This is a genomic window from Adlercreutzia sp. ZJ141, from assembly GCF_011038965.1.
Lineage (GTDB): Bacteria > Actinomycetota > Coriobacteriia > Coriobacteriales > Eggerthellaceae > ZJ141.
This window is the reverse complement of record NZ_JAAKEB010000008.1, coordinates 1-57,132: the sequence shown is the minus strand read 5'-3', so window position 1 is coordinate 57,132 and position 57,132 is coordinate 1. Positions and strand designations below refer to the sequence as shown.

The following is a 57,132-nucleotide window of genomic DNA, read 5'->3' as shown; positions in this document are numbered from 1 at the left end:
GCCGTTTTGGTTTAGTCGTTCTTGCTGGGGGTGATGAATATGTCCGAAAGCACCAGGAACGCCAATACTCCCAAAGACAGAACGCCGATGACGATAATAATCTCTATGGCTGTGGGCATATAGGCTCCACTGAGAGCCCACATTGAACCTGCGCTTTCGATAACACCCTGGTTTCCAAGAGTAATTCCTGCTGCACCCTCGATGTTGGGCGTAATAAAACTCGTCAGCAGAAGCCAGATGCGCTTGCAGAGTACGCCTGCGATAACAAGCATAGACGCAACAATGACGAGCCCTTTCCGCTGCCTGTTCTTCGCAAACACCAAGATACAGAACGGAACAACAAGCCCGCCTATCACCTCAAACCAGAAGAACGGCGCGGTGGCACCCGTGAGCATGTGTGACAGAGCAACGGCTTCGTGGGCTCCGGGGTAGGCCATCGTCAGCACCTCGCAGCCGATAAAGTAGGCATCTACAGCAATGCAGGTTGCAAGCAGGCCGGCAAGGAATCCCATGAGGGACGAGCCGATTTTAATCTTTTCCATCTTTTCAAGCGCCAGCAACGAAAGCAGCAGAAGAGACAGGCCTGAGTCCATGGCGGACGCCACGAAAATAGGAGCCATGATGGCGGTATACCAGGCTTTCGCAATCTGAAGGCCGAAGATCCACGCCGTGACGGAATGTACCAGTATAGCAACGGGAAGAGCAAAGCGTGACAAGACGTCAACCTTATGCTCGTCGCCCTTGTGCATCCAGAACAGGTCCAAGATATTGATGATAAGGTAGATGGTGATCACGCACATGTCCCACAGAAGAGGCGAGGTGGGGTTTGGCCCGACTAAGATGCGCCACACGTTTGTGAATCCGCCTAGGTCGATAAGTATGAACATGCCTGCCATGCAGATGCAAACCGTCGACACGATAACCGCAGGTTTCGACACCTTCTTGAACTTCTCGATGTGAAACACATGCGCCGAGCTTGCCACGATAAGGCCGCCGGCGGACAGTCCTACGAAGAACATGAACATAATAATGTAGGTGCCCCACGAATTGGCGTTGTTCATTCCAGTAACGCCAAGGCCTGCCACAAGCTGGTAAATCCAGCACACAACGCCTATAGCCGTCAATACGCCAAGGATTCCATACGTGAGCTTTCTGTTTTTAGCTGTATTCATGGCCGCACATCCTTAGTGGAGATAGAAAACTTGCGGATGAGTGCCCTTCTCTTCAAGGAGAACATGGGCGCTTCCGTTGCGTTTTAGCTGTGATATTTCGGAATTCGGATCATCGAGGTCACCGAACGTGCGAGCGTGCGCAGGGCAGACGCGTACGCACATCGGCATGTCGCCGTTATCCGTTCGCTCCTTGCATAGCGTGCACTTTTCGGCAACACCTTTGCGCCGCGCGGGGACGCGGGCGTCACCGTAGTCGGCAGCGGTTACTCGTGTTGGCTCGTCCCAGTTAAAGACGCGGGCGTTGTAGGGGCATGCCGCCATACACATGCGGCATCCGATGCATTTGTCGTAGTTTATTTCTACCCTACCTTTTTCGTCCTTGTAGGTGGCTCCTGTCGGGCACACTTTCTGACACGCTGCATCCTCGCAGTGCTGACAGGCAATAGGAAGGTAGTCGCGGCTGAGGTTTGGATAGGTGCCGACGGCTCCGTCAGCAACGTCACAACCCTCGGTGAGCACGCGGTTCCATAGCATTCCGTCGGGCACGTTGTTGTTCATCTTGCAGGCAACAGAGCATGTCTGGCAGCCTACGCAACGATCCTTATTAATTGCTATCGCCAGTTTGGTCATTTGTGGTTCCCCCTTCCCTTATGCTTTCGTCACTTCAACGAGTGTGTCTGAGAACGGGACAACAGGTCCGCACAAAAGGGATGCGCCACGCTCTTCCAGTTTGTCGTTGGTTATGTCTTGAAGGTTGCCTTTAATACTGTAATCGCTGGTCACGCCTTCGATAATACGCGCAGACCCTGGCCGTACGGCCGAGTTAGCAAGTACTGGCACGCTAAAAGAGCCGCGATCGTTGAAGATGTTGACGGCGTCGCCGTTGCTTAGTTCTCTGGTATCCATATCAGCCGGGTTAAGCTCGATATGTGGCTCATTGTAGGCCTGGAGCCACTTGTTCGAATACATTTGGTTGTGGATATAAAACCTCGACCTCACGTTGGATAGCTGCAAAGGGTACTTCTCGCGCAGAGGGTTGTCTGCCGTTGCTTCGTTGCAAGGAACCCAAGTAGGAAGGGCTTGGTCGACATCGATCCTGTTTTCGTAGTAGGGTTCGAGTCGCGTAGATGGCGTGGCGAATACCAGATCGAAGTTGGCAAGTCGTGGCTCTTCGACATTTTCCATGGGCCACACGCCACCGTTGTTCATGATATCGTCAACGGTTAGCTGGTTGTAGTAAGGGTCTTCCGAATTCGCGAGCAGTGCTTCGCAGTATTCGCGCCCGTCTTTGGGAAGCGCATCTTCGCAGTCGAACCGCTTTGCAAACTCGCGCTCTATCCAGAGTCCGGTTTTTGCCTCGAAAAGCGGGTCGATAACCTTCTGCTGCATGACAATCTGGTTGAAGCCGCTCACAATGGTGCCGCACTCGTCGTCTCGCTCAAAGCGTGTGGTGGTTGGTAAAACGTAGTCGGCGTATTTCTCGGTTTCGCGGTGGTAGGGGTCGATCATGACAATAAGATCGATCTTGTTAAGCCAGTTCCAGGTTTTTCCAGCCGTTGCGCCGTACTGCGCGGGGTTGTCGCCAATGCATATCATGGCTTTGGGAGCCTCGCCCGAATCACGAACATACCGAAGATCGTATGCGCCGCTGCCTGGAATCATGTTCTCGGGAAGTGGCCAGGCACCAAGAGTTGCGTGGTGACTGCTGTAAGCCGCTCCCAACCACACGCCCGAGCCCGCTCCGTGCTTTCCTATGTTGCCCGTGAGGCTTGTGATCAGCCCGATGGCGTGTCCGGCAATGTCGGCGTTGCTCATCTTGTCGCCGCCGCCCCATCCAAACGCGATGGCGGCGGGGCCTTCGGCGTATAGTTCGGCAATCTCTTCAATCTTTGCTGCGGGAATGCCGGTGATGCTTTCGGCCCATACAGTGCTGTAGCTTTCCTGATTCTTCTTCATGAGACTGTAGGCGGTGGTAGCGCTTGTGCCGTTCACGTTCACATTGCCCTCAAGCTGGGGGTTTTCGCACCGGTTGTACTCGATGGCTTCGCCCGTAGTGGGGTCGATGACAAAAAACGGATTCTCTTCGCCGGTTTCCGCGCGGGGTTTATCCGTTTCGGCATCGATAACCTCTACCGGTTCGTGGGCGCGTACCATTTTGCCGGTCGCTTGATCCACGAGAAATGGCAGCGAGGTATGTTTTTGAATGAATTCCGTGTCGATAAGGTTGTTCTCTACGATGTGACTGATCATTCCCAGATAGAACGCCGCGTCGGTACCTGGTTCAATGGGAACCCATTCGGTTGACTTCGATGCGGTGGTTGAATAGTGGGGGTCGATCGTTATCATCTTCGCGCCGGCTTCTTTTGCCTCGAAGAATTCGCGACAAGAAACGAGACTTGACTCGCAGAAGTTGCTTCCCACTGTGAGAACCAGCTTCGAGTGAACCCAGTCGCGAGGCTCGGACGTGACCATGGCGAACCCACCGCCAACGCCGCCGAGCGTCGGGTCGAAGCCGTTGCCGATACCCACGTCGATGCCCTGGTTTTGTGCACCAGTGGTTGCGGAATTCAAAATCGAGCTCATGAAATGAAAATCGACACCCGGCTCACCCGATTGCGACACGAGTACTGCATCTGTTCCGTACTCACGTTGAATTTCCTTGATTTGATTGCAGATGTCATCGAGTGCTTCGTCCCACGATACGGCTTCAAATGCGCCTTCTCCGCGTTCTCCGACGCGCTTTAAAGGTGTCTGAATGCGCCCATCGCCATAGATACGTTGTACTTCGGAAATACCTCGAAGGCAGGCGACCGAATAGCGCTCGGGGGTGTGTTCGTTTGGCTCGATCTTTACGAGTCGGCCATCGCGAACAGTGCATTGCAGCGAACAAGAACCTGCGCAGTGGGTTTGATGTAACGTGCATGCAATGTGCTCTTCGCTTTCTGCGTGTGCGCTTACAGGGGCCAAGCATTGTGATGCCAAAGGAAGGCCTCCTGCAGCAACGCCCGTTGCGCCAACGGCGCAGGCTGTTTTTAGAAAGCTGCGACGCGATAGGCTGGGCTGGTAGGGGACGGGATTATCCACAAGTTCCTCCAATCTGTAAAAATATCATTTGATATCTTTGTGTGGATTGTTTATAAACGGTAAACTTGCGTTTGTCAATGTTTCGAATTTGATAAGTCAAAACTTTTTTAAGGATGCTAATGACTAAACACACTCCGCCAGAGCAAATGCGCGCGAAGCTGTTCGACGCATTTTCGGGGCTCATGCAAAAGAAAACCTACGAATCTATCACTACCCGTGCTATCGCAGAAGAAGCGGGGGTGTCGTACAGTGCCTTGTATACCTACTTTGGCAGTAAGGAGGATTTCCTGCTGGCATATTGCGAGGCCTCTCCGTTTCTCAAAGGAGATGCGTTCTTGGACGCTTTGAAGGAATTGCCGCTCGAAGAAGCACAAGGAATGACGGTAGGCAATTTGGCGGCATTTATTACCACTGTTACGCTGGAGGCAGCGACAGGGCGTGCTGCGATGGTTGCCGACCTTAATATGGCCGCGCTTGCGATGAGAAACGACAACGTACGTGAGCGCTATTCCGAGATGCTGAAGGTGTGGTTGAAAAGCATCGAGGAAGCCGTCGTTTATTGTCGTATTCCCACAGATAGTGTTGCCGCTACGGCGCAGCTTGTTGAATCGCTAGCGGTGGGACTTGGTTTCAATGTGGCTGTGTTTGGAGAATCTTGGGATGCAGATGCGCTCATGAAACTTCTGCGAAACGAGAAGAGGCACGATGGCTGTGATTGTGGGGATCTGTAGCCTGCAAGCTTGTATGATGTGGCAACACCCCTTGTCCTTTTTAGGAAATATCTAACTCCAGCCAATTTCCCCGGCGTCTACTGAACACCATAGATTTCGATGCGTTATCCCTCGAAAATACAATTTCGTGTACAAGCTGTACACGAAATTCCGGAATTTCGTGTACAGCTTGTACACGAAATTTGCTAGCACGGGTATAATGGGGTAAAAGAGTTCGCGGTGGTGGAGGTGCCCGATGAATTATATGAAGCGCAAGCTTGAAGGTGCAGTGCGCAGGTGGGCTCAAAATACCGGCTCACGCCCACTGCTTATTCAGGGTGCCCGAAGAGTTGGAAAAACGGTTCTCGCGGAATATATGGGACGCGAGCTGTTTGAGGATGGATTTGTCAAACTCGATTTCCAAACGGACTTGGTACGTGCGAGCGCGCTGTTCGATTGGCCTACTGACGATGTTGACGGACTAGTCGCGCGCATTTCCGAATACAAGGGCACTGCAATTCGACCCGAAACAACGCTTATTATTCTGGATGAAATACAGCTTTGCGAGCAGGCTCTTAATTCACTCCGCTTCTTTGCCGGATCGTCGTGGCGTGTGCTTGCGACAGGCAGCTTGCTGGGGGTTACTACGAAGCGTCGACACCTACCGTTCCCTTCGGATGTGGTTCAGCTTGAGCTCCAACCTCTCGATTTTGAGGAGTACCTTTGGGCGCTCGGAGAACACGCTATGGCCAGTGATATTCGGGCTCATGCGGTTACGGGGAGACCCTATGTGCGACATGATCGAGCCCTTGAGTTGTATCGTCGATACTTGGTGCTGGGCGGTATGCCGAAGGTTTTAGATGTCTATCGTCAGGATATGACCTTTGTCTCAGCTGTCGAAATCCAGGCAGAAATAAACGGAACCTATACTGCCGATATGACCGATCCGGATAACGGTATCAGTGGTATATCGGCTAAGCGAATCTGGGATAGCCTGCCCAAACAGCTTTTACGGGCGTCAACGAAGAAGTTTAAATATGCTGAAGTTGTGCGTGGCGGCCGCCGAGAGCGTTTGCTTGAGCCTCTGGAGTGGCTTAATGCCGCAGGAATTGTGACAATCAACGATCTGACTCGTGATGATCGGGCTCCCCTTGCGCCTTTCAACGATGAGGAAGGAAGCTATTTTAAGGTGTACGTCGCAGACACGGGTCTCATGTTCTTTAAGTTCGGTATCGACGCCGCGCTATTTCTTGATGATGAGTTGCGCTCGACGCTGGCCTCCGATTTTCGGGGGGCATTGGCGGAGAACTACGTTATGCAAGCGCTAACAGCCAACGAGGTGAAGACGTTCTATTGGATGCCGTCCGGTAAAGTAGGGAATGGGGAGATAGATTTTGTATTTCAGAATCGCCGTGCGCAGATTATTCCCGTTGAAGTGAAGTCGGCACGAAATGTCAAGGCGAAAAGCCTGCGCAAGTTTATGGAAGAAGGACATGCTCCTTATGCGATTCGGCTATCGGAAGCCAACTTTGGCATCGAGCCCGTGGGCGAGTCGGGCGCACTTCTGCGGAGTCTTCCTCTTTATGCTGCGTTTTGTATTACCCAAACGGGTATCGAAGACTAAAGCTGATGTGACTTCGTGCATCTTACAAAATGACAAATAACCTCTTGCAATGTGTATAGGTGAGTATATACTGTAGTTAACGGGTATATACGGTATATCCGGCTGGTGGAGGCGAAGACGTTCGTGCTCTCCCAGAGCCGCCAAGGGGGACGCCCCGAAGGTGGCAGGCCCTTGCGGGGACGCCCGAGGGCGGGCAGGAAGGATACGAAACTTGGACATCATCATCTCCAACGCGAGTAGCAAGCCAATATATGAGCAGATCGAGGATCAAATAAAAGCTGCGATCCTTAACGGCCAGCTTGCTGAGGGCGAGCAGCTCCCCTCAATTCGAACACTAGCCAATAGCCTGCGCGTGAGCGCTATTACCACCAAACGTGCCTATACCGACCTTGAGCGCGATGGTCTCATCGAGACCGTGCAGGGTAAGGGCAGCTACGTTGCAGGTGGCAACGCCGAACTTATTCGAGAGGAGCAGCTGCGCGAAGTTGAGGGGTTTCTTGCGCGCGCGGTTGAGCGCGGCCGCGCAATAGGCCTTTCTAACGATGAGCTGTGCGAGATGTTTAACTTAGTACTGGAATAACGCGTTCGAAGGAGCGCACGCGAAAGGGAAAACCATGGCAAACGTAATCTCTAGTGGCCCCCTCATTGAGGCCCGCGGGCTTACCAAGCACTACGACGGATTCTCTCTGAAGGAGGTTAATCTCAGTGTCGGCGAGGGCGAGGTTGTGGGCTTTGTCGGACAAAACGGCGCTGGCAAGTCAACCACCATCAAGGCGCTTCTCGGCGTTATTGGAATTGATGGCGGCGAGGCAAGCATACTCGGCACTTTAAGCGACAAACTCACACGGCCTTCTGGTGCTGCAACTAAGGAACGCATTGGTGTGGTGTTTGATGCGATGTCGCTTCCCGGACATGTAAAGATCGCAGATGTGGAACGTATCCACGCGCACGCCTATACCACGTGGGATGCGCAATATTTCTCGAAACTCATTGCCGACCTGGGGCTTTCTGTGGACAAACGCGTGAAGGACCTTTCGCGTGGCATGGGCATGAAGCTCTCTTTAGCCTGTGCACTCGCACATCACCCGCAGGTGCTTATCTTAGATGAGGCCACAGCGGGGCTTGACCCTATGGCGCGCGATGAAGCCTTAGACCGTCTGCGAGACTTTATGGCTGAACCCGGGCGCGCCATCCTTATGAGTAGCCACATTACCTCAGACCTTGAGCGCATTGCCGACCGTATTGTGTGTATCGACGACGGGCGCATTGTTTTTGATAAGCCAAAAGACGAGATTACTGACGAGGCGGGCATTGCGCGTTGTCGAAAAGCGGATTTCGAACGTGTGGCAGCATCAGGCGTTGTTTTAAGCTCCGATCTGCGCTGCCTACATCACGAGTATGGCATCGATCTTTTGGTGCCCGACCGTTTCGCTTTTGCTAAGAGCTTCCCCGAAATACCGGTTGACCGCATGACTATCGACGACTATATGGCATTCACTCTGAAAGGTGGTGTGCGATAAATGAAGCGCGCATTCCTTATTGAACTTACCATTTTCCGCGATTATGGAATTCAGCTTTTGGGCCTTGGTCTTCTTGTTTCCGTTCTTGTTGGCGTAGGTATGCAGACTGTGCTTGTTGCACCATCGGTTATCACTACGATGTTCTTTATGATGGGTGTAATGGCGGCGGCGGCCTACGACGAGCAGAACGACTGGGGGCGATTCCGGCTTACGATGCCACTTTCGCGGCGCGACGTGGTGCTTGGCCGTTACGGCGCTATTGTTGTCCTTGGTCTAAGCGGTATGGTTATAGGGCTTGCGGCTGCGTTTCTTGTGAGTGGACTTGCCGCGATGGGGGTGTTGCCGAATAATCTTGCAGCTAAGCTTGTGCTCGACAGCGAGGCTACGTACGGCATGGCATTTTCCACAGCACTTTGTATGTTTATCGGCGCAACGGTTGCTTCTGTTGTTGCGCCTGTTTACTTCAAGCTCGGTCAGACCAAAGCGACGCAATATCTTCCCACTGTTATTGTTTTGCTGTTCATTTTGCCGGTGATTTTCCTTGCCAATAGTGGTTTGTTCGATAACGGAATTCCTGGACTCGACGCTATCACTTCGATTCTGGAGCTTTTGAATACGTCTGCGGGTGTGACCGTTATCTGCGCTGTACTCGTTGTTCTTTCCGCTATTGCCCTAAGCGTTTCCGCATTTGTATCGCTTAAGCTCTACGAAAGTCGCGAGTTGTAGCGTTGACCAAGTCAGCTGTTTTCCAGCCGTCAAGATATTCTTGACGCGGTTTTGTCGGGCTTTCCTTCCGCATATAAGCACGGTGAAACGTAGCGAAATCGCAACAATAGAATAACTGTGTATCAAAGGTGTGTCTCTCAGATTCCCAATTCCCTGCCTTGCCTTTATTCTGTCGGAAGGAAATGGCGCAGCGGGCTGGTAGGCCTCACATTTTGGAGGTTTGTCTTTAATCAGCCTATCCTTAAGCGTCAAGTAGAGGAAGGATACCGCGATGTATTCCGATCTTAAAGGCAAGACTGCTGTAATCACCGGAGCAGCAACGGGGCTTGGACAAGGAATCGCCAAAAGATTTCTGGATGAAGGGATGAACGTTGTCATCAACTACCATTCGCATATTGGAGAGGCCTGCAACCTCGCAGCGAAGTACAACGATGCTGCAATCGGATTTGGTTGTGATGACGGGCAGGACACGTCCGACGCTTTCAACGAAACCGCAGAAAAAGAAGGAGAGGGAATTCGGGCCATCGTTGTCCAAGCAGACATTTGCACCGAAGAAGGAAACAAAAAGCTTCTCGATGCCGCTATCGACCATTTTGGTGGGGTTGATGTTTGGGTATGCAATGCAGGTATTGAAATCCAATCCCCCACGCATAAGGTCACGCTTGACGACTGGAACAAGCAGATAAGCGTCAACCTTACCGGTGTTTTCATTGGGGCCCGTGATATGATCAATTACGCGATAGAAAACGACCGGTCGATGAACGTAATCGTTATGTCAAGCTGTCATGACCACATTCCGTGGGGTACGTATGCTGCATATACTTGCTCCAAGTTTGCGGCAACTGCACTGGTACAGACGCTCGGGAGTGAATACGGGTATGTTTCTGCCGATTCTAACGGTGAGCAGGTCATTCGCGTTAACGCTATTTCTCCTGGCGCTATTAACACGCCGATTAACGAGCAGCGTTTCGCAAACAAGGATCTATACGAGAATACCGTGTCTATGATTCCGATTGGACGGGTGGGGGGAGTTGCGGAAGTTGCAAGCATTGCAGCATTTCTGGCAAGCAACGAAGCGAGCGGATACATCACAGGAACCTCCATCAATATCGATGGGGGACTAGGATACGGAAGCTGTTTCTCGCGGGGAGAAGGGTAGGTGACTGAAATGGCGACGACTGACACATTGCATTCGTCCAACACATCGCATTTGCCCAGCGACAAGGGTAAGTGGATGGATTTGCGCAACACATACAACTTGCCGCGGAAGCTGCTATTCTCCTGCGTGGGTATCGTATTCTTGTCGCTGGGTATTGCGGTATGCCAAATGGGTAGCGTTGGTGTCGATCCTTTCACTGCAATGAACATGGGATTCTCGGGAAGCCTCGGCGTGAATTTCGGAACGTTTCAGCTTATTGTTAACGCAGTTATCCTTGTAGCCATATTCTTCATGGACAAGTGGCTGATCGGCCTTGGAACGATTATTAATATGGTTGCCGTGGGGTATCTCATCGACTTTTTTAAAGTGCCGCTATCGGTATTACCCGCGCCCGATGGCAATATTATTGTTATGGGCATCTACCTTGTTGCAGGGACGCTGCTGTTCACGCTTGGTATCAGCAGCTATTTGCGTACAGGTATGGGCGTTTCTCCCTACGACGCTATAGCGCCCGCTATCCGCAGCAGGCTCCTTCCGCAGGTGAAATACGCCTACGTGCGCATAGGGCAAGATGTCTTGTTCCTTATTCTTGCTTGGATTGCAGGCGGACCGCTGGGTCTTTTCACGCTGATAGCTGCTTTCTGCGCAGGCCCCCTTATCGCGATGTGGGACAAGATATTCAGCAAGCCCGTCTACACCAAGTTGCGTGTGCTCGACGAGCTTGAAATTGCGCGAGAGTTTTCGTAATAAGGCACGCTCATGGGGCGCGATGATGGAACTGTAACCCCCGCTGCAAAGAGCGTGCCGAAAAGAAGCGATGCTGCCCGTAGCATAGACAAGAAGGGGTACGGGCTTCTTGTGAGCGGTTATTCTGACATGCCAGATTCGCCCGGCATGCATCTATTCCGGGTGCGTGACGGCGGAAGAACAATCGAAAGCAGAGGCTCACTTGCCGGTGTTCAGAGCCCATCCTTTTCGATAATCGAAAAGCCGTACGTGTATGCAGCCAGTGAGAGTTCTGAATGCGGACGACTGGCTGCATACATTATCGAGCAAGATAATGCTGGCGAAGAGGGAAAGACCCCTGTCGTTTCCATTAGTCTTATCAACACGGCCGAGGTTGATGGCGAAGAAGCGACCTGTTATGTGCTGAAGCATCCGACCAGGGGCTGCCTTTATGGTGCCAACTATCAGTCGGGTTCCCTTATGAGTTGCCGTATCAGGCCGGATGGATCGTTGGATAAGGCCCTTCCCGTGGTCAAGCATTATGGTCATGGGCAACGGCGCGACTTCGACGAACCCAATTTCGACAGACAACTCGCGGCACATGTACACAGCCTGAGCTTTGTGCCGGGAACCGAATTGCTTGCAGCCGTCGATTTAGGGCTTGACTGTATAGTCATATACGAACTTGGCGAAAACGGGGAGATTACCAGCAGTAAGGGCGAGCCGATGGTGAGTCGTTGGATCGACAGCAGGTATCATGCAAGCCATCCGAGCGACTTTCAGACATCTCGTGCGTATGGATGCGAAGCAGTTCAAGAAAACACCAATCAAGAAGACGCCGAATCGACGACGGCGCTGTTCGAAACAGTGCCGAGTGCGATAGTTGAAGCACCCTTAGGATCGGGACCGCGCATTCTTGCGTATCACCCAACAAAGCCGTTTGCCGCCGTGATTTGTGAGCTGTCTTGCGAAGTTATTCTGTACCGCATTGGCACCGACAAGAGGACATGGGACGCTGTTGTCGTATACGACCTGATCACTGGGGCGCAAGACGCCGTTGAAGGCGCGCATGAAACAAGCACTGTTCCAAGCCTTGCTGCGCATCTTCAGTTCACACCTGATGGTTCGTATTTGTATGCATCCACTCGGGGAGTGGACACCATAACCGCATTTCGCTTCGATGCAGAGAACTGCCGCTTAGAGCGCATTGAGTGTTACTGGACCGGTGGAGCCGAACCGAGGCACTTTGCCATAAGCCCCGATGGCGCTTTCATGGCCGTCGCCAACCAACTGACGAGCAACGTGGTTATCTTCGCAATAGGCAAGAATGGAACGCTCGAATGGGTCAACGACTTCAAATGTCCATCTCCAAGCTGTGTTGTATGGCACTAAAGACCACAGGGACATCGTAGTTTACGGTTCTGCTTTCGCTTATGCTTTCGAAACGACGCTTTTCGATGCATTCGGCATCCTATTCAAGCGGCAAAAAGGGGGCGTTTTACGGCCCCCATAATGCGTGCCTAAGTTCCACGTCTGTTTCGTTGCTGTCGTTAGGTTGGCAGCAAGGCGCACACTATTTCTCCTGCTTGCGGCCGAGGGAGGTGTTGTCCTTTGTGCGGTCGCGTAGCGCAAAAACGGCACTTTCGGCGTCTTCGTAGCGATAGTCTTCGCTGTTCTGGTCAATTTGTTCGCGGATAACGATATGGCTCGGGACATCTTGCACCCGACCGTTCACCTGATCGTTCCAGACGAAGAACTCGTGATTCTCGGGAAGATTGCTCACATCGACGAAGTCTTCTTTGTCTGCCGTGTTGGCTACCGTTTTCGCCAGCACCTCGCGTACGTACTCTTTTGTGGGCTTAAGATCAAGGAGATCGGGGTACTCGCCGGTGGGAAGTACCTGCTGCCACTCCTTCCCCTCGTACTTGAACAGCAGTTCGCAGGCCTTGTGAAGGTGTGCCACCTCTTGCTCGAAGCAGTTTTCCCAAATCTTCTTGATAGAGGGGTCCGTCTCGAATTGGGAGAAGGAATAGTAGAGATAGCTTTCAACATACTCATGCAACAGCAGGTTTTCCAACCATGTCATGGTGGGGTCAAGAAGCGCGCCGTACTGGGTTACGTGCTGTTCCTCCACCATGCCTATCTCCAGGAAGAGGTCACGAGAGACTCCCTCGGGAGCGGTGTTTCCGATGTTCATGTAGAAGTTCATGGTTTGCTGCTCGCCGGCGGTTAGGGTCATGGTGTTGATCAGCGTGCGGATGTCGGCAACCTTCGCGTTGGCAGCGCGACGTACCGTGTCGGACGGGTGACGGTGATGCGCGATGGTGGGGCGCCCCGGTGTGATTTCGATCGTGTCGAGTGTCAGCTTGTGGGTAGGAATGTCCTCGTCGGCTTTCAGCAGGTTGGCGTAGCGGTATAGGTGATCGAAGTCTTCAAGAAGGGCGAAGTCCATGCACGCTTTGGCGTAAGGGTCGGGCTCGTGCATGGCCAGCCATGCTGTTAGGTCAACGGCTAGCTGTTCGTAGCTAATTGTGGTTTCAAGCGGCGTTTCGTCAGGCGGGCTGAGCCAATTGATGCTCTTCTGCTGCTTTTGCTCCATGCGGCGGCACAGCGCTATCTCGCGTCGAAGGTCATTGTCGACGCAGTGGCGATGGAAATTGTGTCCGAAAAGCGCGGCCTCTACCTCAATGCCGTTCATCAGGATGACGCGAGCTTTCGTATAGGGGTCTGTCTCTAACTTGTTGTAGGGTTTGGGAGAGAGCTCTTTTAAAGTGGGGACCATCTCGAGTATCGACTTGCTGGGTTTTTCGTTGAACGGATTCATGGTGTACCTCCTGATAGGTGTCAATTTGCTCGTATCCGCTTCGAAACAACGCGCCGCATGTCGGGCGGGTTGTCTTTCTGCCTGACAACAGGTTGCGTTAACAGGTTGTGTTGCCGTTTGTGGCTTTCGCCCGATCGTTCGCGTCGTTTCAAATTGAAGCTCATCCTAGCAAGTGCGAAAAAGCCCCTGAACCCTTTTCGGGTACCTGTGAATATCCGGTTGGGAAAACGTAGAAAAGGGGGATAAACCGTCGCAACGGTAAGTTGCGGCTACTTTTTGCAAGGAACGCGGAATGCTCGTATATGGGCCCGTTATTCCGCAAGAGACTAATTCTATTTGTCAGCCCTCTGATAGATTTATATATAATGGAACAGTGGTTTTCTAAGAGATGTCTGAACGGGAAAGAGAAGCTGCTGCATATGGAAAAGAAAGCGAAGATTTCCGGCGTTGGCTTCAGGCTGATTTGTTCCGTTATGATCATCGTAATTCCGTTGCTTACTACGCTTTTCCTGCTGGTCCAGCAGGAGGTTATGGATCTTTCCAAAGAGAAGTTGGCCCTTCAGTCTCAGAGCGGCGCGGAAGCGGTGGGCGTATGGGCTGAGCAAATTCTCGGTGAGCTAGACATCTATAAAGATATGATTGAGCAGGTGGGGATGGACGATCCCAAGGTCTTCGAGCTGATGGGAACTTCCTACCCCAGTCATGAGGCCTACCCCTATGGCTTGTACTGGGGAGACTTGCAGGGAAACTACTTTGACTCTTCCGGATGGGTTCCGGATGCAGACTATGTTCCAGCACAGCGGAATTGGTATCGGGAGGGACTGACGCGGGATCACTTCGGCTTCGGGGAGCCCTATGTGGATGTGATGACAGGAGAGGTGTGCGTCAGCGCTTCCGCGCGGGTTAACAACGGTCCGGTGGAAAGCGTGGTAGCGGCGGACGTCTACCTGGACTACGCCTCCAAGGTGGTTGCCGATATCACGGGGGACAATATCAGCTATGCTTTCTTTGTTACTGGCCAGAGTCGGATTATCCTGGCCAATTCGGACGCCTCTATGGTGGGACAGCCGTTGAGCGGCGAGGAAAATACCCTGCTGTATCAAAACGTTGACCATCTGATTGCGCAAGACCGGACCGGTCAGCAGGAAGTCCAGGGGGAAGACGGCAGCTACATTACCAACATCATCTACATTGAAGCGATGGACTGGTATTTCGTTACCTGCATGAGCAGTGGAGACGCTCTACGAAATCTGGATCGAATCATGGCTATTATGGCGGGGGTATCCCTGGTAGCCTGCTTGCTTCTGGTGCTGGTCACTTTCCGCTCGGCCAAGCAGATTGCGCTCATGGGTATCCGGGAAAGAACTGACAGCCTCACCGGTCTGCACAACCGCTCGGGATTTCAGCAGGCGGTGAAGCAGGCGACGGCCGCACACCCCGGACAGGGTCTGCTGATTATCATGGATTTGGACAACTTTAAGCAGATCAATGACAAGTTTGGTCACCCGGAGGGGGATATTGCTCTGATGAGCTTTGCGCGGCAGCTGGATGAATTTTTCAACCGCAGCGGCGACATTACAGCCCGGCTTGGTGGAGACGAGTTTGCCGTATTCGTAAGCCGTCCTCTTAGCGCCGCCGCAGCGGAGGGGATGCTGCGTAAGTTTACCGATCGGGTGCGGGAGGCCTTCGAGGCAGAATATCCCGGTGAGGGATTGTCCGTCAGCGCAGGCGCGTCCTTTATCTCGGAGAAGACCGTAGAGAGCGAACTGTACCGACAGACGGACGCAGCCTTATACGAGGCCAAACGAAAAGGGAAGGACTGCTTCCTGATTGTCGATAGAGCATGAAAGGCGAGCTAGTCTCGGCTCTGCTATTTGCACCATAATAGACCTACAGGCCGCTTACGACATGGGCAAACGACTCGTAACTCTGATGTAGTGCAACTCAGATCATATAATCTCGCGTCACGCTCCCTTGGGTGCTTTTCCACGAGAAGTTAAAGAATGCTAAAAGATTTAAAGCAAGCTAAAAGTATTAAAGCGACCTAAAAGTACTAAAGCGTTTATACTGGAGCAAAACACGTCTACATGCCTATCGCAGAAAAGGACGAGCGCCCGTGAAGAATCTCTTTACTCCGAATTTCGGACAAATTCCCTATTATCTTGCAGGACGCGTGGATGTCATTGAAGACATTACGCGAGCCCTCGACAACACGCCCGGAGATCCCAACCAAACGACCATCCTGATCGGTGCGCGCGGAACAGGGAAGACGGCTCTGCTCAGAACGATATCCAACATAGCCGATCAGCGCGGATGGATCAGCGTGAACACGGCGTGCCTTTCAGGTCTGCTGGAAGATATCATCCAGCAGACAACGCGAAAGGGGGCTTCGTTTCTTGAAAAGAAAGAAGGCGTGCGTTTCAAGAGCATAAACGTCGCATCAGTGTTCGGTGTCGAATGGGAATACACGAGCGGCAGCCAACCGAACTGGCGCAGCCGCATGACGGATATACTCGAGGCGCTTGCTGAGCACGATCTGGGGCTTCTCATCACGATTGATGAGATTGATCCCACCCTTGACGAGATGATACAGCTGGCATCGGTCTACCAGCTTCTTGCGGGCGATGGACGAAAGATAGCGCTCCTCATGGCAGGACTGCCTCATCAGGTCTCCACTCTTCTAGGAAATAAATCCGTCTCGTTTCTCAGACGGTCGGCGCAATGCCATCTCGAGCGCATTTCTGATGCTGACGTAGAAACGGCGTTCCGCGCCACCGTCGATGCGTCGGGCAAAGAAATCGACGGCTCTGCGCTTCGGGAAGCGGTGACTGCTATCAATGGCTTCCCCTACATGCTGCAGCTTGTCGGTTATCGCTCATGCCAAGCGACAGGGCAATCCTCCGAGATCGCGAACGATGCGGTTGCACGTGGCACCCTGCTTGCCGCGCAGGATATGCGCACCCGCGTGCTTAAGGCAACACTCGACGAGCTTTCCAACGCCGATTTAGCGTTTTTGCAGGCGATGCTTGAGCAGAGTGGCGCCTCTAGCTCATCCCAGATCGCGCACGTGCTCGGCAAGGGCAGCGCTCATGTCTCCACCTATCGAAGACGACTGCTGGAACAGGGCGTTATCGTCGAAACGGGGCGCAACCGCTTCGATTTCGCACTCCCTATGCTTCGATCCTATCTGCCGGAGTATCTGGAAAGCTACTTGTAAAACAAAAGTAGTCTCCTTTTTCGCCGCACAGCGCACGCGGGAGAGAGCAGAGGGTCATCTCCCCTGTGTGTCGAATCGCTCGCCAATCACGATCCCGACGTCGAGCCACACGTCATCGAGCTGTAAAGGGGTTTCTGAAGCGACTATGTGCTCGCGCTCGCCGTGCGCATAAGGGCACCTGCGTGCGCTCGATGCGCACGACCCCGCAACTGCCCGCCTCTACCGCGCGCTCGTTGGCATCGCGCAGGCCAAGCACCCCAACCGCAACTACGCGCCACTTACCGGCACACTCGAACCCGACGTCGCGAACCCCTTCAACAGCAAACGATAAAGATCAGAACGCACGTAAGCCGGCCTTGACAGAAACAACTACTGCGGTTGATCGAACGCACAGAACACCATGTATGGGGGAATCCTGGTTAGCCCCTCCTCCCGTAACAACGGTTTCGGGTGAACAATGAACGATTCGGCTATCCGCTTCGGGTAAAGTTCCCTGAACTTTCCAAGCGAGACTACGCTGTAGTTCTTCGACGACTTCACCTCGACTGGGAACACCTTGAACCCTGTCTTGCTCCCGTTCGAGAGGAGGAAGTCTATCTCCACGTCGTTACGGTGTTTCTCCTTGCTGTAGCGGGAGTAGTAGTACAGCTTCTTCCCGATAGCGGTGAGCATCTGGGCGATCATATTCTCGTAGAGCATGCCTTTGTTCAACGCGAGCCTCCCCTCCATGATCTCGCGGTAAAGCTGCGACTCAGTGATTTCGTTCTCGCTGAACGCATGGCTGACCAGAAGGCCGGTGTCGCCAAGGTAGCATTTCACGGAGGAGGCGTCCGCAGTGAGAGCAAACCCCACATTGGGGTCGGTCGTCCGGTAGCACAGGTTGCATATCATTGAATCGCCCAGCCAGAACAGAGGGTCATCGTATTCACTGAAGCGCCCGTCAGAATTGATGGCGCTCAGAACCACCTTCTTGTCGTGGGCCGAGAGGTACCCCGGAATCTGATCGAAGAGCCCTGAAACGCGGGAGCTGTACCGTCTCGCCGCCTTCTTGATGTCGTCCCGATACAGTTCGAGGATATCCCGTTTCTCGACATCTGCGGCATAGAAATCGCGATTACCCTCCACGTACGCGACAACACTTCTCGGCATGCCACCTACAAGGAGGTATTCCTTGAACAGTCGCATCGCGCGCTCGTGAAGCGGTCGGGCGAGCGGCGTGCGCTTCTCCCAGCAGCCACGGATGTGCTCGATAAGCATCTCCTCACCGAGCGCATGGGCGAACTCCTCGAAATCCAACGGGTGCATCTTGATCTTACGCTCCTCTGAGGGCACCGTGATTCCCTCGACGTTCTCGCGAATGGAGATAAGGGATCCTGTTGCAAGGAAATCGAACCGGCCGTCAGCTACCAGGTACTTTATGGCCTCTCGGGCTTTAGGGAAACGCTGGATCTCATCGAAAATGACGAGGGATTCCCGAGGATAGAGACGGGTGTTGTAGTGCAATGAGAGGTTTTGGAAGAAAATATCAAGCTGGTCGATGTTTTCGAAGTTGTCACGCATGCTCTTAGGAGCCTTGTTGAAATCAACGAGGATGTATGAGCGATATTGCTCTTGCGCGAAACGTTCAGCTATGGTTGATTTCCCCACGCGCCGGGCGCCTTCTATTAGAAGAGCGCGAGACCCCTGGGATTCCTCTTTCCATCTCTGGATTTTGGCGTATATCTTCCGTTGTAATTCCATAAGGCACCTCAAGCGTCTAGGTGTGATCCGCATTGCGCAGTATTCATTATTCCAAGTAATCCCGTAATGCGCAAGATAATAAACTCTAAAATCTCCCACAATACGCAACCTAAGTTACTGTCCTTCGGTTTACTGATGGACGGGTAACCAATCTAACGTCGGGCCGTACTCGGTGCGTCTGTGATTCGTGGAATACTGTCTGTACCAGGAACGGTTCCGCCTAGTTGTGTGCGTCGAGCATGCGCACGTTTCTCATGGGTGGGTTATGTTTCCCTTAGGCACTAGAAACAATTAATCGTATTGCGGAGTTCTCGGCTTTCTGCCGATGCATTGTTTGCACCCGTCAGTAGAGGGTTCCCCATCGAGCCTTCCCCCAGGAAGCTCCTGTAGAAGCCTGATCGCCAAGGCTCGATCGCGGGGGTCGGACTGGGCGAGCTGCTCCTCCCGATAATACCAATGTTTGCCGTTCCTGGGCGGATAAGCGAGCTCAGATCCCTGGGCTGTAATCTGTTGGTCGCCAGCAGGGCGGCTCTAGTCGTGATCCAAGTAGCTTTCGTGGGCATGGCGAGGTTGTAGCCCCTACCGACTCGAATGCATGTCTGCTTTCACACCAAGCCCCTTGACCTGAGGACATGGCTGGTCTAGAATGAAATTAGACATGTATAACCAACAATGGAGGCGAATCATGGCGACCGCAACGTTACGGAAATGGGGAAACTCGCAGGGGATTGTCATACCCCGCGACATATGCGAGCGGCTCGGCATCGCGGTCGGCGATGCGGTCGAGCTCGACGAGGGTAAGGGCGCGCTCACCGTGCGCCCGCAGCGCGCCTGCACACTCGACGCGCTCATGAAGGACTATGATGGGCCCATGCCTGGCGAGTACGACTGGGGCGCACCCATGGGCAAGGAGATGTGGTAGACCATGATCTTTTGCAAGGGGGACATAGTTGAGTTCGACTTCAGCCCATCAGCTTGCCACGAGCCGACAGGCCGGCGATCCGCGCTCGTTGTGAGCCGCGACAAGTTCAACATCTCCACCAGCATGACACTCGTATGTCTCATCACCACGCGTGCGAATCCCTTCCCTCTTCACCTGGAGTTGCCTGCTGGATTGGAAACATACGGCGTCGTGGCTGTCGAGCAATTGCGCGCCTTCGACCTGGACGCCCGGCATCCGAGGTTTGTCGAGAACGTCGACCCGCACGGATCATTCATGCGCGATGTCGATGAACTCATCCACTCGTTCATATGATGGCGTACGATATGTAGGAGAATCAGGAAGGCGCCAACGCATCGTGCGGACTCAGATTGTCCCTCTGTCTGACGACAACAGGCCGACTAATGGAGGCAAAGATCTGTACGATACCTGGCTGTCCGACAGCGTTTTCAGTGGAGTTGGCGATGGTTCTGAAACCGATGAAACAGGTTCATTACCTGTTATGAATTGCAAGCAAGCATGTATAACTAACGCGGGAGGCTCGAATGGATGCTTCGCAGGTGAAGGTCGTGTGGGAGGGCGAGGTCGTGTCGGTTCAGCCGAGAAGCACGGTGTGGCGCTACCTCGTCGACAATCGGACCCACAGGGAGGTCGGCTACAATGTGTTTGTGAGGGGCGAGGCGCATGTATCCGGCACGAGCGCCGCGTTCAAGTTTTCCGGGCGCGGTGGCGAAGCGTACGACTTCTGCGTTGCCGTGTCTGAGAAGCAGCAGGAGAAGCTCAGGTTCCGCATCGGTGATAAGGCCAGCGGCACTGCCTGGACGCCACTTTATCCCAAATGCGAATTCGCCGATCTATACCGCGCGGGCGCGCTCAAGGCGATCGAACGCATTGGCGATGTCCCCGAGATGCCCGTGTCAACCGACGGCGATCCGCTCTACGACGGCACGCCCATTCCGCGCGTGCGCTCATGCGACTATCCCGGCCCGCCCTGGGCTGTGGCCACGCCTCCGCTCGAGGTCTACTCGTGGCGGGGCGCCCGGATGCTCGCGAAGCCGTGCTGGAAAGGCAAGTGCTTCCGATGTGTCTGGGCCGCAATGGCCAATGTCACCATTCAGTACGACTTCGACCGCAACGTCGAGCGGAAGCGCTTCGAGTCCTTCTGCTACGGGCCGCTGTCGTGCAAGAACTACAAGATGGGTCCGGCGCGCTCGGTGCCCTACAAAGGAGTTAGCGGAGTCAAGGACGAAGGCTGGCTCGACGAAATTTGTATGCAGTGGCGCTCTGGTTCTGACGAGTAGACGCTTTGGGCATCTCTACGAGCTGATCCGTAAAGCTCTCTCAGCCATCCGAAAGGAGCTTGACTAGTGCACGCTCGATTGGCGATGCACCTGCAAGCAGTGAGACGGGCAATAATACAGGCCTGGGATCTGTATGCAACACCAAAACACAAGCCCAATGGAAGGTTAGAGCTTGTATACTGGTCGCCATGAACAAGAGCAAGGGTAAAGTTATCATAGGGTCGGGAGCAAACGTCTGGCCCCACGAGTTGAAGACGGCAGAGGCGCTGTCTATAGCTGGCTATGTCGTGGAGTTTGTGCGACGCAGTGAGCAGAAGCGCGTACACTCCGCCGATGTGCTTATCAACGGTGAGCTGTGGGAATTCAAGGCACCGACCTCGGACAAGGCGTCCGCTGTAGACAAGAACGTGCGCAAGGCGCTGCATCAGGCGAAGTGTGTGGTGTTCGACTCGCGGCGGATGAAGAAGGTTTCTGACGCCCAGGTGGAGCGCGAGCTGCGCAAAAGCTCGGCCGTACTGCCGTACTGCACAGCATGCGGCATCTGCTTTTTGTGAACCGTCGCGCCGAAGTGATTGACATCAAGTAGGAATCGGGTACTATACAGTTAGCAAAGCGCCCGAACGGTGTGTAATACACCTACCTCCGGCGCTTTCTTTGTGCCTGGGGCGCGGGTATGAAGACTACTGGATCGCTCCTTGACGTACATGACTTCTTTGGCGGCAAGAGCAACAAGTGCCCCTAATTACAAGACGCCCTTGGAGAGTCCGCTACCCTCGAAAGGCATCATCGGCTCTCGCCGACACCCAGCTTGCAAAGCCAGCCGTTGACCTCGCTAATCGCCTCTTCCATTGGGATCTTGATGGAAGCTCCATCTGCGGCCTCAGCGTAGTCGACCACCCAATGCGAGTAAGCTGTGACCCTCGTAGGAAGCAACCTCACTGGCCGACCGAGCAGCTTCGCCTCGTCGGCTCGCGACTCGAAGACGTCTACTATGGCAGCCCTGATCTCATCTCTGCTAGGGTCACCAGTGCTTTCAGTAAGCTCTTTGAGAAGCAGCAGGTCGACGACATCCCTAGCTCTTCTATTTACGAAGGTTGGCGGGTCGTGGGGATCAGTCGCACCGTGCACTTTCTGGGCGATTTGATAGCTCAGGGCGAGTCCGACCAAATGGTCCGGCGTCGGTATACCGAAGGCGTCAAGTTTTGGCGCGGGTAGCAAGTCGAAGAACTCGCCAGCGTGGCCCTCTGACGGCGATACCTCTATCTGTACCTTCCTCCAGGTCTGACCCTTGATGACGAGATGTAGGTCGAATCTACGCGGCTTCACCGCCTTAGCGGGAGTCCGGATGACCTCGACCTCGGATCTCTGGAAGCTGACAGGACCCCAGTCCTCGTCAAGTGAGGAGTCGAAAGCATCCATGAAGTCGTCGATGTCACCCTTTATCATTCCGTCAAGGTCCTTGGTGGCACGGGCGGCGAGGCCGAGTCTGTGCTGCATAAGCGTCCCGCCCTTCAAAGCGAAGCGGCTATTGCCCTGTGCGTCTAGCACGCTTTGCAGCTTGGCGGAGCATACCGTGGTGGCGATCAGCCAGGCGAGCCTACCCGATCTCGCTGGGTCTATCTCTTGTTCCGCCTTCGCTATCCACGACTCGAGGACGCTGCGGCTTCTTGGCTCTTTATCCTTTGGTTTGAGGCTATCAAGTCTCTTCGAATAATCATTTTCCTGCAACTCCACGCGCCTCCAATTCCGCTTCGAGCTCGGCCGCTTGCTTTTTATCTATCAGCCCACGTGTACGTCCTTGTTCGATTGCCTGCACGATGATGTGGGAGGAGACGCCCCTTTCGATTGATTGTCGGACGGCAAGGGAAGGAGAGGCTACCCTCATCCCGTCCCACCACCTGAGATCGCCCGCAGAAACATCGTCTCTATGGAGAACCACGTTCCCGCGCCCTTGCTTCTGGATGCGCTTTCTCTTCGGAACGGTCACATGGATCACGGTCGGGTTGATGTCACAGATGTCCCAGGAGGCAAGCGCTGTGTCATGGCTCAAGAACGCGCTCTTACCCGCCCAAAGGAGCGCCAGTTGGTAGATATCGTTTTCTGTGGCGTGTACCTGGGGGATGCGGTAGATCCCGCGCTCGAGACGTTCTATACGTCCATGCTTGACAAGGTAACTGAGCGACGGACGGGATACCCCCACCTCCTCGGCCTGGGAAGAGGTGACGAATCCATGCTGGTCGAGGGCGACCTCACGGAGCTTTTCTATGTCGGTTATCACTTCCATGATGCAATTATATTAAAGCAACTTTAACATAATTGCATCATTAGTTTCGTATTGTCGTGAGCTTACACTCTACATTCAGCTTGTATCGCCTCTCAATGAGTGTGTTGGACCACGTGCTGCCAAAACAGCAGTTGGCACTTATCGAATATTGGCCGCTACGCCTCCGGAGATTTTTGTAAAAGTAACCATTTCTGGAAGCAGGTTCACACCGCAATTACGGGTACAGCGGCGATTACATCCGTGTGTCGATCTTCGACGACCGCATGGAGATACAGAGCCCGGGCAAGCTTCCGAACCTGGTTACCTTGGAGAACCTCCGCCACACGCGCTGGTCGCGAAACCCCGTCATCGCAAGGACGCTCGTGGAGCTTGTCTGGGTGAGGGAGCTCAACGAGGGCGTCGAGCGCATCTACGAGGATATGGATGCCTACCTGTTGAACCCTCCGACGTTTTCGGAACCGAATAACGCCTCGGTGATGCTGACGCTGGAGAACAGCATCTCGTCCCGCATGCTCTGGCGAGGCGGCAGCTTAGAGGAAGTCGTGGGCGTTGATGCGCTTGAGACACTCAACGAGTACGAAATCGCCGCAGTGCAGCTTGCCATGGCGCACGGGCGCGTCACGACGAAGGGACTCGCCGAGCGGACCGGTAAGGGTAGCAAACTCTTCACCAGAACCTTGCGAGGGCTTGTCGACAAGCAGATCCTCGTCTGGCACGGGACGGCACCAAACGATCCCTCTCAACACTATACACTCGTAAAATGACGGAGTAAGGCGGAGTAAGGCGGAGTAACGGCGGCAGCGATAGCGCAAAACAGCCGCTATTGCGTTTCGTTGCTGCGCCTACTGCGCTGGTTAATCGTTAGCGGTAATTGATTAGCGTCTGGAACCAGTATCCGCCTTAGGCGATATTCCGATCGATTGAGATTGGAGCAAGCGAATGGCAAATAGATTCAGCAGGGATCAGTGGCGGACGCAGGTGGAACGTTACCTCGCGTCCGACATGAGCGTGGCCGAGTGGTGTCGCGTGAACAGGCTATCCGAGTCATCCATGTTCAAGTGGATCGGCAATTTCGCTGACCGGGAGCCGGAGCTCTTCGGTGGCTCCCATAACATCGAAGACAGATGTCATATTCTCTGGTCATAGGACCCTTTCCATCTCGCGGGGATCGAAGGGCAGGGCAGCGTCGGACACCTGCCATCTCTCGTCGTTCCTCTTCGCCGTGCCTGTACCGAAACGCGCCTTCGAGTGAGGAGGGCTCTTCTCTATGATGGCGTCGGCGACGTCCGGTCGCATGCCCTGAAGGAGGTACCCGGTCCGGGCGGCGGCTGAGCGTGGTCTTCCCTCTAGTTCCACGAGCACAGTCGCGGCGTCTATAGTTCGTAGGCGACGTCTGGGAGCCACTCGGCGACCCCCTGTCACGATCTCACCACGCTCGGGCCCTACGCCATGTGCACGACGATGCTTTCCGGGGAAAGCGAGGTGAGCCCCTTCGCCGAGACGGTTGGCACGTTGGGACAGTAGGTGCTGACATGCACCCCCTCTAGAGCGGTTGCCGGAGCCTTCTCGAATGCTGCGTAGAGGACGGCGGGCACCCTGTCGGCGAACCCGAGCGCCCACGCCACATAGCGAGGAGCTGCAATAGATAGTGCACGTGCACACAAGTGCCACCGTGGTCGGCTACATGGATAGGGAGCTAATGCTTAACTGACCACTAGTAGATAGGAAGAGCATCAAGAAGGTCTGGTGGAAAGATAAGTGTGGGCATGTTTACGAGATGACTGTGAGAAATCGCGTGAAGGCAAAACCTGACTATTGTCCATACTACTCTGGCAGGAAGAAGCCCGAGAGACCAATCAAGCTCAATTAGATTATATGGCGGTGCTCGGCCGCGCTACCGAGTACCTTTGAAAGGAGTTGGGGATGTGAGTGAACTGTCTGGGTCACATCCCTCCATCCCTACGTCTTATTGATGGGCTCTTGGACTTACGTCAGGGTGAGATCCTTGTTGCCAGCGAGGTGTTGTGCTACAATGTCTTACATGTATTAAGGAGGCTAAGATGGCGAGTGCAACAATGACAATTAGGCTGGAGAGCGAGGAGAAAGCTCTCATTTCCGATTACGCTGCTGCGTTCGGAACATCCGTTTCCGAGTTCATGCGCAAGGTTGCGCTGGAGCGAATCGAAGACGAGCTTGACCTTAAGGCTTGGGAAGAGGCCAAGGCTGAGTTCGACTCTGACCCGGTAACCATCTCTGCAGCCGAGATAGCAAAGAAGTACCTCTAGCATGTGGCGCCTGGAGTTTTCCAAGAAAGCCGACAAACAGCTGTCGAAGATGGATCCCGGGGTCAGGCGTGTAATCGTCGCCTGGCTGCTGAAGAACATTGATGGTTGCTCAGACCCCCGCGCTCACGGCAAGGGGCTAACCGCTAACAGGTCCGGAAAATGGCGCTACCGCGTGGGAGACTATCGCGTGCTCTGCGAGATCAGGGATGAGGAGCTTGTGGTGCTCGCTATCGAAATTGGCCACAGGCGGGATATTTATAGCTAGAAGGGATTGCGTTTGAACGACGGTAAGGCGATTATTACAAGACAAGAGCAGGAATCCAACATCAGGTTGCTGGCGGCACAAAGACGCCTGTACTCCAAAGCCAAGATCTTCAAGTATTTGCAAATAGCCCTTTCGGTCGTTCCCCCTGTCGCGGTTACTTTTCTTCAAATTGCAGGCGTCATCACCGCAGATATCGCGGTGTTCCTGGTTACGGAAGCCCTGATGATGTGCGGGGCGGCGATCTTCGGGCGACAGGAGCCATTGGACTCTTGGTATTTTAGAAGCATACCGCGAACTGTTTGATGTTAATGACTCCTTGGCTGCAATAAGATTGCTAGCCTAAGCTACGGGAAATCTCAAATACAGGGGGCATCTTGCATGCGAATGCGGCTCGGGGCTTAGGGCAAGAGATTGTCATGGCCCTTTGATTCTGGAAATCAATCGAGGATTCTGCCGCAAGGCGGCCTCGGGGGATTTCGAAGATATCTATACAGCGTGGGTAAACGCGATGAAGCAAAAAGAGAAGCGCGATAGGGGGGTGAAGACTGTCAAAAGAGCCGCGCTGAATCATTAGTGTCTCGCATTTGTGTAGACAGGGACCGCATACGAAAATCGACTCATCGGGAAATCATCCCAATGAGTCGATTCGATTTTGCATCAAGATGTCACGCTCTAGCGAATATAGCTATTTGTCCTCAGGTTCGTCCTGTGTTGCAGCGAGGCAGGGCCTGAAGGGGAGACTCTGCTCCTTTGCGGTCTGCTTGATGAAGGAGCGCACCGCGCTGGTGAAATCCAAGCCAATGCCATCGAGCACGGTCATGAATTCCTCGTAAGTTGAGTATTACATGCCAATCGGTGTGTGATTTCACGGTGAGTCGGTACGCCGTTTCATAATCCATCAGTTCATGCCGTGGGCCCGCGTGCGAGTGCTGCGCTACGACGGCGTTAAGCGCGAGACCGGGCGCAGACTAAACATCGTGAAGGACCGCACATTCGACGGCCCGATACCGAAGGTGGTAGACGGCGCCAAGGCTATGATCTCCGAGCAGCTGCGCGACTTCCAGTTCCTCGGCGAAGACGGCCTGTTCAAGGAAGTCCCCGAATACCCCGAGTTCAGCTGGTTCGAAGGGATGTTCAACGCGATAACGTACCGTAATTACGGATACAGCGGTGACTACATCCGCATATCCATCTTCGACGACCGCATGGGGATACAGAGTCCCGGCAAGCTTCCCAACCTGGTGACAGTGGAGAACATGCGACATACACGCTGGTCGAGAAACCCCGTCATTGCCCGTACGCTCATCGAGTTTGGCTGGGTGCGCGAGCTGAATGAGGGCGTCGGCCGTATTTACGACGAGATACGCGACTTGTTTCTGGATCCGCCGGAATTCACGGAGCCGAACAACGCATCAGTCATGCTCACCTTGAAGAACAACATAGAAACGCGCGCAAAGCGGCAAAAAGAAAACCTGAGGGATCGTGTGAGTAATGACCTCTACGGGACGCTCAGCGAGTATGAGCGCGAGGCGCTGCAGTACGTTTTTGGCAGGGGTCGTGCCAACGTGGCCGGTTTGGCGAACCACATGGGGCGCAGCGTGAAAGTAGCACGCAAAACGCTCAAGTCGCTGGTGGACAAGGGTCTGCTTGTTTGGCACGGTACGAGCACCAACGACCCGTCACAGTACTACACCCTCCGGTAGGTCAGAGTAGGTTAGAGTAAAATGACGCAACAAGCTGCTGCCGCTTCGTTTCCGCAGATGGGGACTCTAACCTGCGGGCAGAGCAGGTTAGAGTAGGTCAGAGTAAGGTTGGACAGCGGGCAAGCAACGACGTATCCAGTGTGGGAGTTTCCGAGGCTTAGAGCCGTGGAGACGAAGGTGACGCCTTTTCGGCAGCTCGTGCGCGGCAGCCGATACTGTAAAACCGAGTGGCAGACCACACAAAATCGGTCTTGGAACCCCTTAAAATCGCAGTATCGCCAAAAAAATTACTCCCTACCGTTTTCCTGGGGAAACACAGTTTTCAGACCCCCGAAAAAGGGGTGAGTTCAAAGTGATACTGTTTCGTGAACTCAGTCGTTTTCACATTCTCAGTTGATGGTTTCTGGTGGCTTCACCGAGCGCACGGAGCGCACCGCTTTTTCCTGTCGCACGTCAGCTGTTCCAGAAACATTATTCTGGCGGGAAAAAGCAGTGCTCTAGGCATCCTACCTGGGAAAACGTAAGCACTCCGGGCTTTCGGAGGGCTTACTCAAAATGACATATTTTACCGGTGGCTTGCAGATTTTAGTCACCTTCGTGAACGAGAAAAGCCGACGTCTCGGGAGTAAATCGGGTGAGAAGCTCACAGATGAGTGTTCGCCTATTCCCACTCGATCGTCGCGGTATTTGATTTCCGTGCTATGCGTATAACTTCGTCTATCTCGTGTCGCACGTTCCTATGCGTGTTCAGATGTTACAGTATCGTTGTGAACTCACCCAAAACAGCTAACAAGACGCACGACACCGGAATAAATTCCAAGCATCAATACCAGCCCCATGAGCTGGTATTTTACTATGCTTTCGCGTTAACTGAGTTCACAGCTCAGAAGGAGGGCTTCCGTTTCCCGGAGATTTACTCCCCTGGAATATCTAAGGAGTAAATTCCGCATAGCGGAGTAAAACACTGACCAGCACAAACGCGAAATGCTGAGTTCAGATTGAGTTCACGCCCAATGTCATAGCAATCGGATAGCATCAAGTGGTTCGCTCGTGATGACACCCGCTTGTCCGAAAAGGCTACGGTACCAAATTGGTACCGTAGCTCCGAGCAGGGCATATTCCCGTAAACAGTGAACAACAAAAAGCTACGTATGCTACTTCGCCGCATCGATGCTCTCAATGAGCCTATTCGCCCAGTCTATCGCCTCATCCACGGTCGGAAGCACTTGAAGCCCCAAAGCCGCATCAGCATAGAGGCTCTCCCAATCTTCACCCCTAGTCACAACGGGCGGCCAGCTTTGAAGTTTTCGATAGTTGAAGAGCCTTTCGCAGATCACCCTCGTCTCCGCTAAGTTGACCTCACCCTCGGCGATCTGCACCTGGAGGTCGACGAGGTCGTGCGCCCGCGACGAGCCTTCTTCCGTCACCCCGTGAAGCCGTTCCACCCGACCTCCAGCGAATTCGCCAGCGCCTTCGCGTACTGCTTGATATCCGCCAACCGCGCGGCGTCGAGGTCTTTCGAGAACCTGGTTGCGGAAGACCCGAACCTGAGCTTGAGCGCGCTTCCGCCCTTGACCGCGCCCTCTGGGAGCATCTGGGCGACTATGGCGTTTGCCATCGACCGGCGCAGCCGCACGGCATCGCCCTCGTCGGCGATGCGCTCGATGGCAATGTCCAGGTTTCTCCGGCTGTTTGGCCTGCTCAAGCTAGCTCCTTTCTCAACCGTCTGTACTCGTCGTCTCTGACAAGCCCCCGCTCTTTCGCGTCGCGCGCGGCGTCGAGCAGGCGCTCGGGCATCACGCGCCCTTTGCAAGCCACCAGAGCATCATAAACGCTTTGACTCGGTATACCCTCATATATCGTCTGTTCTGCGTCCTTTGCTGGGACGACGCTCACCCATTCGGGCAGGGCCTTCCTTGTGCGGTTAGGTGTTGCGACCGTGATCTTGGCGGGGTTCACGAGCGCAAGCCCGTGCATCGAGAGCACGGCGTCGCCAACAAGGAAGGCCTCCTCGCCAACAAGGGCTACCGCCTCGGCGTAGCGGTCGTACTCTGTCGGAACCCATTGCAAGATGCGGTACAGCCCGCGCCCCCGCCGATCGAGCTTCCCGAGCCTCGCCCAGCGAGCGAGCTCCGACCTCGTAGCTCCGACCTCCTCGGCCTGCGCCGTGGTGACAAGGCCGTAGTTGTCCGCCGCGATCTCGTATATGTCATCAAAATGAGTCATGTCAGAATGTTAGCAAAAATGTATACAAGTTGGCAATGCTCACGTGATGGCGCCGACAAGTTGAAACTGACTGTTCAGACTAACGGTGCCAAATTGGCACCGTTAGTCTGACCTGGTGATTCTTCGAGAAAATGAGGGCTGCACGCTTTCGCAGGCCCCTTCGCACCCTCAGGCGCCGCGTCTTACGAGCGGGTCCTCGTAGCTCTTCGGCGCAATGCGCACGAGGCGTCCCACGTGTACGGCCTCAAGCACGGTCGTCTTTACCATGCAGGATGATCATGAGAGTGCCCAGGAATTGACGTACCCGTGCTCAAGGATTAACTCCATACCGCTCAATACATTGCGAAACAGCGCTTAGGAATTAACATCGGCATCGGATATACGCATAAAACTAATCCTCTGCAGACGCAAGGTCATTGATCTCTGATTCAAGCTCCGAAATGCCCGACATCAGTTCACTGAAATCAGGAGCACTGCCAAATATCATGTTTTGCATGGATGCATAGTCTTGCTCAACCAGAGGCATGGCAATTTCCGGAGGTACAAGCCTCAACGTTCCAGGAGCGCATAGATCATATCGAGCGGCGTTCGACCGACAAAACGTCATCTTGAAATCAACTACGCTCTTAAGGAGCCCCGTATCACTTAGCGCCCTCTCTTTGACACTGGAATGCGCCAGCCTGTAGAGGTCGTAGTAGTGACGGGAATACCTGGAAGGGAACCTGCCGTTTGTGCGGAATGTCTCCTTGTGCAAGATGGTCGCCTTTTCCCAGAACGTCCTCTCGGGAGATACCGTACGCCTCTGTGGTGCGATGTGTCGGGTTCGGGATATCTCCCTTCCCGACATACCCTTGCCGAGTAGCTCCAGGACGAGCCTGGCGTCTATCTTCTTTGCCATACAAATCACTTCCTTTCCTTATCTAGATGGCGAAACTAAACAAGTCTAGGAAGCAAACACATTGGTGAAAACGGATTATTAGGCGGGGTGCGCACACTGGTGCAAATGGGTGAGCACAAATATGAAATCAGTGAGAGCAATCAGCGCGAATAATCAAAACGTTTACCTATTTGAATCAATAATCAAGCTAAGGGAGGCTATTTGTGCCATTTCTTCCAAACTGTCCGCTTGATCAATTGCAGCTTTTATTATTTCCTTTTCATCTTTGGTTAATTTTCGTTGTCCGTTGTCCAAACACCACTTCGCAAGTTCTTTCCATTGCCGATCTGTCATATTCTGCCCTTCTTGACGTTTTACAATGGCAACTTTCTATACGAGTTTGCATGTGGAGGATTGCTCGCTGCGTAAGCACAAGCTACTTCTATTCTACTGCGATAAGCTGAATCTTATGTTTACACCAGTCAAACGAAGTATGCACAATTTCCCCCAAGCGTTACCGACTTTATGGTGCTTGGGAACTAAATGGAAGCTAGCCCAGATAAGCTAATCCAAGCTAAGCTGAGTTTGCAAATCAGACACCGTAATCACATGCAGCTGATCCTGATATTTCTCAAGAAGGTCGTGTAATTCGCCCTTCATAGTCTCAATGGTGGTTTTCGGAAGAGCGATTTCAAGGACTCGAAGCATCGTTGCGTAAGTATCGTTGTCTTTCATAGCGCAGTAAAGACGTTCATCGTGGGCGCAAAGGTTCCTGAAATGAACCAGAACCTCGTACGCCCTCAAGACGTCATGGGGCGTCACCCTCTTATCTTTTGTCCCTCGAAGCGTCGTTTCGGACAGATGCTTGCAAACAGCGTTCTGCTCACCCCTCTTCATCAGCTGATAGAAGTGGGACATGTTGCCGAAGGTCAAATCATTAGAGAGCACCCACAACGGAACCTCTCCGTAAGCTTGAAGGTAGTGCTCTGTGAACGGCCTGTGCGGTTTATCGGGGTCCAGTTTGCCCTTGAGGACTCCCATCAATCGCTGCAGGTTTCCTTTATGCAAAGCGACCTTGTTTTTCCTGAAAGCCTTGGGGACAAGGATGTCTTTCGGCTCGCAGAAAGAGCTTTCGTCCAGATAATCGGAGATACCTCGGTTCTTGTCGCAGAAGGCGTAGACGGTGGCTGTCTTGAGCGCCGCTTCGGCCTGAATGAGGTAGCTGAAGGTGATTTGGCGAAGTTCTCGGTCGAGCTTGAAAAGACCGTAAAGCCAGTCGAATCGGGTTCCGGCAAGGTACACGTCATCGGCGCTTGACTGCATTGCTGCTTTGTCGAGAAACGGGTCTTTGTAACCGTTGATGACGGCGTAGTAGTTTTCGCGAAGAAGGATTGTTGCCGCATCGCTGCCGACGATCATGCCCCTGGATTCGAGAAGAGCGATCTGCTCCTCAATTGTCTTGAAACCCTTCAACTCATCCTCCTAATGAAAATCAAAGGGCCGCCAGCAAGCTAACGACCCTTCTTTGTCCCCGCCTCACTTAGAGTCCACGGGGACTGTTTCACTGAAGCCAGTTTAAACCAGCAGCGCTGCAATGTGAATGCTTTTCTTTGGTATTTCACAAATGGTAATCATGCTGCAATCCCACCCAACGATTCCAGCTTTCATCCCATTGCTTTTTTCGTCTCTAGATCTCGGAGAGGTTGAACTTATGATCAAGCTCTATCTCCTCAAGATGGTCCATCAAAGCAAGAGCGTCTGCTTTTTCCCCGACGTAGCCTGTTTCGGCCTCGAGATTTGGAGTCATTTCAATAATCTTTCCTGCTGGGACAGTTGCTCTAATAGCAGCATTCGCCTCTTTGTGCCGAGGTTTTGCTTCATCATCGACATCAAAGAGACATATCAGGTCAATCCCTAAATCCTGAAATAGCTGCGCGAACACTGGAAGGTTCGTTTTACCCCACACCTTAAACACGCTATAGTCGCCGTAGTAGCCACCGAATTTCTGCAGCGCGGCATTGACTAATAGCTCATCATTTGCGCCTTCGCAGAGATAGATACGTTTTGAAAACAATGCTTCAATAAAATACCGGTTGTGCCTTCTCGCTATACTCTCTTTTAGGGATGCGCCGCTTGTATAATAGCGCTTGAACTTCTTTTCCATTGCCCCAACGTTGAAATGCACCGAGGCTTCCTCGACGGCACTGTCGAAAGGAATTTCCTTCAAAGCATGGGTGTCATCGTTAATCAAACGCAAATCAGCATAATCAAAAGTCAGCATTGAAATGAGTTTGGGAGAATGAGTTGCTAAATAGACATGCTTACCCTTATTCACGAGATCATTGATGAGGGATGCGGTTATGTTCAACAGAGACGGATGGGAATATTTCTCTGGTTCATCTAGAAATATGTAATCTCTGCAGCTTTGCGACGCCAGCTTTAGCAGAAGATGCATCCGTTGGCCACTGCCCATCTTTTTCTTGACATCATCCTGTCCTATGGAAATCAAGTTTTTTACGACCCGTTTTGAGTTTGGGGCAATAAAGTCTTTTGACCTAGTTGACCCGTTCAGCAGAAGGATCTCTTCAAGCAACAAATTCATCCGACAGACATTGCCCTCGATTATCCTGTCGGCTTCCTCAAACAATGCATCCCTTTTTGCTAGATATTCTGGCGTCTCAAGAAGCTCCGTAAGCAAAAACTCCATTGTTTGCGAAGAATCAACGGTATCTTTTACCTCATCCAAAAGTTTTATTTCCGATGGAATGAAAAATATGGTCTCGCCAGCTTCTTCGCGTCTCGCTTTTTCCTCGTTGAGGTAAGTTGTCTTTCCATATCCATTAGGCCCTATAACTATGCGGATGCTTCCGTTCGCAGTTTCTTCAGAAGTCACTTTTCTCACTTCGATTCTCCTTATCCCTCGTAATGATCCTGCCAATATTGATAAGCTGCGGCGTCACCGGTCTCCTGGAACTCAATCCAGGCAACGTGCCAATCGCCTAGCAGCTTGGTTAGGTCGGACCTCTTAGGAAGGCCGATAGCAATCAAATTCTCATCCATCGCAATAACGGGTCCGATGCTGCGCATCTGAGGCGCCATGTAATAGATATGCGCAAGTTCCATCAGATAATGAAACGCCTCGTTGGGATTGGTGATGCCGAAATCGATCAGAACTTCTGGCGGCACGCCAAGCGCTTTGGCGATAGCTACGCGCTGCTCATCGTTGGCGTGCGTTTTCCCTGCTCGTAGCTCCTCACGGAGAAAACGCTTACGCCGGCAGCGTCGGCAAGTTCTTCCTGGGTGATTCCCGAGGCCTTCCTGAGCCTTTTCACGAGCTCTCCCAGCCTAGGAGGATGGGAAGGGTAGTCGCTTGCCACTCAGGTACTCCTTATAGTTCGGCAGTTCAGCCGCTATGTCTTCAAACAGAGTATAAAACTCATCGTTGTTTATCTTGCTCTTTGACTTCGTGAGCATTTTGCTGTCGTTAGCCATACAGCTCCAATCACTATGCGAACATATTCTACTCCATAGACCTTATAACTAATCTAGCCATCAGGTCATTGGCATGACATTCCGCAAGCTCTAATTTATGTGCCTAACCGCGCGCAAATTCCACATAGATGGTATTGACAACCAGCCCGCCTTGCGCGGTGCAAAATTATTATTTTTATCAAAAAACGGTGGCAACCCGGTGGCAATGACACCACTCTCCTGACCTGCGCGACTATCATATATTGTAAGGATTGCCCAGGTCAGCGGGCGGAAACGCCAGTTCAGGCGGGGTGCTTTTTGCTAGTAGATTATTCCCACTCGATCGTGCTTGGCGGTTTCGACGTTATATCGTACACTACGCGGTTCACACCGGGCACTTCCGCCACAATACGCGAACTCACGCGCGCGAGCACGTCGTAGGGCAGGCGTGCCCAGTCGGCGGTCATGGCATCGGTGCTCTCTACCGCACGCAAAATAATGGGGCGCGCGTACGTGCGCTCGTCACCCATCACGCCGACGCTGCGAATATCGGGCAGCACGGCGAAATACTGCCATACGGGGCGCTCCACTTCGGGGCCGCCCGCCGCTTCGCGCCTCACCTCGCCACCACGCGCGCCCATCTGGGCAAACAGCTGTTTATTGTATGCGTCCAGTTCTTCACGCACAATAGCATCGGCGCTCTTCAAGATTTCCAGCTTTTCGGGCGTCACCTCGCCAATGATGCGGATGGCCAAACCCGGGCCAGGGAACGGCTGACGCTGCACGATGTGATCGGGAAGCCCAAGCGCTGTGCCGAGTGCGCGCACCTCGTCTTTAAAGAAGTGGTCTAGCGGTTCAATGAGATCGAAATGAACACCCTCGGGGAACGGGATCAGGTTGTGGTGACTCTTGATAGTAGACGCTTTGCCGCCGGTCTTGCGCGCGCCGCTTTCGATGATGTCGGGGTAGATAGTGCCTTGCGCCAAAAACTTCACCGGCCTGCCGTCTTCAGCAAGGTTCTTTGCTACGGCGAAGAACTCGTTCCAAAACTGCGTACCAATGATCCGGCGTTTTTCTTCCGGATCGCATACGCCCGCCAGCAGCTGTGTGTAGCGCTCTTCGGCGTGCACGTGTACGAAATCCACGTCGAATTGCTCGGTAAACACCGCTTCAACCTCTTCGGGCTCGTTCTTGCGCAACAGTCCGTGATTTACGAACACGCAGGTCAACTGCTTGCCAATGGCGCGGGCACACAGCGCGGCTACCACACTTGAATCAACACCGCCCGAAAGCCCTAGAATCACGCGGCCTTCTCCCACGCGCTCGTGGATGGCTGTTACGCTGTCCTCGATGATGGAATCCATGCTCCAGTTTCGCTCAAGACCGCAGATGCCGAAGAGGAAATTCTCCAGCAGCTTGTTACCATGCGGCGTATGGCGCACTTCGGGGTGGAACTGTGTGGCGTACAGCTTGCGCTCAGCGCATTCCATTGAAGCCACCGGACACACATCGGTCGTAGCTGTTACTACGAAGCCTGCAGGTGCTTCGGTTACGGCGTCGCGATGGCTCATCCATACTGTCTGCTTCTCGGGTGTGCCTTCGTAGAGCGCTGAACCCGCGCAGCGGAACAGTGGCGCGGGGCCGTACTCGCCCTTCTCGGTTTTGCCTACTTTGCCGCCGAGCGTCGCGGCCATAATCTGTTGTCCGTAGCAAAATCCCAGCACGGGTATGCCGAGTGCCAGCACGTCGGGGTCGATTTGCGGGGCGTCTTCGGCGTACACGCTCGCCGGGCCGCCGCTTAAGATGATAGCCGCTGGTGCCGCCGCGCGCACTTCGTCGGCGGTGGTGTCGCACGCAACGATTTCCGAGTATACGCCCAGATCGCGCACGCGCCGCGCGATGAGCTGTCCGTATTGGGCTCCGAAGTCGAAAACGAGTACTTTCTGATCGGGTGCTGTGCTGGCCACGAAATGCTCCTTCGGTTGCTGCGGAACAAGATAATTCAAACGTGACCATCTTACACAAATACGGAAAAGAGGGCGCGGAAATATACGGGAAGGCACGGAAATGCGCAGACCATCTGTCGGTGTGTGACGTCAGGTTTACTCGCTAGCGCTTGCCGCACGCTCACAGTTCCTGTTGCCATAACCTGCGCGCTCGCGGTCGCCTGCCGCAACCAGCATGCTCGCCTGCGGCTTTCGCTACGCCGCATGCCCGCTGACGCTTGCCGCCACTTGCTGCTCGCGCTTCTCCATCCGCTTACTCAAGAACACGCACATAAACACGCTTGCTACACAGAGCGCCGACACTGCGAGCAGCGTGCCGAAGAGTCCGATGTCGTTCACGATCGCGCTCATGCCGGCGTTAAGCACGCTGCACCCCACGTATGCCGCCAAGTTGATGGACGATATGATCGACGCGCTGCCCGTATGAGGATCGGCGGCGAACAGGATGCGCAAGCTGCCTGACAGAGAGATTCCCATTGACAAGCTGAACACGCCTACCGACGCCAAAAACGGCACGAGCATTGTCGTGCTCATGAAAACGCACATGGCAATGGTCGATGCCAAAAACAGCCACATGCCAACCCGAAGCGATACTCCCTTCGGCAGACGGGCTTCAAGAGGGCCACCCAAGCAGCTTGGGCACATGGCAAGCGACAGGACTATCGCCGCGAGCAATGTGCTCATATTACCGAATGTGTCAGCTGCGACTAGTGAGCTAAACGCCTGGTAATAGGTTCCCATGCCCCATGCCGACACGTATGCGATGGCGGCTACGGGAAACACCGATCGTACGTTCTTGGGGATAGAAATAGGAGCGCGCACGACGCTTGCCAAGGGGATCCGCTCGTCTTTTGGCACTGTCTCGGGTACCACGAGCACGGCTGCCGCACAGATAACCTGCAGCACGATGACGGCAATCAGTACAGGAGCGTAGTCAGTCACCACCAAGTTCCACAGTCCGATGCTTACCGAGCCGATTGATACGCCCAGCATGGCGAACGTGCCGACGATGGTGCGCGCCAATGCCTCGTGTCGTTCGTCAGCTAAGTCGATAATCAGCGCGCTTACCGGTCCCATGGCAAGCCCGCAGGCGATGCCTTGCATCAGTCGAGCTGTCAGTAGCGATACGGCCCCATCGATGCGCAGGAACATTGCGCAGCCGATAGCTCCGAACAGCATGCAGGCCACGGTGGGCGCTTTTCGGCCGATGGCATCGGACAGTCTGCCCGAGAACAGTAGCATCACTGTCACGCCCAGAAGATAGGTGAACATAGTTAGCGACACGTGCGCGTCGGTGATGGAGGGGTTGGCCGCCTGAATGGTTGCGTACAGGGGTACGGGAACGTTGCTGCTCACGAAAGCAACCACGAAGGTTATGGTCGCTACGGCGAATCCTGCACGGCTGTTGTTGGTTGCACGGATCGCGTTTTCCATGCCGGTTTCACGTCGCTTTCTTAATCGGAGTTACCTGTTGCAGCGCATAATACCGCGCACTTCGCCGTCTGCGCACGAAATGGCGCATGAGAATTCGTCATTTTGAAAATGCACGGGGAGTAAACGAGAAGGGAAAAGAAGGGGAGGGGAAGAAGGGAAAAGTCAAGGGAAAAGGGGATGATCCGGAGGAAGAGAAATGACCAGAGAAGGAAGGTGGCAGAGGAAGAGCCAGGGAAAGAAGAATACGCAAGGAATGCGGATAAACGCAGCGTTTCGCTCGCATGGGCGGCGGCTTGTAAGCGAGCATTGGTATACTGCGTGAGTGTTTTCGCTTAAAACCGATCGCAAAGGTGCGCGACTATGATTATCGAAGCATTGAAATCGATGCTCATCGGCATTGTTGAGGGTATTACCGAGTGGCTTCCCATTTCATCGACCGGGCATATGATCTTGGTTGACGAGTTCGTGAAGCTGCAGGTGTCTGATGAGTTTCTGGCGCTGTTTCTGGTGGTTATCCAGTTGGGTGCCATTATGGCGGTACTCATTTTGTACTTCCATAAGCTCAACCCGTTTAGTCCGCGTAAGACGCCTGATGAGCGTCGCAGTACCTGGCGGCTGTGGGGCATGGTGGTGGTTGGCTGTATTCCTGCCGCCGTTTTTGGTTTCGCGCTGGACGATTGGGTGAACGAGCATTTCTACAACAAGGTGACTGTGGCGGCTATGCTTGTGCTGTACGGTGTTGTCTTCATTGTGCTTGAGCGCCGCAATCGCCGTCGCTTAAACGAGGCAAAGTCGATGCTTTTCGCCGAAGCCCAAAGCATGACGCGTCCGCGCGGCAAGCATGCACGCATCGGTGATCCTGTAGTAATGTCGGACGTCGAACTTGAAGCGGCGGCCGAGCGGCAGCTGTTCAAGGTTGCCACTGTCGATGACATCGATTGGAAGACCGCACTCAAGATTGGTCTTTTTCAAGTGCTCGCCATTATCCCTGGAACCAGCCGCAGCGGCTCCACCATCATCGGTGGCATGTTGTGTGGCTGCTCGCGCACGGCGGCGGCCGAGTTCACGTTCTTCTTGGCTATTCCTGTTATGTTTGGGTGGGGATGCCTGAAGGCTGTCAAGTTCGTGCTGGCGGGAATCGCCATGACCACTACGGAAGTCGTCGTGTTGGTGGTGGGTGTTGTCACCGCTTTCGTGATGTCGGTGGTGTCGATTAAGTTCCTTATGGGTTACATCAAAAAGAACGACTTCACGGTGTTTGGTTGGTATCGTATTGTGGTAGGCGCGCTTGTGCTTGGTTACTTCGTACTGGAAACCATGGGGCTTTTGCCGTAAGGGGCTTTTGCCGTAACACTTTTGCCGTAGCGCGCTTGCCGCAGTGTTCTTGCCGCACGATACGTCGGACCTGGCGTCTTCTTTCCCTACCCCAAAAGCAACACTAGCAGCGGTACGCTAACGAGCGACGCCACTGTGGTGATGAACGTTCCCTGCGCCATAACCTTGCTGTTGCCACCGTATTCGTAGCAGAGCATAGTGCCGTTGGTTGCCACTGGCATGCCGCATGTCACCACCAAAACGCCTAGCAACACGGCATTGCTCACAAAGGCATGGAGCGTCAGATAAATGATGGCCGGGGTAACCAGCAGTCGCACGACGGCCATAGCGAATAGCCGGGGGTTACCGAGCAGGTCACGCACGGGCATGTTTGCCATAGCTGATCCCACGATGAGCATGGCGGCGGGTGTGGTGAAACTACCAAGCGTGCTCAAAGCGGGGCCTGCGAAGGGCACGGCACACACGCCTGCGAGTGCGAATGCGATGGTGGCAAGACACGCGATGAGAGCGGGCGTGGCAAACGTGCGCACGCTCACACGAACCGGCGTCGCTTCTTCGCTGTCCGACGAGATGAACCAAGCTCCTATGGTAAATACCAGCAGATTGAAGGGCAGGTTGCAAATAGAGGCATAAATGATCGCCTCGTTGCCGAAGATAGCAGCCACCACGGGAAACCCTAGAAAGCCCGTGTTGCCGAACACGAGCATGAAACGATATACGCCACGCATCCCCTTGCGACAACGCGCAACAAAGCAGAAGATAAACGCAATGGCGATAAGCACGAGGTATGCGAAAAACGCTAGGACGACGGTGGTCAGAATGTCGGATCGGGAAGGAATCTCGCTAACATCGAGCACTGAAGCCAAAATCATAGCGGGAAGCGATACGTTTAACACCAGCTTCGATATGTGCTTATCGAATTCGCGCCCCATAAGCCCCGTCTTGTTCGCGATGTAGCCAACGGCAATGATCGAGAACAGTACGGCCATCTGTTGGATAATACTTGCGAACCCTTCTGGCATAAGCTGCCACCGATCCTTTCCCATGTACCGCGCACTTCTGCACGGGTTCCTCCCTCGTTGAGCAAGTCTAGCGTACCTTATGAATTTATGGGTTGCCGAGTTGTTTCGTGGTGACTTATCGGACGCGCGGGGTTGCGTTTGGAACCGTGTTTGATGAAGACTCTACGAATGCCAACAGGGAGTTTTTCTGTCTGTGGTATCATGCTCGGCTGGTATTACAGTAATTCTGAAGGGACGTCGTACATGTCTGGACATTCTAAGTGGGCAACCACGAAGCATCGCAAGGCTGCTCAGGACGCTAAGCGTTCGGCCTTGTTCTCTAAGCTGGCTCGCAACATCACCGTAGCTGCGAAAGAGGGCGGCGACCCGAATCCCGAAAACAACGCTTCCCTTGCCGCGGCTATCGAAAAGGCAAAGGCTCAGTCCATGCCCAAGGACAAGATTAAAACGGCCATTGACAAGGCGTTCGGGTCGGGCAAGGATGCCGCCAATTACGAAACGGTCGTCTACGAGGGCTACGGCCCTTGCGGCATTGCTGTGTATTGTGAGGCGCTAACCGACAACCGCAACCGCACTGCCGCCGACGTGCGCGCTGCATTTAACCATCATGGCGGCAATCTGGGTACGTCTGGCTCGGTGTCGTACATGTTCGAGCGCAAGGGTCAGGTGGTAGTCGCCAAAGAGGTTGAAACGGGCGATAAGAAGAACCCGATGAAACCGAACGGTGCCGCTGCCGATGAAGAAGAGTTCATGATGGCGGTCGCCGAGGCTGGCGGCGACGACTACGATGACGCCGAGGATGAATGGGTGGTCTACACCGCGCCTGCCGATCTGATGGCGGTGAAGAAGGGTCTTGAAGAGCAGGGCGTTGAGGTAAAGGGCGCTGAGCTCACCATGGAGGCGACCACGCCTACGGTGGTTTCCGTTGATGAGGCGAAGAAAGTGTTCCGCCTGATTGACAAGCTGGAAGAGCTTGAAGATCTACAGAACGTGTATCACACCATGGATATCACCGATGAGATTGCTGCTGCGCTTGACGAGTAAGCGCGCGGTTTAAATGCGTACGTATCGGAAGGCTGTGGCTTTACAGGGCTGCAGCCTTCTTTCGTGCTCGGCTGTTGCGGTGGCCGCGGCTGTTGCGGTGGCTGACTCAAGGAAAAAGCAGGGGAGGTGACGGTAATGCAGTTGGATGGATGCGGTGCTTTGGATACCACGGGTACTCCGGGCAGCTTAGGCGACTCAGGGTTGGGCAAGGTGATGGTTGCCATGAGCGGTGGGGTTGACAGCTCTGTTGCGGCAAAGCTCGTGTGTGACGCGGGGTACGAAGCAGCAGGCGTTACCATGCGCCTGTTTGATGGGGAAGGTATGGCGGGCTTGGATGCAGACTCCGAGGTGAGCTGCTGCTCGCTTGACGACGTGCAGGATGCCAAGCAGGTATGCCGCCGTTTGGGAATTCCACATCACACATTCAATTACTGTGCCCGATTCCGTAGTCAGGTGATTGACCGTTTCTGTGATGGCTACTTGTCGGGATGCACGCCGAATCCCTGCATCGACTGCAACCGGTACCTGAAGTTCGAGGCATTGCAGCAGCGTCGGCGCGAGCTCGGGTTCGACTACGTTGCCACAGGTCACTACGTCCGTCGCGAGTTCTGCGCCGAAACGGGTCGGTTCGCGCTTCGGCGGGCATGTGACACGAGCAAAGACCAAAGCTACGTGTTGGCTAACGTCACGCAAGACCAGCTAGCGCACATGCTATTTCCCTTAGGTGACCTGGACAAAGCGACTGTGAGAGCTGTTGCTGAACAGGCTGGGTTTGCAACAGCGGAAAAGGCCGAGAGTCAAGACATCTGCTTTGTCGCAGATGGTGATTACGTAGGCTTCATCGAACGGCAACGGGGCTCGTGCTGCGATGTGGGCGACATTGTTGATACGCAGGGAGTTGTGCGTGGTCGACATGCAGGCTTGCTGCGCTACACGATCGGCCAACGCAAGGGTATTGGCATCGCAGCGAGCGAGCCGTATTACGTGATTGGTAAGAGTGTCGAAAAGAACCAGCTGATCATTGGCTTTTCCGATGAGCTGCTTTCTCGTACGGTAACGGCGTGCGACGTGAACTACGTTGCCGTGCCACATTTTGACGGTGCGGTTCGGGTGATGTGTAAGACAAGCTATCGACAAGAACCTCAGCCGGCGATTGCTGAAGTGACGGGTGATATGCTGCGGGTCGTGTTCGATAAGCCACAGCGAGCATGTGCTTACGGTCAGGCGGTCGTACTCTACGACGAAGAAGGCCTGGTGCTCGCTGGCGCCGTTGCTTGCGCGGGGTAAGGGCAGGATAAGCGAGAAAGGATCGGTAGGTTTTCGTTCTGATCGGGCAAAGTGTGTTATCATAAGCGAACAAACGTTTGTAAAATGAATAACACATTGCGTTTCAGTGCACGGAAAGGATGGCATGGCTCAAGCGCTACGAACGGTGCTCGGTATTGATCCCGGCTTGGCAAATACGGGGTGGGGTGTCGTGCGCCAAGAAGGGCCGCGGCTGTCGTGCGTTGCTTACGGGTGCGTGTCAACTGATGCGGGCATGCCGCTTGCGCGCCGCTTACAAAAGATCCACGAGCAAGTGGGTGCCGTTATCGATCGCTTTTCCCCGTCATGTGTGGGGATAGAAACGGTGTGGTTCGGCCAGAACATTACGGCTGCGTTTGCTACTGGTCAGGCACGCGGTGCGGCGTTGGTGGCGTGTGCTGAAGGGGGCATCGACGTGGGAGAGTTCACGCCGCGGCAGATCAAACTGGCCGTAGTGGGCACGGGTTCAGCCGAGAAGGAACAGGTGCAATACATGGTTCGACAGTTGCTCGGCTTGGATGGCGTACCCCGGCCCGATCATGCGGCCGACGCGTTGGCGGCAGCCATCTGCTACACGACGCATGCGGGCGTATGCGAGCCGTGCGATGAAGGGTCGGCGGCTGGCTTCGATGCTGCTGTTGCTCGGGCACTTGCGCGCGATCATGTGAGGCAGGAACAGTATTCAAGTTGGAAAGGTGCATAGCAAACAATGATTGCGTTTCTGAACGGTATGGTGGCGGGGAAAGGTTCAACGTGCGCCTATATCGACGTTGCCGGCGTTGGCTACGAGGTAAACATGAGTCAGTCGGCGCTTGCGAAGCTTCCCGATAAGGGGAATGCCATCTTGATTCATACGCATTTGCAGGTGCGCGATGATGGCGCGTCATTGTTTGGTTTTTTGTCGCTTGAGGAAAAGGCACTCTTTGGCAAGCTTATCAGCGTTTCTGGTATTGGGCCGAAAATGGCGCTCGCCGCATTGTCGCTCTACTCTCCCGCCCAGCTGGCAAGGGCTATATCGGCGCAGGATGTTGCCGCTGTGCAACGCATTCCCGGCGTGGGCAAAAAAACGGCATCTCGCATTATCTTGGAGTTGAAAGGCTCGTTTGATCAGGTAGAAGAGAGTCTGTTTGGCGAATCCGATGCTGCGGATGGCTCGGATGATGCTGATGTCTCGATGCGTTCGGCAGGTGAGGCGCTGTTGTCAATGGGCTTCAGTTCGGCAGAAGCCGAGCTTGCGCTCAAAGGCGCACCGCACGATGCAGACGAGGGTGCGCTTGTGCGGTACGCGCTTAAGCGACTCGGCTCGAAGTAGTAGGTGTATTGTGGTGCGCTGCGCGCATCCGAAGTGGTACATGTGCTGTGCTGCGCACATCCTCTGGGTTCCTCATGGAATAGCGTGCGGGTAAGGTAGTGCGGTGCATAATTGGCTGTAATCGGTTCGGTTGATGTTAGAAGTTGAGGCTATGACAGAGCATGGCGTTGAGATAGAAGGCATGGTGTTCGAGGCGCAAAGCGCTTGCGCGCCCATCGGCGGTGGGGTGCAGGACAACGCAACTGCCGCCTGCTCGCGTATCGTGTCGGCCGAATTACAGGAAAACGATCTGGCGTTTGATCGCAGTTTGCGCCCGAAGCGCTTGGGCGACTATTTGGGACAGACGAAGATCAAGGAGTCGCTGTCTATCCTTATCGAAGCTGCAAAGGAGCGCGGTGATGTAGCCGACCATATCCTGTTCTCCGGACCTCCGGGGTTGGGCAAAACCACGCTTGCCACCGTTGTCGCCAACGAAATGGGGTCAAACATTCGCACCACCAGCGGCCCTGCTATTGAACGTACGGGTGATCTTGCTGCGATACTCACAAACCTCGAAGAGGGCGATGTGCTGTTCATCGACGAAATACACCGTATGAACCGCATGGTGGAAGAGGTGCTGTATCCCGCACTTGAGGACTTCGCACTCGACATCGTAGTGGGCAAGGGGCCCGCTGCCCGTTCTATCAGAATCGACCTTCCTCGGTTTACGCTGATTGGAGCAACCACGCGTACGGGTTTGCTCACCGGGCCGTTACGCGATCGTTTTGGCATTGTGTTTCGCTTGCAGTACTACGAACCCGAAGAGTTGGCCGACATCGTGCTGCGTTCTGCCTCTATTCTTGATGTGCCCATTTGTGAAAGCGGTGCACTTGAGATTGCACGCAGAAGTCGCGGGACGCCGCGTTTAGCAAATCGCCTGCTGAAGCGCGTACGCGATTGGGCGCAGGTTCGTGGTGACGGTGTTATTGACGAAGATGTGGCCGCTTTAGCCTTAAGCTTTTTCGAAGTTGACTCGTTAGGGCTTGACGCCATGGACAATCGCGTGCTCGAGCTCTTGTGCGTGCAGTTCGGAGGGAGGCCAGTTGGCCTAACCACGCTAGCTTCAGCACTGTCGGAAAGTACCGACACGCTGGAGGATGTATACGAGCCGTATCTCATGCAGCAGGGTCTGATGATCCGCACGCCGAAGGGCCGTCAGGCTACGGATCGAGCCTACGACCATTTGGGAATTGCGCGGCAGGGGGAGTAGTATGTTCGAGCAAGATTACCTGATGCGTTTGATCACGCAGTTCTTTGCGGCGATAGCCCGCAGCATGCGCGTGTCGACTGACGAGCGCGATCCGAAGCGGGCTGCCGAATCGCTTGAGACTGCCATTGGTGAAGCGACCGACATCGACGCTGCGGTTCTGCTGTCGCTTGCTCCCGAGTCGATTGCGGCGGTCATGAAGGTGTCGGGGGTTGATCCGCAGGTGACAGGCTATGTGGCGCGTGGACTTTTGCTTGAGGCCCGTTACTTGTGTGAGGCTGGAGATCACGCGCTTGCCGCTGTGCGGTCGGGGCAGGCGTATGCGATTGCGGAAGCGTACGGGTTCGAGCTTGGCGAGAGTAGCGTTAACAAGCTGATTGACGAAGTATGTGGTGCCGAAGAGTAGTCGTTGATCTGCAGGAGCAGAGGCCGTCAACCAAATGCACACATTTCTCAAGGGCTTTCTGTGTGGGGCACAGCCAAAGAAGGCATTCTGGTTTTTTCCAAATGGTTTTTGGGATGGAATAGCGTATAGTGAATGCGTACCCTCGAGGTGAGGGTGAGTGCTGTCGCCATGCAGCACGCAGCAATACCTCCCCGGGTCGCTGGGGAGAGGAAAGAGGATTTGAAATGGCGGAAGGTACTGTCAAGTGGTTTAACCCCGAAAAAGGCTACGGATTCATCTCCCAGAAAGACGGCGAGGATCTGTTCGTCCACTTCAGCGAGATCAAGATGGATGGTTTTAGGACGCTCGACGAGGGTCAGGCCGTTTCCTTTGATGTGACTGAGGGGCAGAACGGCAAGCTTCAGGCGAGCAACGTAACGAAGCTGTAAGCGGTTTTTATCGCACACACGCAGAGCGGCTTCCGCACAAGGCGGAAGCCGCTTTCTTCATTGGGTATGGTGCGGGCGCACCGAGCGATCTGCGCCTATAGCGTGGTTGTGCGATTGGCGTTGACCTGTTGTTTCGCGCCACCTATTCGGCGAGGTCTTCCGCGAACCCTACGCGGTAGCGCGAGAACACTACTTCGCCTTGCTCCTGTGTTGCGTCTAGGTCGACGCGGGCCGCTATGGCGAAATCGCAGTCGCCTTCAGGGTCGCAAAATATCTGCCGAACAAGCCAAGTGTGCTCGCTCTTCTCAGGCGATTCGTCGAGCACGAAAAACTTCGACGATCGAGCATTGGCATCGAGTAGTACGTCTTCGTGTTCGCTGTAGTACGCATCGAGCGCTTCACGCCACAAGCGCGCTCCGAATCCCCATTCGCCATCGAGCTCGCCGAGCCTGTCCGCGCGATCCGCTGCTGCGAGCCGAATGCGCGCGAACAGCGCATTTCTCACCAGCACGGTAAGGCCATGACGGTCGGCAACCACTTCGTCGGCCAATTGCGGCACGCATGCATCCGATGGCAGCTGCATGCCGGCCGATTCCCATTCGTCTACCAAGCTCGAATCGGTGGTGTGCACGATGAAGCGCAGCCATGCGATCACGTCTTGCAGGCGCTCGTCGCGTGCGCTTGGTGGGATGGTTCGGTCGAGTACGCGGTAGGCGTCCGACAAATAGCGGAGCAACGTGCCTTCCGAGCGCGCGATGTTATAGCGGCCCACGTAGGTTTTGAAGTCCGATGCGGTTTCCAGCATGTCGCGAAGCACGCTCTTCGGCGCTAGTTCGTGATCGCGTGCCCATGGCACGGCACGGCAGTATTCCGCAAATGCTGCGTTCAAGAGCTCTTCGAGCGGACGGGGATAGGTTATTTCGGCCAGTCGCTCCATCCGTTCTTCGTATTCGATGCCGTCGGCTTTCATCTCGGCCATGGCTGCCTCCCGGGCAGCGCGCTCTTGGGCACGCAGCACCTGACGGGGGTTTTCCAGTGTGGCCTCTGCGAGCGATATTACGTCGAGCGCATAGGTTTCGCTTTCGGGGTCGAGCAGCTCCAAGGCTGCCAGCATGAAGGGCGACAGTGGTTGATCGAGTGCAAAGTCATCTGGCACATCGACCGTGGTTACGTATTCAACAGCACCGTTTTCGTCCACCATGCGCTCCACCACGCCGGTGTCGATGAGTGTGGTGAAAATCTCATCGGTGCGCGCGAGCAACTTCACTTTCTGCTCGTCGGTTTGGGCGGAGAGCTCGATAAGCTCGCAAACGTTGGCGTGTGCGTCGCCTCCACGTGATATCACGGCCAGTACTATGGAATGGGTGATACGCATGCGCGGTGTTAGCTTTTCAGGAGATGACTCGCGCAGGCGAGTGAACGTTTGCTCGTTCCAGGCCACGAAACCCTCGGGTGGTTTCTTCTTCTTTATCTTGCGCAGCTTTTTCGGATCGCCTGCGGCCTTTGCCACCAACTTGGCGTTTTCTATCTCATGTTCAGGTGCTTCGGCGATTACCAGGCCCTCGGTGTCGAATCCGCTGCGTCCGGCGCGTCCGGCAATCTGATGGAACTCGCGTGCGCGCAGTCGGCGCATTTTGTAGCCGTCGTACTTCGTCAGCTGCGTGAGCAACACCGTGTGAATGGGCACGTTGATACCCACACCCAGCGTGTCGGTCCCGCAGATAACGGGAAGCAGCCCCTGTTGTGCCAGTTTTTCCACCAGCAGGCGGTAGCGGGGCAGCATGCCAGCATGGTGTACGCCCACGCCGCATTCCAGGAGTCGGCGCAGGATTTTGCCGAACGCCGTGGTAAACGCCGTTCCCTTCATGGCGGCTTTCGCCGCCTCGCGCTGTTCCTTGGTGGCCACGCCGTAGCTGGCGAGCGACTGCGCGCTTGCTACGGCGGCATCTTGCGAGAAGTGAACAACGTAGATGGGGGCATCACCGCGCCGAAGTGCGAGTTCAACAGCACCTTCGAGCGGCGTGAGTGAGTACTCGTAAGAAAGTGGTACGGGTCGTGGCGCGTCGGCTACCACATCCACGGGGCGCATTGTTCGTGTCTCAAGCGATGCTGCGATGGTGCTCACGTCGCCCAGCGTTGCGCTCATCAGTAAAAACTGCGCGCGCGGCAGGGCAAGCAGCGGCACTTGCCACGCCCAGCCGCGGTCGGGTTCGCCATAGTAGTGAAACTCGTCCATCACTACGCAGCCCACATCAGCCGTTTCTCCTTCACGTAGCGCCTGGTTCGCTAAGATTTCGGCAGTGCAGCAGATAATGGGCGCTTGCGTGTTAATAGTAGAGTCGCCTGTGATCATGCCCACGTTGTCGCGGCCGAAGATGTCAACCATGTCGAAGAACTTCTCGCTAACGAGTGCCTTGATAGGGGCGGTGTAATAGGTACGCCGGCCTGTCGCCATGCCGATAAAGCACAGCCCCTGCGCGACGAGCGATTTGCCCGACCCGGTTGGCGTTCCTAAGATCACGTGGTCGCCCACCGCTAGGTTCATCAACGCGTCTTCCTGATGGGGCCACAGCTCGATTTCGCGCTGGGATACCCAATCGAGGAAGCGCTCGAGCGCCTCGTCGAGGGTAAGCCACGGATCGGTCGCATCGAGTGGGGAAGGTCTGTTCGCACTCGCCGCCTGTGAGTCATCGGGTGCGCTGGCCTCGCCGGACACGGTGCCCTCAGCGTCCTCCCACCAGCTGGGGGCCAGCATGCCGAGCGATCCGGGAGCAAAGGGATCGGTGTCGTTTGCCACGCTGACCTCTTCGTCGGGGGTATGTGTGGTGGCGTCGGCCAAGGCGCTTATGGCGGAGGCAACGTGGTCGATATTCGTTTCGGTGCTCATGAATGCACTCCTTGAAAGAGTCGTGCTCGGGTATGCGATGTGCTCGGCGTGCTCGGGTGTTCGGCGTGTTCAAGCTGCCGCTAACAGATGAACATGGCGTCGCCGAACGACAGCAGGCGGTATCGCTCGCGCACGGCGTGTTCGTAGGCGGCAAGCAGGTTTTCCCGGCTACTGAAAGCGCTTACCAGCATCATGAGTGTGCTCTTCGGCACGTGGAAGTTCGTGATGAGAGCGTCGACCACGTTGAATTCAAACCCGGGCAGAATATAGAGGCTCGTTGCCTCGCGTTCGCGCGCTGTTACAGCACCGCATCCTGTGCGGGCTGCAACGCTTGCAGGGCGCGCTGTGCCGTTCGGGGCCGCAGTGGCATCCCAGGCGCTTTCTAAGCTACGTACGCTGGTGGTGCCCACTGCTACGACGCGTCCGCCGCGCGAGCGTGTTTCAGCAATGGCGTCCACGGTGCGCTGTGGTACGTGGAAAAACTCGGTGTGGATGACGTGCTGTTCAGGATCGTCCTCGTCAATGACACGAAACGTGTCAAGGCCCACTTCCAGCTCTACGGTTTCCCAGCGCACGCCGTTTCTCTGCAGCTGATCAATGAGCTCGGGTGTGAAATGCAATCCGGCAGTTGGCGCGGCGGCGCTGCTCTCGCGGCGCGAGTAAACGGTTTGGTAGAGCTCTTCGTCACCGGCGTAGTTTTTAATATAGGGCGGCAGTGGCGTGTGTCCGACCGCGTGTAGAGCTTCGTCAAGCGAGGGAAGTGGTGTACTCAGGCGCGCCACGCGCTCGCCGCGCTGCGCACCGGCTGCCCAATCGATCACCTCTGCCGACAGCACCACGACTCCTGTGTCGCTCATAAAGTCGACCACCGCGCCGCTTCCCGGCTTTAAACGCTTGCCAGGCCGAACGAGTACCTCCCAGATGGCGGTTTGGTTCGAACCGGCCGCGCTTGTGTCGGCGGAAGGGTCGTAGTGAGCTGCCTGTGCTCCGAACAGCTGACGCAAGAGAAACACCTCAGCTGCTCCTCCCGTGCCGCGTTTTGTACCCAGCAAGCGGGCGGGCATGACGCGGGTTTCGTTCGCAACAAGCAGGTCACCAGGGCGTAGGTAGTCTGCGATGTCGCGGAAGATGTGGTCTTTAAGCGCACCGGTTTTGCGATCCATAACCAGCATGCGGCACAGGTCGCGCACGGACGTAGGCTCTTGGGCGATCAGCTCTTCGGGCAGGTTATAGTTGAAGTCTTCGGTTTTCATGCTCGCAAGGGGTCCTTTTCGGTACGTGGGGTGGGGTGCGCGCTTGGAACAAGCGCGTCTTTTTCGATGGAGATGACAGAGCCGTCGAAGCCTACCAGGAACGCGGCGATAATTGCAGGCTCGCGTTGAGCAAACTGGGACGCGCGTTCAGACCCCAGTGCTAAGAGCGTGGTGGAAAACCCTTCGGCGTCTATGGAGTCGCGCGCCACCACGGTTGCTCCAGCGATGTCGGTGGCCACGGGCTTGCCGTCTTCTGTACTTAAAATGTGATGATACAGCACGCCATCGCGCTTAAAGCAGCGCTCATAGGTGCCGCTGGTTACGAGCGACATGTTGCGCACGGGCACAGCGCCTATCAGGCGGCGCGTATCGCGTGGGTCGCGGATACCGATGCGCCACGCGCTGCCGTCAGGTTTGTCTCCGCGCACGAGCACGTTGCCGCCGAGGTTCACGCTTATGCCCTGCACATCTTCTGTTTCTCGCATCATGATGTCGGCCAGGCGGTCGGCTATCCAGCCTTTCGCGATGCCGCCTAGGTTTACCGATGCATGCGGATCGGCCAGGTGGGCAAACCATTGCCCGCCAAGGCGAAACACGTTTAGTTTGCGCCAGTTCACATGCTCGAGCGCACGTGCGCACGCACGCTCGTCAGCAACGAGGCCAGTGTGAAAATCCCACAGGCTGATAACCGGCCCCATGGTGATATCGAACGTGCCGTTGCTTTTCGCACAATAGCGCTTTGACGCGAGCAGCAGTTCAGCTGTTTGTTCGTGAATGGTACACGGTTCACCGGCACTTTTGTTCAGGCGTGCAATGTCAGAATGTGGAAGATACGGGGAAAGCCGTCGTTCGAAGGCTCGGCATGCGTCAACTGCATCGAAAAACGCGTGTTCGCACGTGGCGGCGTTGCCGTAGGTAATAAGCTCGATTACGGTATCGAAGGCTTTGAAGTTGCAGCGACGCGCTCCGTTAGAAGCTTCCATCTGTATGCGCGGAAGGCTTTCCGCGGGCAGGGGGTCAGCTACGAAGGCGCCGTTGGGGGAGGCAGGATCAACGTAGGGCTCGTTTGCACATGCCGCCTTCTGCTCGGCTTCGGCGAGCTTTTCCGCAATACGGTGCGCTTTCCGCTCGACCTTGCGGTAGGTGCGCTCGGCGCGGGCTTCCTCCTCGGAAAAGCGGCAGCCGCAGTAGTTCTGCCGGTACATGCCCGCGTCCTTGCTGCGACGCACGGTGTCATCATAGCTTGGGCGGTAGTCCTCAAACAGTGCCCGTATGCCAGCGCTCGATGCGGCACGTTCAAGCTCTTCGCGGATGATCTGCGTGTGCTGGTAGGGGCTTACCGATAGCGTAGTTCCCAGCGCGTCGAATCCGTGCGCTGCAGCGTAGTGCGCCGCTTCCTCGAAGCGCATCCGGTAGCACGCTCGGCATCGCGCCGCACGCGCTTCCCGGGCGCTGCTTGAGGTTGCGCCTACGTTTGGCACGTCGTCAAGCGGGTTGGGGAATATGTCGGGCACGTTAGCGCCACCGACATCGTCTGCGCCTTCCGTTGCGCGTGAGCAATCTGCGATGGTTGCGTCACGCTCCTCAGTGTGTCTTCCATCGTGCCCCTTAGCGTGCGAGCTGCTCTCGTCGCGCGAGACGGCCACATTGCTCATGTGGGCCCGTTCGGTGTCTTTGGTTCGGGCGAATTCGGCGGCGTGTTCATCGGCGATGAGCCCAAAGCGTTCATGTGCTGCGTCACCTACACGCCCCGCGGTGCGCTCCCAAGCTGACGCGTCGTAGGAACCTTCGATCAGGCTGATTCCCTCATCTTCAGCAAAGGTGCGAATGGTATCTAAGCGGCGTTCGTACTCATTTTTTGGGTGGATGTTTGAATTGGCGAAAAAGATGGTCGGCTCGATGCCGCGCGTTCGCAAAAGCCGGGTTGGCTCGGTCGAGCATGGGCCACAGCATGCATGCAACAGCACGCGTTCCGTGCAGGGTTTTTCCGTAGTGTTTTCCATGGGTTTACGCATGTTTCCTATACTAACATGATGCTAATGCACGACGCGCTCGCAAAGGAGCTTGCATGGAAACAACCGAACGCGCCTATCGCGCCATCTTCTTTGATTTAGATGGCACATTGTTGCCGATGGAGATTGAGGAATTCCTTAAAGGGTACTTTACGTCGCTTGCTGCTTTCGTGGCTGCTCGCGGGTTTGATGCTCAAACGTTTTCGGCGGCGGTGTCTGCTGGTGTCAAGGCGATGATAAAAAGTCCGTCGGATCAAACGAATGACCAGGCGTTTTGGGAAACGTTCTTCTCGTTTGTCGATCGCGATGCTGCCAACTGGGCTGCGCTTTTGGATCATTATTACGAAACCGAGTTCGGCAAGCTGGGCGCGACCTGTGGAAACGATCCCAATGTTGCCCGTGCGGTACGAGCGCTTGTGAATAAGGGCTACCCGCTGATAGTTGCCACGATGCCGCTGTTTCCGCCACGTGCTGTTGTGTGGCGCCTGCAATGGGCAGGGCTCGATGCGAACGATTTCGTGCGCATTACCACCTACGACAACTCGACGTCGGTAAAGCCCAAACCCGCCTACTGCGCCGAGAATCTTGCTGCGTGTGGTCTTTCCGGTAAAGACGTACTCATGGTGGGCAATAACACGCTCGAGGACATGTCATTTGCGGGTCTTGGCTGCGACATGTACATCGTTACCGACAATCTGCTCGATCCGGTTTCTTTCCCGCTCGAAACCGTGAAGCACGGCACGCGTGCCGATTTCGCTGTGTGGGCCGAGGCGCTGCCCGTGTGCGTAAATCCCGCTGTGGGTATCAATCCCGCTGCAGTGACACCCGCCGACACGCAGGTTGCACTTGCAGCGAACTACCGGCTTGCTGTTGAAGACGAGCAGCGCGTCATGGCGGCGTTTGCTGCTTCGTACACGCCGCGGACGGGCGCGTCGTGGGTTGCTGATGCGGCCGGGCAGGAGGCGTAGATAATGGCATTGTTCGACTACACCGTTACCGCAACTAGCGGGCATGCACGCGCCGGTGTGTATCAGACGGCACACGGCGAATTTCGCACGCCTATGTTCATGCCGGTGGGCACGAGCGCCACGGTGAAGGGTGTTACGGTAGAGCAGCTCCGCGAGCTTGACTCGCAGGTGGTGCTTGCCAACACGTATCACCTGGCTATGCGTCCCGGCGCTGATATTGTGGCGCAGGCGGGTGGTGTACATCGCTTTATGAACTATGATGGCCCTATGCTCACCGATTCGGGCGGCTTCCAGATATTCTCGCTGGCTGACACGCGCAAGCTTGACGCTGATGGGGTGACGTTTCGGTCTATCTACGACGGTGCAAAGGTTCGCTGGACCCCCGAAGACAACATGCGTATTCAAGAGCAGCTGGGTGCCGACATTATCATGCAGCTCGACCAGTGTACGCCGTATCCGGCTAGTCGCGACTTCGTGGCGCACGCTGTCGATTTGTCGGCGAACTGGGCGCGCCGCTGCTTATCAGCGCACACGCGGCCTGATCAAACGCTATTCGGCATCGTGCAGGGTGGCATGGAGCTCGACCTGCGCATGGAAAGCGTACGTCGACTCCTCGATATTGAGTGCGAGAGTGTGGCGGACGGTGGTCGGCGCTTCGGCGGGTTCGGTATTGGCGGCTATTCGGTAGGCGAAAGTCACGAGGTTATGTTCGAGACGCTCGGCCAGGTCGCCCGTGCCTTGCCGGAAGATCGTCCGCGTTACCTGATGGGCGTGGGCAATCCTACCACGCTTGTGCGCGCGGTGCGCGAAGGAGTTGACATGTGCGACTGCGTGCTGCCCACACGCACGGCCCGCATGGGCACGGCGTTTTCCAGCACGGGCCGCATGAACATGCGCAACGCCAAGTACGCGCGTGACTTCACGCCGCTCGATGCGCAGTGCACCTGTCCAACGTGTCGCAACCACACACGCGCCTATATTCGTCATCTGGTGAAGCAAGGTGAAATGCTCGGCGGCATTTTGTTGTCCATTCACAACCTGCACTACCTCATTGATCTCATGCGCCGCGCGCGCGAGGCCGTCTGCGCCGATGCGTACGAGGAATTCTATGCGGAATGGATGGCATCTCCTGCAGCGAAGGATTACTAAGTACCCGTTTCACAGACTGTTGTGGCATAATAAACAAGTTTGAGAAATGATGAAGGGGCACTCCGCATGATACACAAATGCGGGGCGCCCGATGCGCGTCAAGGAGCAAGCGTTATGCCTGAGCTGGGTAAGCAAAAAAGCCGGGGAAAAAAGAAGCTCGACGGCGGCACTGATCGCCGCAATGTGTGGCTGCTGGTGGCAACCGCGCTCTTGCTAGTGGCGTCGGTGGCGCTCTTCATGCCTCCGCAGGAAAAGATCAACCAGGGCCTCGACATCCAAGGCGGCTTGTCGGTTGTATTGTCGGCGGAGAGCACCGACGGTAGTGCCATCACCGACGAGCAGATGGAAAGCAGCCGCTCTATCATAGAAAGCCGCGTGGACGCGCTTGGTGCGTCCGAGGCGGTAGTGCAGGTGCAGGGCGACAACCAGATTCTCGTGCAAATTCCTGGTTTATCCGACACTGAAGCGGCACTTGAGGCAATCGGGCGTACAGGCAAGCTCGAGTTCGCGCGACTCGACTCATTCACCGATGAGACTGTTCGTTCCACCATTGACAGGGGCGGTTACGTAACCGGTGGAACGGTGACCGACGATTTCGGTAATACCTTCGCCACTGATTCGGCGGTCGAGTATATGGAGGTCGAAGAGGGCACCTACACTCCGCTTATCACTGGTGAGAACATCGAGCGTGTGACCGTGGAGAAGGAATCCGACACGTCGGCCTACTATGCGGTGGCGCTGCGCCTTGATGCTGAGGGCACAAAGGCGTTTGCCGACGCCACGGCGGAGCTCGCACCCACCAAAGGCAAGATCGTTATCATTCTTGACGGTGAGGTACATTCGGCACCTGCCGTACAGAGCGAGATTCCCAACGGTGAGGTGTCCATCACGGGTGGTTACGACCTTGAGGACGCGCAGGCTCTGCAGGCTGTGCTCGAGAGCGGTTCGCTGCCGGTGAGCTTCGAATACGAACAAAGCCAGTCGGTTGGTCCTACGCTTGGTCAGGATGCGTTGCGCAGCGGTGTTGTTGTTGCTGGCATCGGCCTTTTACTGGTGTTAGTGTATTTGCTGTTCTTTTACAACGGCCTTGGTCTTATCGCAGCGGCGGCCATGGTGGTGTTCGCAGTAATCTATTTAGGTATTCTGGCGTTGCTTTCGCACTTTGATCTGTTTAGTCTGTCGCTTGCGGGTGTGGCAGGTATCGTGTTAACTATTGGTATGGCGGCTGACTCATCCATCCTTACGCTTGAGCGTTTCTGTGAGGAAATACGCATGGGCAGAAGCGTTCGTGCGGCATCTATGACAGGCGTGCGCCATGCGATTCTGACCTCCATTGACGCTGACCTTGTGTCCATGGTGTCGGCGCTTACGCTGTTCTTCTTGGCAAGTGCGAGCGTAAAGGGCTTTGGCCTTACCTTGGCGCTTGGCATCATGTGTGACATTATTATGATGCTGCTGTTTAAGGCGCCACTGATTCGTGTGCTTGCGCCGCATGTTATGCGTAAGCACACGAAGTTCTGGAACATCAAGGCGAGCCAGGATGCAGCGGCGGCCGTGCAGGAAGCCGTGCGCGAGGCGGGGGATACGCCGGGTTCATGCACCACGAAATCGTTTACCGTTGAAGCCGCGCGCAAGCTCAAAGGTCGCTTCATTAAACTTGATATCAACTTCCTCGGTGTGCGCAAGGTGCTCTTGAGTGTATCGGCGGTACTCGTGGCGCTGTCGATTGCGTTTATGGGCGTGCGCGGACTTAACTTCGGTATTGAGTTCGTGGGTGGTACATCGGTGACGTTCACGCAGACGGGCGACATTACCATCGATCAGATGCGTGATGCCATGGCACAGGCTGGCGAGCCCGATGCTGTCATTCAAACGACGCAGACGAATGGCGAAAACGGCTTCCTCGTTCGCACCTCAACCACCGATGCCGAAGAAGCGACGGCACACGCGACCGACGCTGCCGAGCAGCTGGGTGTTCCGACGGAGAACTTCCAGGTGTCCACCATTGGTCCTGACTGGGGTGCGAGTGTGGTACGCTCGTCGCTCATTGCGTTTGTTGTGTCGCTGCTGCTTATTATTGCCTACATTGGCATTCGCTTTAGGGATTACAAGATGGGTATTGTGGCCGTGGTAACGCTGCTGCATGACCTGATCATTGTCATTGGCGTGTACGCGCTGGTGGGGCGCGAGGTTACGCCGAACACCATTGCGGCGTTGCTCACCATCTTGGGTTACTCGCTATACGACACGGTGGTGGTGTTCCATCGCATCAACGACAACATGCAGTCAGGCGACATCAAGTGTACGTTCATGACTATGGCGAACCATTCGGTGAACCAGGTGTTCGTGCGCTCCATTAACACGTCTATCACATCGCTTGTGCCGGTGGTCGCCATGCTACTGTTCGGCGGCGAGACGCTGAAAGATTTCGCGCTTGCCATGTCGGTGGGTCTTGCTGTGGGCGTGTACTCGTCTATTGCTGTTGCCTCGCCGCTCTATGCCATGTGGAAGACACGCGAGCCCCGCTACGCAAAGCTGGTCCGTCGCTACGGCACGAATGTTGGCATATTCGCGTTCGGTAACCCGCAGCCTATCGATCAGGCTTCTGCCGAACTCGCGTCTGACGCAGATGCCACAGATGGTAAAGAGCAGAGCAGTAAGCAGTCGTCTTCCAAGGCGAAGAAGAAATCCAAGCGCTCTGCAAAGCGATAGGGAAGGAGCTCATGCCCATGCGTGAAGGAAGTGCCCCCAACTACTGCCCGCCCGTTCAGGAGGGCATGACGCTGACGTTTGAAGACGAGAAGGGTGATTGTATTGATCTTGAGTTTCTGGGGATCATCCTGCACAACGATCGCAGCTACGGTTTCTTTTTCCCGTTTGAGGAAGCTGATGAGGTGGGGACTGGCAGCGGGGAAGTGATTATCCTTGAGGTGACCGAGCTTGACGACGAGGGTCAGCCGGCGGCTTTCGAACTGGTGGACGACGTGAGCATTGCCGCCGAAGTGTTTGAGGACTTTAAGGTTGCCACCAAGGACCTCTACGATTTCGAATAGGACGAAAAACGCCACGCCCGCAGTACATGAGCTGCGGGCGTGACGTTTTTGTTCAGGCTCGTGAGCCTGCACGGCGCACGCAGCGCGGCGGGCAATAAACCACCCGCTATGCGGGTGCGCATCGAAGGCTTTGCCCTTGCGTCAAAACGCCGCCTACCGGGGCTAAGATACAAGTGTTCAAGTCGTATCAGCCCGGAAAGGCGGCCGTTTTGGCAAACAAGGCACACAGCCTGTCGCACACGAAGTGGATGTGCAAGTACCACATCGTGTTCACACCGAAGTATAGGCGTAAAGTCATCATATGCGAAGCGTGAGTTTATGCGAAGTAATAGCCCATAGAATCGATCAACCTGTCTGTTTGTCCCTTGATACTTCACATAAACCTAAACTGGCGGCGCATTGCAATACCGTCAGTTTA

Annotated in this window: 56 protein-coding genes and 1 pseudogene; 34 read left to right on the top strand and 23 right to left on the bottom strand. The window is 55.0% G+C overall.

Going from position 1 to position 57,132, the window contains the following annotated elements; genetic code table 11:
* Positions 1–11 precede the first annotated feature (11 nt).
* The 3 genes from nrfD to G7Y44_RS05300 are packed head-to-tail and all read right to left on the bottom strand — an operon-like array spanning position 12 to position 4,256.
* Entirely contained in the window at positions 12–1,172 is a 1,161-nt protein-coding gene (gene nrfD, locus G7Y44_RS05310) for an NrfD/PsrC family molybdoenzyme membrane anchor subunit (protein WP_165045538.1), read from the bottom strand.
* Between the two features lie 12 nt (positions 1,173–1,184).
* Positions 1,185–1,802: a 4Fe-4S dicluster domain-containing protein gene (locus G7Y44_RS05305; protein ID WP_165045536.1), complete on the bottom strand. Its 618-nt coding sequence runs from the start codon at positions 1,800–1,802 to the stop codon at positions 1,185–1,187.
* Between the two features lie 18 nt (positions 1,803–1,820).
* Positions 1,821–4,256: a molybdopterin-dependent oxidoreductase gene (locus G7Y44_RS05300; protein WP_165045534.1), complete on the bottom strand. Its 2,436-nt coding sequence runs from the start codon at positions 4,254–4,256 to the stop codon at positions 1,821–1,823.
* A gap of 119 nt (positions 4,257–4,375) precedes the next feature.
* On the opposite strand from G7Y44_RS05300, the gene G7Y44_RS05295 reads away from it, so the two are divergent.
* The 8 genes from G7Y44_RS05295 to G7Y44_RS05260 all read left to right on the top strand — a co-directional run bounded on the left by G7Y44_RS05295 (position 4,376) and on the right by G7Y44_RS05260 (position 12,113).
* Entirely contained in the window at positions 4,376–4,987 is a 612-nt protein-coding gene (locus G7Y44_RS05295) for a TetR/AcrR family transcriptional regulator (protein ID WP_165248156.1), read from the top strand.
* Positions 4,988–5,222: 235 nt separating this feature from the next.
* Positions 5,223–6,590, top strand: coding sequence for an ATP-binding protein (locus G7Y44_RS05290; protein ID WP_165248154.1), 1,368 nt, complete (start codon positions 5,223–5,225; stop codon positions 6,588–6,590).
* A gap of 211 nt (positions 6,591–6,801) precedes the next feature.
* The gene (locus G7Y44_RS05285; protein ID WP_165248152.1) at positions 6,802–7,170 is read left to right on the top strand and encodes a GntR family transcriptional regulator; all 369 of its coding nucleotides are present in this window, start codon (positions 6,802–6,804) and stop codon (positions 7,168–7,170) included.
* A gap of 34 nt (positions 7,171–7,204) precedes the next feature.
* Positions 7,205–8,110 (top strand): ABC transporter ATP-binding protein, encoded by a 906-nt coding sequence (locus G7Y44_RS05280; protein ID WP_165248150.1) that lies wholly within the window; start codon positions 7,205–7,207, stop codon positions 8,108–8,110.
* Entirely contained in the window at positions 8,111–8,836 is a 726-nt protein-coding gene (locus tag G7Y44_RS05275) for an ABC-2 transporter permease (RefSeq protein WP_165045524.1), read from the top strand. It begins immediately after the preceding gene.
* Positions 8,837–9,107: 271 nt separating this feature from the next.
* Entirely contained in the window at positions 9,108–9,995 is an 888-nt protein-coding gene (locus tag G7Y44_RS05270; protein WP_165248148.1) for an SDR family oxidoreductase, read from the top strand.
* A gap of 9 nt (positions 9,996–10,004) precedes the next feature.
* Positions 10,005–10,742, top strand: a complete 738-nt coding sequence (locus tag G7Y44_RS05265; RefSeq protein ID WP_241159196.1) for a YczE/YyaS/YitT family protein — start codon at positions 10,005–10,007, stop codon at positions 10,740–10,742.
* Between the two features lie 12 nt (positions 10,743–10,754).
* On the top strand, positions 10,755–12,113 hold the full coding sequence (locus G7Y44_RS05260) for a lactonase family protein (RefSeq protein ID WP_165248146.1): 1,359 nt from the start codon (positions 10,755–10,757) through the stop codon (positions 12,111–12,113).
* A gap of 181 nt (positions 12,114–12,294) precedes the next feature.
* On the opposite strand, the gene G7Y44_RS05255 is transcribed toward G7Y44_RS05260, so the two are convergent.
* Positions 12,295–13,545 (bottom strand): hypothetical protein, encoded by a 1,251-nt coding sequence (locus G7Y44_RS05255; protein WP_165248144.1) that lies wholly within the window; start codon positions 13,543–13,545, stop codon positions 12,295–12,297.
* 419 nt (positions 13,546–13,964) lie between these two features.
* Here G7Y44_RS05255 and G7Y44_RS05250 point away from each other — a divergent pair, with 419 nt between their 5' ends.
* Both G7Y44_RS05250 and G7Y44_RS05245 read left to right on the top strand, forming a co-directional pair.
* Positions 13,965–15,392, top strand: coding sequence for a sensor domain-containing diguanylate cyclase (locus tag G7Y44_RS05250; protein WP_165248142.1), 1,428 nt, complete (start codon positions 13,965–13,967; stop codon positions 15,390–15,392).
* Between the two features lie 269 nt (positions 15,393–15,661).
* Positions 15,662–16,762, top strand: coding sequence for an ATP-binding protein (locus G7Y44_RS05245; protein WP_165248140.1), 1,101 nt, complete (start codon positions 15,662–15,664; stop codon positions 16,760–16,762).
* Between the two features lie 369 nt (positions 16,763–17,131).
* Here the strand turns inward: G7Y44_RS05245 and G7Y44_RS05240 are convergent, their stop codons facing one another.
* Positions 17,132–18,502, bottom strand: a complete 1,371-nt coding sequence (locus G7Y44_RS05240) for an ATP-binding protein (protein ID WP_165248138.1) — start codon at positions 18,500–18,502, stop codon at positions 17,132–17,134.
* A 685-nt stretch (positions 18,503–19,187) separates the two neighbouring features.
* Between G7Y44_RS05240 and G7Y44_RS05235 the strand changes: the two genes are divergently transcribed.
* From G7Y44_RS05235 to G7Y44_RS05220, 4 genes are all read left to right on the top strand, one after another.
* Positions 19,188–19,424 carry an AbrB/MazE/SpoVT family DNA-binding domain-containing protein gene (locus tag G7Y44_RS05235; protein ID WP_165248136.1) on the top strand — a complete coding sequence of 79 codons (237 nt, stop codon included), beginning with the start codon at positions 19,188–19,190 and terminating at the stop codon, positions 19,422–19,424.
* Between the two features lie 3 nt (positions 19,425–19,427).
* The gene (locus tag G7Y44_RS05230) at positions 19,428–19,757 is read left to right on the top strand and encodes a type II toxin-antitoxin system PemK/MazF family toxin (protein ID WP_165248134.1); all 330 of its coding nucleotides are present in this window, start codon (positions 19,428–19,430) and stop codon (positions 19,755–19,757) included.
* Positions 19,758–20,104: 347 nt separating this feature from the next.
* Complete coding sequence (locus tag G7Y44_RS05225; protein ID WP_206214408.1) at positions 20,105–20,743, top strand: hypothetical protein; 639 nt, start codon at positions 20,105–20,107, stop codon at positions 20,741–20,743.
* Between the two features lie 188 nt (positions 20,744–20,931).
* Complete coding sequence (locus tag G7Y44_RS05220) at positions 20,932–21,297, top strand: hypothetical protein (RefSeq protein WP_165248132.1); 366 nt, start codon at positions 20,932–20,934, stop codon at positions 21,295–21,297.
* A gap of 229 nt (positions 21,298–21,526) precedes the next feature.
* On the opposite strand, the gene G7Y44_RS05215 is transcribed toward G7Y44_RS05220, so the two are convergent.
* A complete protein-coding gene (locus tag G7Y44_RS05215; protein WP_165248130.1) occupies positions 21,527–22,477 on the bottom strand; it encodes a nucleotidyl transferase AbiEii/AbiGii toxin family protein in 951 nt (316 codons plus the stop codon).
* Complete coding sequence (locus G7Y44_RS05210; protein WP_165248128.1) at positions 22,458–23,027, bottom strand: type IV toxin-antitoxin system AbiEi family antitoxin domain-containing protein; 570 nt, start codon at positions 23,025–23,027, stop codon at positions 22,458–22,460. The genes G7Y44_RS05215 and G7Y44_RS05210 overlap by 20 nt, the downstream gene beginning before the upstream one ends.
* Before the next feature lie 191 nt (positions 23,028–23,218).
* Between G7Y44_RS05210 and G7Y44_RS05205 the strand changes: the two genes are divergently transcribed.
* From G7Y44_RS05205 to G7Y44_RS05180, 6 genes are all read left to right on the top strand, one after another.
* Positions 23,219–23,791, top strand: coding sequence for an ATP-binding protein (locus G7Y44_RS05205; RefSeq protein ID WP_371807463.1), 573 nt, complete (start codon positions 23,219–23,221; stop codon positions 23,789–23,791).
* A gap of 175 nt (positions 23,792–23,966) precedes the next feature.
* Positions 23,967–24,173 carry an IS66 family insertion sequence element accessory protein TnpA gene (tnpA, locus tag G7Y44_RS05200; protein ID WP_165248126.1) on the top strand — a complete coding sequence of 69 codons (207 nt, stop codon included), beginning with the start codon at positions 23,967–23,969 and terminating at the stop codon, positions 24,171–24,173.
* Positions 24,174–24,759: 586 nt separating this feature from the next.
* Entirely contained in the window at positions 24,760–24,897 is a 138-nt protein-coding gene (locus G7Y44_RS10550) for a zinc-ribbon domain-containing protein (protein WP_165248246.1), read from the top strand.
* Positions 24,898–25,102: 205 nt separating this feature from the next.
* Entirely contained in the window at positions 25,103–25,312 is a 210-nt protein-coding gene (gene relB / locus G7Y44_RS10415) for a type II toxin-antitoxin system RelB family antitoxin (protein WP_165248124.1), read from the top strand.
* Position 25,313: 1 nt separating this feature from the next.
* Positions 25,314–25,577, top strand: a complete 264-nt coding sequence (locus tag G7Y44_RS05185; protein WP_165248122.1) for a type II toxin-antitoxin system RelE family toxin — start codon at positions 25,314–25,316, stop codon at positions 25,575–25,577.
* Positions 25,578–25,589: 12 nt separating this feature from the next.
* On the top strand, positions 25,590–25,880 hold the full coding sequence (locus G7Y44_RS05180) for an S-4TM family putative pore-forming effector (protein WP_165248120.1): 291 nt from the start codon (positions 25,590–25,592) through the stop codon (positions 25,878–25,880).
* 382 nt (positions 25,881–26,262) lie between these two features.
* Here the strand turns inward: G7Y44_RS05180 and G7Y44_RS05175 are convergent, their stop codons facing one another.
* A complete protein-coding gene (locus tag G7Y44_RS05175) occupies positions 26,263–26,397 on the bottom strand; it encodes a hypothetical protein (protein ID WP_165043736.1) in 135 nt (44 codons plus the stop codon).
* An 85-nt stretch (positions 26,398–26,482) separates the two neighbouring features.
* Here G7Y44_RS05175 and G7Y44_RS05170 point away from each other — a divergent pair, with 85 nt between their 5' ends.
* Positions 26,483–27,280, top strand: coding sequence for an ATP-binding protein (locus G7Y44_RS05170; RefSeq protein WP_165043733.1), 798 nt, complete (start codon positions 26,483–26,485; stop codon positions 27,278–27,280).
* 1,154 nt (positions 27,281–28,434) lie between these two features.
* Here G7Y44_RS05170 and G7Y44_RS10410 read toward each other — a convergent pair.
* The 11 genes from G7Y44_RS10410 to G7Y44_RS05120 form a co-directional block, all read right to left on the bottom strand.
* Positions 28,435–28,707 (bottom strand): hypothetical protein, encoded by a 273-nt coding sequence (locus G7Y44_RS10410; protein ID WP_241158115.1) that lies wholly within the window; start codon positions 28,705–28,707, stop codon positions 28,435–28,437.
* Entirely contained in the window at positions 28,704–28,985 is a 282-nt protein-coding gene (locus G7Y44_RS10405; RefSeq protein ID WP_241158114.1) for a nucleotidyl transferase AbiEii/AbiGii toxin family protein, read from the bottom strand. The genes G7Y44_RS10410 and G7Y44_RS10405 overlap by 4 nt, the downstream gene beginning before the upstream one ends.
* Positions 28,982–29,506, bottom strand: a complete 525-nt coding sequence (locus tag G7Y44_RS05160; RefSeq protein WP_165248118.1) for a type IV toxin-antitoxin system AbiEi family antitoxin domain-containing protein — start codon at positions 29,504–29,506, stop codon at positions 28,982–28,984. Before G7Y44_RS05160 ends, G7Y44_RS10405 begins: the two co-directional genes overlap by 4 nt.
* Before the next feature lie 391 nt (positions 29,507–29,897).
* A complete protein-coding gene (locus G7Y44_RS05155; protein ID WP_165248116.1) occupies positions 29,898–30,404 on the bottom strand; it encodes a nucleotidyl transferase AbiEii/AbiGii toxin family protein in 507 nt (168 codons plus the stop codon).
* Positions 30,405–30,566: 162 nt separating this feature from the next.
* Complete coding sequence (locus G7Y44_RS05150) at positions 30,567–30,737, bottom strand: hypothetical protein (protein WP_165043615.1); 171 nt, start codon at positions 30,735–30,737, stop codon at positions 30,567–30,569.
* A 210-nt stretch (positions 30,738–30,947) separates the two neighbouring features.
* On the bottom strand, positions 30,948–31,856 hold the full coding sequence (locus G7Y44_RS05145; RefSeq protein WP_165248114.1) for an Abi family protein: 909 nt from the start codon (positions 31,854–31,856) through the stop codon (positions 30,948–30,950).
* 214 nt (positions 31,857–32,070) lie between these two features.
* Positions 32,071–33,285: an ATP-dependent nuclease gene (locus tag G7Y44_RS05140; RefSeq protein ID WP_165248112.1), complete on the bottom strand. Its 1,215-nt coding sequence runs from the start codon at positions 33,283–33,285 to the stop codon at positions 32,071–32,073.
* 11 nt (positions 33,286–33,296) lie between these two features.
* A complete protein-coding gene (locus tag G7Y44_RS05135; protein ID WP_165043605.1) occupies positions 33,297–33,569 on the bottom strand; it encodes a hypothetical protein in 273 nt (90 codons plus the stop codon).
* A gap of 20 nt (positions 33,570–33,589) precedes the next feature.
* Positions 33,590–33,760 (bottom strand): helix-turn-helix transcriptional regulator, encoded by a 171-nt coding sequence (locus G7Y44_RS05130; protein WP_165043603.1) that lies wholly within the window; start codon positions 33,758–33,760, stop codon positions 33,590–33,592.
* A 423-nt stretch (positions 33,761–34,183) separates the two neighbouring features.
* Positions 34,184–35,821, bottom strand: coding sequence for a glutamine-hydrolyzing GMP synthase (gene guaA, locus G7Y44_RS05125; RefSeq protein ID WP_165248110.1), 1,638 nt, complete (start codon positions 35,819–35,821; stop codon positions 34,184–34,186).
* A gap of 234 nt (positions 35,822–36,055) precedes the next feature.
* Entirely contained in the window at positions 36,056–37,294 is a 1,239-nt protein-coding gene (locus tag G7Y44_RS05120) for an MFS transporter (protein ID WP_165248108.1), read from the bottom strand.
* A gap of 360 nt (positions 37,295–37,654) precedes the next feature.
* Here G7Y44_RS05120 and G7Y44_RS05115 point away from each other — a divergent pair, with 360 nt between their 5' ends.
* Positions 37,655–38,629 (top strand): undecaprenyl-diphosphate phosphatase, encoded by a 975-nt coding sequence (locus G7Y44_RS05115; protein WP_165248106.1) that lies wholly within the window; start codon positions 37,655–37,657, stop codon positions 38,627–38,629.
* Positions 38,630–38,715: 86 nt separating this feature from the next.
* Here G7Y44_RS05115 and G7Y44_RS05110 read toward each other — a convergent pair whose 3' ends face one another.
* The gene (locus G7Y44_RS05110; RefSeq protein ID WP_241159195.1) at positions 38,716–39,675 is read right to left on the bottom strand and encodes an AEC family transporter; all 960 of its coding nucleotides are present in this window, start codon (positions 39,673–39,675) and stop codon (positions 38,716–38,718) included.
* A 219-nt stretch (positions 39,676–39,894) separates the two neighbouring features.
* Here G7Y44_RS05110 and G7Y44_RS05105 point away from each other — a divergent pair, with 219 nt between their 5' ends.
* The 7 genes from G7Y44_RS05105 (at position 39,895) to G7Y44_RS05075 (ending at position 45,392) form a co-directional block, all read left to right on the top strand.
* Positions 39,895–40,695 (top strand): YebC/PmpR family DNA-binding transcriptional regulator, encoded by an 801-nt coding sequence (locus G7Y44_RS05105; protein ID WP_165043590.1) that lies wholly within the window; start codon positions 39,895–39,897, stop codon positions 40,693–40,695.
* Positions 40,696–40,830: 135 nt separating this feature from the next.
* On the top strand, positions 40,831–41,982 hold the full coding sequence (mnmA, locus tag G7Y44_RS05100) for a tRNA 2-thiouridine(34) synthase MnmA (RefSeq protein ID WP_165248104.1): 1,152 nt from the start codon (positions 40,831–40,833) through the stop codon (positions 41,980–41,982).
* Between the two features lie 124 nt (positions 41,983–42,106).
* Positions 42,107–42,703, top strand: a complete 597-nt coding sequence (gene ruvC, locus G7Y44_RS05095; protein ID WP_165248102.1) for a crossover junction endodeoxyribonuclease RuvC — start codon at positions 42,107–42,109, stop codon at positions 42,701–42,703.
* 6 nt (positions 42,704–42,709) lie between these two features.
* Positions 42,710–43,312: a Holliday junction branch migration protein RuvA gene (gene ruvA / locus G7Y44_RS05090; protein WP_165248100.1), complete on the top strand. Its 603-nt coding sequence runs from the start codon at positions 42,710–42,712 to the stop codon at positions 43,310–43,312.
* A gap of 151 nt (positions 43,313–43,463) precedes the next feature.
* The gene (gene ruvB / locus G7Y44_RS05085; RefSeq protein WP_206214406.1) at positions 43,464–44,561 is read left to right on the top strand and encodes a Holliday junction branch migration DNA helicase RuvB; all 1,098 of its coding nucleotides are present in this window, start codon (positions 43,464–43,466) and stop codon (positions 44,559–44,561) included.
* Between the two features lies 1 nt (position 44,562).
* Positions 44,563–44,964, top strand: coding sequence for a hypothetical protein (locus G7Y44_RS05080; RefSeq protein ID WP_165248098.1), 402 nt, complete (start codon positions 44,563–44,565; stop codon positions 44,962–44,964).
* A 224-nt stretch (positions 44,965–45,188) separates the two neighbouring features.
* Positions 45,189–45,392: a cold-shock protein gene (locus G7Y44_RS05075; protein WP_165043580.1), complete on the top strand. Its 204-nt coding sequence runs from the start codon at positions 45,189–45,191 to the stop codon at positions 45,390–45,392.
* Positions 45,393–45,534: 142 nt separating this feature from the next.
* Here G7Y44_RS05075 and G7Y44_RS05070 read toward each other — a convergent pair whose 3' ends face one another.
* The 3 genes from G7Y44_RS05070 to G7Y44_RS05060 form a co-directional block, all read right to left on the bottom strand.
* The gene (locus tag G7Y44_RS05070; RefSeq protein ID WP_206214411.1) at positions 45,535–48,147 is read right to left on the bottom strand and encodes a DEAD/DEAH box helicase; all 2,613 of its coding nucleotides are present in this window, start codon (positions 48,145–48,147) and stop codon (positions 45,535–45,537) included.
* A gap of 212 nt (positions 48,148–48,359) precedes the next feature.
* Positions 48,360–49,532 (bottom strand): tRNA preQ1(34) S-adenosylmethionine ribosyltransferase-isomerase QueA, encoded by a 1,173-nt coding sequence (gene queA, locus G7Y44_RS05065; RefSeq protein ID WP_165248094.1) that lies wholly within the window; start codon positions 49,530–49,532, stop codon positions 48,360–48,362.
* Positions 49,529–51,535, bottom strand: a complete 2,007-nt coding sequence (locus G7Y44_RS05060) for an epoxyqueuosine reductase QueH (protein WP_165248092.1) — start codon at positions 51,533–51,535, stop codon at positions 49,529–49,531. Before G7Y44_RS05060 ends, queA begins: the two co-directional genes overlap by 4 nt.
* Positions 51,536–51,600: 65 nt before the next feature.
* Here G7Y44_RS05060 and G7Y44_RS05055 point away from each other — a divergent pair, with 65 nt between their 5' ends.
* The 5 genes and pseudogenes from G7Y44_RS05055 to G7Y44_RS05035 all read left to right on the top strand — a co-directional run.
* Positions 51,601–52,512: an HAD family hydrolase gene (locus G7Y44_RS05055; protein ID WP_165248090.1), complete on the top strand. Its 912-nt coding sequence runs from the start codon at positions 51,601–51,603 to the stop codon at positions 52,510–52,512.
* A 3-nt stretch (positions 52,513–52,515) separates the two neighbouring features.
* A complete protein-coding gene (gene tgt, locus G7Y44_RS05050; RefSeq protein WP_165043573.1) occupies positions 52,516–53,661 on the top strand; it encodes a tRNA guanosine(34) transglycosylase Tgt in 1,146 nt (381 codons plus the stop codon).
* A gap of 114 nt (positions 53,662–53,775) precedes the next feature.
* Positions 53,776–56,373, top strand: a complete 2,598-nt coding sequence (gene secD, locus G7Y44_RS05045) for a protein translocase subunit SecD (RefSeq protein ID WP_165248240.1) — start codon at positions 53,776–53,778, stop codon at positions 56,371–56,373.
* Between the two features lie 17 nt (positions 56,374–56,390).
* Entirely contained in the window at positions 56,391–56,714 is a 324-nt protein-coding gene (locus G7Y44_RS05040) for a DUF1292 domain-containing protein (RefSeq protein WP_165248088.1), read from the top strand.
* Positions 56,715–56,923: 209 nt separating this feature from the next.
* A pseudogene (locus G7Y44_RS05035) lies at positions 56,924–57,013 on the top strand (IS200/IS605 family transposase); the annotation flags it as partial.
* Positions 57,014–57,132 lie beyond the last annotated feature (119 nt).

Coding starts and splice junctions, on each gene's coding strand:
- nrfD (WP_165045538.1), bottom strand. CDS start 1,172: ATGAATACAGCTAAAAACAGAAAGCTCACGTATGGAATCCTTGGCGTA.
- G7Y44_RS05305 (WP_165045536.1), bottom strand. CDS start 1,802: ATGACCAAACTGGCGATAGCAATTAATAAGGATCGTTGCGTAGGCTGC.
- G7Y44_RS05295 (WP_165248156.1), top strand. CDS start 4,376: ATGACTAAACACACTCCGCCAGAGCAAATGCGCGCGAAGCTGTTCGAC.
- G7Y44_RS05290 (WP_165248154.1), top strand. CDS start 5,223: ATGAATTATATGAAGCGCAAGCTTGAAGGTGCAGTGCGCAGGTGGGCT.
- G7Y44_RS05280 (WP_165248150.1), top strand. CDS start 7,205: ATGGCAAACGTAATCTCTAGTGGCCCCCTCATTGAGGCCCGCGGGCTT.
- G7Y44_RS05275 (WP_165045524.1), top strand. CDS start 8,111: ATGAAGCGCGCATTCCTTATTGAACTTACCATTTTCCGCGATTATGGA.
- G7Y44_RS05270 (WP_165248148.1), top strand. CDS start 9,108: ATGTATTCCGATCTTAAAGGCAAGACTGCTGTAATCACCGGAGCAGCA.
- G7Y44_RS05265 (WP_241159196.1), top strand. CDS start 10,005: ATGGCGACGACTGACACATTGCATTCGTCCAACACATCGCATTTGCCC.
- G7Y44_RS05260 (WP_165248146.1), top strand. CDS start 10,755: ATGGGGCGCGATGATGGAACTGTAACCCCCGCTGCAAAGAGCGTGCCG.
- G7Y44_RS05255 (WP_165248144.1), bottom strand. CDS start 13,545: ATGAATCCGTTCAACGAAAAACCCAGCAAGTCGATACTCGAGATGGTC.
- G7Y44_RS05250 (WP_165248142.1), top strand. CDS start 13,965: ATGGAAAAGAAAGCGAAGATTTCCGGCGTTGGCTTCAGGCTGATTTGT.
- G7Y44_RS05240 (WP_165248138.1), bottom strand. CDS start 18,502: ATGGAATTACAACGGAAGATATACGCCAAAATCCAGAGATGGAAAGAG.
- G7Y44_RS05235 (WP_165248136.1), top strand. CDS start 19,188: ATGGCGACCGCAACGTTACGGAAATGGGGAAACTCGCAGGGGATTGTC.
- G7Y44_RS05230 (WP_165248134.1), top strand. CDS start 19,428: ATGATCTTTTGCAAGGGGGACATAGTTGAGTTCGACTTCAGCCCATCA.
- G7Y44_RS05220 (WP_165248132.1), top strand. CDS start 20,932: ATGAACAAGAGCAAGGGTAAAGTTATCATAGGGTCGGGAGCAAACGTC.
- G7Y44_RS05210 (WP_165248128.1), bottom strand. CDS start 23,027: ATGGAAGTGATAACCGACATAGAAAAGCTCCGTGAGGTCGCCCTCGAC.
- tnpA (WP_165248126.1), top strand. CDS start 23,967: ATGGCAAATAGATTCAGCAGGGATCAGTGGCGGACGCAGGTGGAACGT.
- relB (WP_165248124.1), top strand. CDS start 25,103: ATGACAATTAGGCTGGAGAGCGAGGAGAAAGCTCTCATTTCCGATTAC.
- G7Y44_RS05185 (WP_165248122.1), top strand. CDS start 25,314: ATGTGGCGCCTGGAGTTTTCCAAGAAAGCCGACAAACAGCTGTCGAAG.
- G7Y44_RS05175 (WP_165043736.1), bottom strand. CDS start 26,397: ATGACCGTGCTCGATGGCATTGGCTTGGATTTCACCAGCGCGGTGCGC.
- G7Y44_RS05170 (WP_165043733.1), top strand. CDS start 26,483: ATGCCGTGGGCCCGCGTGCGAGTGCTGCGCTACGACGGCGTTAAGCGC.
- G7Y44_RS05160 (WP_165248118.1), bottom strand. CDS start 29,506: ATGACTCATTTTGATGACATATACGAGATCGCGGCGGACAACTACGGC.
- G7Y44_RS05155 (WP_165248116.1), bottom strand. CDS start 30,404: ATGGCAAAGAAGATAGACGCCAGGCTCGTCCTGGAGCTACTCGGCAAG.
- G7Y44_RS05150 (WP_165043615.1), bottom strand. CDS start 30,737: ATGACAGATCGGCAATGGAAAGAACTTGCGAAGTGGTGTTTGGACAAC.
- G7Y44_RS05120 (WP_165248108.1), bottom strand. CDS start 37,294: ATGGAAAACGCGATCCGTGCAACCAACAACAGCCGTGCAGGATTCGCC.
- G7Y44_RS05115 (WP_165248106.1), top strand. CDS start 37,655: ATGATTATCGAAGCATTGAAATCGATGCTCATCGGCATTGTTGAGGGT.
- G7Y44_RS05110 (WP_241159195.1), bottom strand. CDS start 39,675: ATGGGAAAGGATCGGTGGCAGCTTATGCCAGAAGGGTTCGCAAGTATT.
- G7Y44_RS05105 (WP_165043590.1), top strand. CDS start 39,895: ATGTCTGGACATTCTAAGTGGGCAACCACGAAGCATCGCAAGGCTGCT.
- mnmA (WP_165248104.1), top strand. CDS start 40,831: ATGCAGTTGGATGGATGCGGTGCTTTGGATACCACGGGTACTCCGGGC.
- ruvC (WP_165248102.1), top strand. CDS start 42,107: ATGGCTCAAGCGCTACGAACGGTGCTCGGTATTGATCCCGGCTTGGCA.
- ruvA (WP_165248100.1), top strand. CDS start 42,710: ATGATTGCGTTTCTGAACGGTATGGTGGCGGGGAAAGGTTCAACGTGC.
- ruvB (WP_206214406.1), top strand. CDS start 43,464: ATGACAGAGCATGGCGTTGAGATAGAAGGCATGGTGTTCGAGGCGCAA.
- G7Y44_RS05080 (WP_165248098.1), top strand. CDS start 44,563: ATGTTCGAGCAAGATTACCTGATGCGTTTGATCACGCAGTTCTTTGCG.
- G7Y44_RS05075 (WP_165043580.1), top strand. CDS start 45,189: ATGGCGGAAGGTACTGTCAAGTGGTTTAACCCCGAAAAAGGCTACGGA.
- G7Y44_RS05070 (WP_206214411.1), bottom strand. CDS start 48,147: ATGCTGGCCCCCAGCTGGTGGGAGGACGCTGAGGGCACCGTGTCCGGC.
- queA (WP_165248094.1), bottom strand. CDS start 49,532: ATGAAAACCGAAGACTTCAACTATAACCTGCCCGAAGAGCTGATCGCC.
- G7Y44_RS05060 (WP_165248092.1), bottom strand. CDS start 51,535: ATGGAAAACACTACGGAAAAACCCTGCACGGAACGCGTGCTGTTGCAT.
- G7Y44_RS05055 (WP_165248090.1), top strand. CDS start 51,601: ATGGAAACAACCGAACGCGCCTATCGCGCCATCTTCTTTGATTTAGAT.
- tgt (WP_165043573.1), top strand. CDS start 52,516: ATGGCATTGTTCGACTACACCGTTACCGCAACTAGCGGGCATGCACGC.
- secD (WP_165248240.1), top strand. CDS start 53,776: ATGCCTGAGCTGGGTAAGCAAAAAAGCCGGGGAAAAAAGAAGCTCGAC.
- G7Y44_RS05040 (WP_165248088.1), top strand. CDS start 56,391: ATGCGTGAAGGAAGTGCCCCCAACTACTGCCCGCCCGTTCAGGAGGGC.